The organism is Amycolatopsis sp. TRM77291, from assembly GCF_054166285.1.
On sequence record NZ_JBSZHF010000001.1, the window covers coordinates 7,543,021 to 7,596,483 of the forward strand.

The 53,463-nt window shown below is 68.8% G+C and carries 61 protein-coding genes, 1 tRNA gene and 1 pseudogene; 28 read left to right on the plus strand and 35 right to left on the minus strand.

The annotated features are described in order from the left end of the window. Positions 1 to 51: 51 nt before the first annotated feature. Positions 52 to 849, minus strand: a complete 798-nt coding sequence (locus tag ACXIZN_RS35245) for an SAM-dependent methyltransferase (protein WP_457960681.1) — start codon at positions 847 to 849, stop codon at positions 52 to 54. 202 nt (positions 850 to 1,051) lie between these two features. Between ACXIZN_RS35245 and ACXIZN_RS35250 the strand changes: the two genes are divergently transcribed. The 6 genes from ACXIZN_RS35250 (at position 1,052) to arfB (ending at position 6,299) form a co-directional block, all read left to right on the plus strand. Next, positions 1,052 to 1,930 carry a helix-turn-helix domain-containing protein gene (locus ACXIZN_RS35250; protein ID WP_126736227.1) on the plus strand — a complete coding sequence of 293 codons (879 nt, stop codon included), beginning with the start codon at positions 1,052 to 1,054 and terminating at the stop codon, positions 1,928 to 1,930. Between the two features lie 284 nt (positions 1,931 to 2,214). Further along, positions 2,215 to 2,454 (plus strand): DUF397 domain-containing protein, encoded by a 240-nt coding sequence (locus ACXIZN_RS35255; RefSeq protein ID WP_457959240.1) that lies wholly within the window; start codon positions 2,215 to 2,217, stop codon positions 2,452 to 2,454. Continuing rightward, entirely contained in the window at positions 2,438 to 2,839 is a 402-nt protein-coding gene (locus tag ACXIZN_RS35260) for a hypothetical protein (RefSeq protein ID WP_457959241.1), read from the plus strand. Before ACXIZN_RS35255 ends, ACXIZN_RS35260 begins: the two co-directional genes overlap by 17 nt. A gap of 204 nt (positions 2,840 to 3,043) precedes the next feature. Then, positions 3,044 to 4,582 carry an amidophosphoribosyltransferase gene (gene purF, locus ACXIZN_RS35265; protein WP_007032554.1) on the plus strand — a complete coding sequence of 513 codons (1,539 nt, stop codon included), beginning with the start codon at positions 3,044 to 3,046 and terminating at the stop codon, positions 4,580 to 4,582. 30 nt (positions 4,583 to 4,612) lie between these two features. After that, complete coding sequence (purM, locus tag ACXIZN_RS35270) at positions 4,613 to 5,683, plus strand: phosphoribosylformylglycinamidine cyclo-ligase (RefSeq protein ID WP_457959242.1); 1,071 nt, start codon at positions 4,613 to 4,615, stop codon at positions 5,681 to 5,683. Between the two features lie 184 nt (positions 5,684 to 5,867). Continuing rightward, positions 5,868 to 6,299 (plus strand): alternative ribosome rescue aminoacyl-tRNA hydrolase ArfB, encoded by a 432-nt coding sequence (gene arfB, locus ACXIZN_RS35275; RefSeq protein WP_457959243.1) that lies wholly within the window; start codon positions 5,868 to 5,870, stop codon positions 6,297 to 6,299. Here the strand turns inward: arfB and ACXIZN_RS35280 are convergent. The 5 genes from ACXIZN_RS35280 to ACXIZN_RS35300 all read right to left on the minus strand — a co-directional run bounded on the left by ACXIZN_RS35280 (position 6,288) and on the right by ACXIZN_RS35300 (position 10,228). Beyond that, the gene (locus tag ACXIZN_RS35280; RefSeq protein WP_457959244.1) at positions 6,288 to 7,046 is read right to left on the minus strand and encodes a GNAT family N-acetyltransferase; all 759 of its coding nucleotides are present in this window, start codon (positions 7,044 to 7,046) and stop codon (positions 6,288 to 6,290) included. The genes arfB and ACXIZN_RS35280 overlap by 12 nt on opposite strands. A 180-nt stretch (positions 7,047 to 7,226) precedes the next feature. Next, positions 7,227 to 7,877, minus strand: a complete 651-nt coding sequence (locus ACXIZN_RS35285) for a VanZ family protein (RefSeq protein ID WP_457959245.1) — start codon at positions 7,875 to 7,877, stop codon at positions 7,227 to 7,229. A gap of 222 nt (positions 7,878 to 8,099) precedes the next feature. Then, a complete protein-coding gene (locus ACXIZN_RS35290) occupies positions 8,100 to 8,999 on the minus strand; it encodes a Gfo/Idh/MocA family protein (protein WP_457959246.1) in 900 nt (299 codons plus the stop codon). A 94-nt stretch (positions 9,000 to 9,093) separates the two neighbouring features. Next, a complete protein-coding gene (locus ACXIZN_RS35295) occupies positions 9,094 to 9,954 on the minus strand; it encodes a 3-hydroxybutyryl-CoA dehydrogenase (protein WP_091598365.1) in 861 nt (286 codons plus the stop codon). Positions 9,955 to 10,042: 88 nt separating this feature from the next. Continuing rightward, the gene (locus ACXIZN_RS35300; RefSeq protein WP_007032561.1) at positions 10,043 to 10,228 is read right to left on the minus strand and encodes a DUF3073 domain-containing protein; all 186 of its coding nucleotides are present in this window, start codon (positions 10,226 to 10,228) and stop codon (positions 10,043 to 10,045) included. 207 nt (positions 10,229 to 10,435) lie between these two features. Between ACXIZN_RS35300 and ACXIZN_RS35305 the strand changes: the two genes are divergently transcribed. Then, the gene (locus tag ACXIZN_RS35305; protein ID WP_457959247.1) at positions 10,436 to 11,335 is read left to right on the plus strand and encodes a hypothetical protein; all 900 of its coding nucleotides are present in this window, start codon (positions 10,436 to 10,438) and stop codon (positions 11,333 to 11,335) included. On the opposite strand, the gene ACXIZN_RS35310 is transcribed toward ACXIZN_RS35305, so the two are convergent. The 3 genes from ACXIZN_RS35310 to ygfZ all read right to left on the minus strand — a co-directional run bounded on the left by ACXIZN_RS35310 (position 11,332) and on the right by ygfZ (position 14,432). Beyond that, on the minus strand, positions 11,332 to 12,279 hold the full coding sequence (locus tag ACXIZN_RS35310) for an asparaginase (protein ID WP_457959248.1): 948 nt from the start codon (positions 12,277 to 12,279) through the stop codon (positions 11,332 to 11,334). The genes ACXIZN_RS35305 and ACXIZN_RS35310 overlap by 4 nt on opposite strands. Next, entirely contained in the window at positions 12,276 to 12,839 is a 564-nt protein-coding gene (locus tag ACXIZN_RS35315) for an RsiG family protein (RefSeq protein WP_007032564.1), read from the minus strand. The genes ACXIZN_RS35310 and ACXIZN_RS35315 overlap by 4 nt, the downstream gene beginning before the upstream one ends. Before the next feature lie 465 nt (positions 12,840 to 13,304). Next, on the minus strand, positions 13,305 to 14,432 hold the full coding sequence (gene ygfZ / locus ACXIZN_RS35320; protein WP_457959249.1) for a CAF17-like 4Fe-4S cluster assembly/insertion protein YgfZ: 1,128 nt from the start codon (positions 14,430 to 14,432) through the stop codon (positions 13,305 to 13,307). Positions 14,433 to 14,462: 30 nt separating this feature from the next. Between ygfZ and ACXIZN_RS35325 the strand changes: the two genes are divergently transcribed. Further along, positions 14,463 to 15,317, plus strand: a complete 855-nt coding sequence (locus ACXIZN_RS35325) for an aminodeoxychorismate lyase (RefSeq protein WP_457959250.1) — start codon at positions 14,463 to 14,465, stop codon at positions 15,315 to 15,317. Here the strand turns inward: ACXIZN_RS35325 and ACXIZN_RS35330 are convergent. The 9 genes from ACXIZN_RS35330 to ACXIZN_RS35370 all read right to left on the minus strand — a co-directional run bounded on the left by ACXIZN_RS35330 (position 15,310) and on the right by ACXIZN_RS35370 (position 21,218). Beyond that, positions 15,310 to 15,723, minus strand: coding sequence for a hypothetical protein (locus ACXIZN_RS35330; protein WP_126736215.1), 414 nt, complete (start codon positions 15,721 to 15,723; stop codon positions 15,310 to 15,312). The genes ACXIZN_RS35325 and ACXIZN_RS35330 overlap by 8 nt on opposite strands. Next, on the minus strand, positions 15,711 to 16,583 hold the full coding sequence (locus ACXIZN_RS35335) for a 5-oxoprolinase subunit C family protein (protein WP_457959252.1): 873 nt from the start codon (positions 16,581 to 16,583) through the stop codon (positions 15,711 to 15,713). The genes ACXIZN_RS35330 and ACXIZN_RS35335 overlap by 13 nt, the downstream gene beginning before the upstream one ends. Continuing rightward, a complete protein-coding gene (gene pxpB, locus ACXIZN_RS35340) occupies positions 16,580 to 17,191 on the minus strand; it encodes a 5-oxoprolinase subunit PxpB (protein ID WP_457959253.1) in 612 nt (203 codons plus the stop codon). The genes ACXIZN_RS35335 and pxpB overlap by 4 nt, the downstream gene beginning before the upstream one ends. Before the next feature lie 10 nt (positions 17,192 to 17,201). Beyond that, positions 17,202 to 17,825, minus strand: coding sequence for an FABP family protein (locus tag ACXIZN_RS35345; RefSeq protein ID WP_457959254.1), 624 nt, complete (start codon positions 17,823 to 17,825; stop codon positions 17,202 to 17,204). Between the two features lie 227 nt (positions 17,826 to 18,052). Beyond that, positions 18,053 to 18,361, minus strand: coding sequence for a DUF1416 domain-containing protein (locus tag ACXIZN_RS35350; protein ID WP_034312617.1), 309 nt, complete (start codon positions 18,359 to 18,361; stop codon positions 18,053 to 18,055). Then, the gene (locus tag ACXIZN_RS35355; RefSeq protein WP_034312619.1) at positions 18,361 to 19,197 is read right to left on the minus strand and encodes a sulfurtransferase; all 837 of its coding nucleotides are present in this window, start codon (positions 19,195 to 19,197) and stop codon (positions 18,361 to 18,363) included. Before ACXIZN_RS35355 ends, ACXIZN_RS35350 begins: the two co-directional genes overlap by 1 nt. A gap of 21 nt (positions 19,198 to 19,218) precedes the next feature. Further along, on the minus strand, positions 19,219 to 19,653 hold the full coding sequence (locus ACXIZN_RS35360; RefSeq protein WP_457959256.1) for a DUF4395 domain-containing protein: 435 nt from the start codon (positions 19,651 to 19,653) through the stop codon (positions 19,219 to 19,221). Between the two features lie 235 nt (positions 19,654 to 19,888). Beyond that, on the minus strand, positions 19,889 to 20,317 hold the full coding sequence (locus ACXIZN_RS35365; RefSeq protein ID WP_457959257.1) for a TlpA family protein disulfide reductase: 429 nt from the start codon (positions 20,315 to 20,317) through the stop codon (positions 19,889 to 19,891). A gap of 7 nt (positions 20,318 to 20,324) precedes the next feature. Continuing rightward, positions 20,325 to 21,218, minus strand: a complete 894-nt coding sequence (locus tag ACXIZN_RS35370) for an LmeA family phospholipid-binding protein (RefSeq protein ID WP_457959258.1) — start codon at positions 21,216 to 21,218, stop codon at positions 20,325 to 20,327. Positions 21,219 to 21,361: 143 nt separating this feature from the next. Between ACXIZN_RS35370 and ACXIZN_RS35375 the strand changes: the two genes are divergently transcribed. The 6 genes from ACXIZN_RS35375 (at position 21,362) to pstB (ending at position 27,231) form a co-directional block, all read left to right on the plus strand. Continuing rightward, entirely contained in the window at positions 21,362 to 22,114 is a 753-nt protein-coding gene (locus ACXIZN_RS35375) for a winged helix-turn-helix transcriptional regulator (RefSeq protein WP_257483317.1), read from the plus strand. Between the two features lie 62 nt (positions 22,115 to 22,176). After that, entirely contained in the window at positions 22,177 to 23,052 is an 876-nt protein-coding gene (mshD, locus tag ACXIZN_RS35380; RefSeq protein ID WP_457959259.1) for a mycothiol synthase, read from the plus strand. A 229-nt stretch (positions 23,053 to 23,281) separates the two neighbouring features. Next, entirely contained in the window at positions 23,282 to 24,406 is a 1,125-nt protein-coding gene (gene pstS / locus ACXIZN_RS35385; RefSeq protein ID WP_126736206.1) for a phosphate ABC transporter substrate-binding protein PstS, read from the plus strand. A gap of 200 nt (positions 24,407 to 24,606) precedes the next feature. Continuing rightward, positions 24,607 to 25,524 (plus strand): phosphate ABC transporter permease subunit PstC, encoded by a 918-nt coding sequence (pstC, locus tag ACXIZN_RS35390; protein ID WP_126736300.1) that lies wholly within the window; start codon positions 24,607 to 24,609, stop codon positions 25,522 to 25,524. Positions 25,525 to 25,526: 2 nt separating this feature from the next. After that, positions 25,527 to 26,444 (plus strand): phosphate ABC transporter permease PstA, encoded by a 918-nt coding sequence (gene pstA, locus ACXIZN_RS35395; protein WP_126736205.1) that lies wholly within the window; start codon positions 25,527 to 25,529, stop codon positions 26,442 to 26,444. Positions 26,445 to 26,454: 10 nt separating this feature from the next. Beyond that, positions 26,455 to 27,231, plus strand: a complete 777-nt coding sequence (gene pstB, locus ACXIZN_RS35400; protein WP_457959260.1) for a phosphate ABC transporter ATP-binding protein PstB — start codon at positions 26,455 to 26,457, stop codon at positions 27,229 to 27,231. Positions 27,232 to 28,527: 1,296 nt separating this feature from the next. On the opposite strand, the gene ACXIZN_RS35405 is transcribed toward pstB, so the two are convergent. The 3 genes from ACXIZN_RS35405 to ACXIZN_RS35415 form a co-directional block, all read right to left on the minus strand. After that, positions 28,528 to 29,256, minus strand: coding sequence for a GGDEF domain-containing protein (locus tag ACXIZN_RS35405; RefSeq protein WP_457959261.1), 729 nt, complete (start codon positions 29,254 to 29,256; stop codon positions 28,528 to 28,530). A 65-nt stretch (positions 29,257 to 29,321) separates the two neighbouring features. Then, positions 29,322 to 29,933, minus strand: a complete 612-nt coding sequence (gene idi / locus ACXIZN_RS35410) for an isopentenyl-diphosphate Delta-isomerase (RefSeq protein WP_457959262.1) — start codon at positions 29,931 to 29,933, stop codon at positions 29,322 to 29,324. Positions 29,934 to 29,991: 58 nt separating this feature from the next. Continuing rightward, the gene (locus ACXIZN_RS35415) at positions 29,992 to 30,825 is read right to left on the minus strand and encodes an alpha/beta fold hydrolase (protein WP_457959263.1); all 834 of its coding nucleotides are present in this window, start codon (positions 30,823 to 30,825) and stop codon (positions 29,992 to 29,994) included. Between the two features lie 176 nt (positions 30,826 to 31,001). On the opposite strand from ACXIZN_RS35415, the gene ACXIZN_RS35420 reads away from it, so the two are divergent. Beyond that, positions 31,002 to 31,232, plus strand: coding sequence for a hypothetical protein (locus ACXIZN_RS35420; RefSeq protein WP_457959264.1), 231 nt, complete (start codon positions 31,002 to 31,004; stop codon positions 31,230 to 31,232). A 46-nt stretch (positions 31,233 to 31,278) separates the two neighbouring features. On the opposite strand, the gene dusB is transcribed toward ACXIZN_RS35420, so the two are convergent. Next, the gene (dusB, locus tag ACXIZN_RS35425; protein WP_457959265.1) at positions 31,279 to 32,424 is read right to left on the minus strand and encodes a tRNA dihydrouridine synthase DusB; all 1,146 of its coding nucleotides are present in this window, start codon (positions 32,422 to 32,424) and stop codon (positions 31,279 to 31,281) included. Positions 32,425 to 32,574: 150 nt separating this feature from the next. Between dusB and ACXIZN_RS35430 the strand changes: the two genes are divergently transcribed. The 4 genes and pseudogenes from ACXIZN_RS35430 to ACXIZN_RS35445 all read left to right on the plus strand — a co-directional run bounded on the left by ACXIZN_RS35430 (position 32,575) and on the right by ACXIZN_RS35445 (position 36,243). After that, the gene (locus ACXIZN_RS35430) at positions 32,575 to 33,150 is read left to right on the plus strand and encodes a DUF3800 domain-containing protein (RefSeq protein WP_457959267.1); all 576 of its coding nucleotides are present in this window, start codon (positions 32,575 to 32,577) and stop codon (positions 33,148 to 33,150) included. 176 nt (positions 33,151 to 33,326) lie between these two features. Continuing rightward, positions 33,327 to 33,764: pseudogene (gene uppS, locus ACXIZN_RS35435) on the plus strand (polyprenyl diphosphate synthase); the annotation flags it as partial. 72 nt (positions 33,765 to 33,836) lie between these two features. Continuing rightward, positions 33,837 to 35,798, plus strand: a complete 1,962-nt coding sequence (locus ACXIZN_RS35440; RefSeq protein WP_457959268.1) for a DUF2339 domain-containing protein — start codon at positions 33,837 to 33,839, stop codon at positions 35,796 to 35,798. Between the two features lie 43 nt (positions 35,799 to 35,841). Then, the gene (locus tag ACXIZN_RS35445) at positions 35,842 to 36,243 is read left to right on the plus strand and encodes a TIGR03667 family PPOX class F420-dependent oxidoreductase (protein WP_126737533.1); all 402 of its coding nucleotides are present in this window, start codon (positions 35,842 to 35,844) and stop codon (positions 36,241 to 36,243) included. Here ACXIZN_RS35445 and ACXIZN_RS35450 read toward each other — a convergent pair. Further along, positions 36,240 to 36,791 (minus strand): superoxide dismutase family protein, encoded by a 552-nt coding sequence (locus tag ACXIZN_RS35450; RefSeq protein ID WP_126737534.1) that lies wholly within the window; start codon positions 36,789 to 36,791, stop codon positions 36,240 to 36,242. The genes ACXIZN_RS35445 and ACXIZN_RS35450 overlap by 4 nt on opposite strands. Before the next feature lie 124 nt (positions 36,792 to 36,915). Here ACXIZN_RS35450 and ACXIZN_RS35455 point away from each other — a divergent pair, with 124 nt between their 5' ends. After that, positions 36,916 to 37,890, plus strand: a complete 975-nt coding sequence (locus ACXIZN_RS35455; RefSeq protein ID WP_457959269.1) for a DMT family transporter — start codon at positions 36,916 to 36,918, stop codon at positions 37,888 to 37,890. Then, entirely contained in the window at positions 37,835 to 38,299 is a 465-nt protein-coding gene (locus ACXIZN_RS35460) for a DUF6328 family protein (protein WP_126737536.1), read from the plus strand. The genes ACXIZN_RS35455 and ACXIZN_RS35460 overlap by 56 nt, the downstream gene beginning before the upstream one ends. Here the strand turns inward: ACXIZN_RS35460 and ACXIZN_RS35465 are convergent, their stop codons facing one another. After that, entirely contained in the window at positions 38,300 to 38,827 is a 528-nt protein-coding gene (locus ACXIZN_RS35465; RefSeq protein WP_457959270.1) for a hypothetical protein, read from the minus strand. Between the two features lie 77 nt (positions 38,828 to 38,904). Between ACXIZN_RS35465 and ACXIZN_RS35470 the strand changes: the two genes are divergently transcribed. Together ACXIZN_RS35470 and helR are read left to right on the plus strand one after the other, a co-directional pair. Beyond that, a complete protein-coding gene (locus tag ACXIZN_RS35470; RefSeq protein ID WP_457959271.1) occupies positions 38,905 to 40,719 on the plus strand; it encodes a LamG-like jellyroll fold domain-containing protein in 1,815 nt (604 codons plus the stop codon). A 184-nt stretch (positions 40,720 to 40,903) separates the two neighbouring features. Further along, positions 40,904 to 43,108, plus strand: coding sequence for an RNA polymerase recycling motor ATPase HelR (helR, locus tag ACXIZN_RS35475; RefSeq protein WP_457959272.1), 2,205 nt, complete (start codon positions 40,904 to 40,906; stop codon positions 43,106 to 43,108). A gap of 79 nt (positions 43,109 to 43,187) precedes the next feature. Here helR and ACXIZN_RS35480 read toward each other — a convergent pair whose 3' ends face one another. From ACXIZN_RS35480 to ACXIZN_RS35505, 6 genes are all read right to left on the minus strand, one after another. Continuing rightward, entirely contained in the window at positions 43,188 to 43,682 is a 495-nt protein-coding gene (locus ACXIZN_RS35480; protein ID WP_005167158.1) for an Lrp/AsnC family transcriptional regulator, read from the minus strand. 168 nt (positions 43,683 to 43,850) lie between these two features. Beyond that, positions 43,851 to 45,194: a diaminopimelate decarboxylase gene (gene lysA / locus ACXIZN_RS35485; RefSeq protein ID WP_457959273.1), complete on the minus strand. Its 1,344-nt coding sequence runs from the start codon at positions 45,192 to 45,194 to the stop codon at positions 43,851 to 43,853. 323 nt (positions 45,195 to 45,517) lie between these two features. After that, the gene (locus ACXIZN_RS35490) at positions 45,518 to 45,676 is read right to left on the minus strand and encodes a DUF6307 family protein (protein WP_185927419.1); all 159 of its coding nucleotides are present in this window, start codon (positions 45,674 to 45,676) and stop codon (positions 45,518 to 45,520) included. A 9-nt stretch (positions 45,677 to 45,685) separates the two neighbouring features. Continuing rightward, entirely contained in the window at positions 45,686 to 45,871 is a 186-nt protein-coding gene (locus ACXIZN_RS35495; RefSeq protein WP_457959274.1) for an RGCVC family protein, read from the minus strand. Further along, positions 45,868 to 46,893 (minus strand): fatty acid desaturase family protein, encoded by a 1,026-nt coding sequence (locus ACXIZN_RS35500; RefSeq protein ID WP_457959275.1) that lies wholly within the window; start codon positions 46,891 to 46,893, stop codon positions 45,868 to 45,870. The genes ACXIZN_RS35495 and ACXIZN_RS35500 overlap by 4 nt, the downstream gene beginning before the upstream one ends. 433 nt (positions 46,894 to 47,326) lie before the next feature. Then, complete coding sequence (locus ACXIZN_RS35505; protein WP_457959276.1) at positions 47,327 to 48,241, minus strand: dihydrodipicolinate synthase family protein; 915 nt, start codon at positions 48,239 to 48,241, stop codon at positions 47,327 to 47,329. Positions 48,242 to 48,363: 122 nt separating this feature from the next. On the opposite strand from ACXIZN_RS35505, the gene ACXIZN_RS35510 reads away from it, so the two are divergent. Continuing rightward, positions 48,364 to 48,747, plus strand: coding sequence for a hypothetical protein (locus tag ACXIZN_RS35510; protein WP_457959277.1), 384 nt, complete (start codon positions 48,364 to 48,366; stop codon positions 48,745 to 48,747). Between the two features lie 5 nt (positions 48,748 to 48,752). On the opposite strand, the gene ACXIZN_RS35515 is transcribed toward ACXIZN_RS35510, so the two are convergent. Both ACXIZN_RS35515 and ACXIZN_RS35520 read right to left on the minus strand, forming a co-directional pair. Then, entirely contained in the window at positions 48,753 to 49,223 is a 471-nt protein-coding gene (locus ACXIZN_RS35515; protein ID WP_457959278.1) for a heme-degrading domain-containing protein, read from the minus strand. A gap of 32 nt (positions 49,224 to 49,255) precedes the next feature. Further along, complete coding sequence (locus tag ACXIZN_RS35520; protein WP_457959279.1) at positions 49,256 to 50,485, minus strand: M20 metallopeptidase family protein; 1,230 nt, start codon at positions 50,483 to 50,485, stop codon at positions 49,256 to 49,258. 76 nt (positions 50,486 to 50,561) lie between these two features. Between ACXIZN_RS35520 and ACXIZN_RS35525 the strand changes: the two genes are divergently transcribed. The 3 genes from ACXIZN_RS35525 to ACXIZN_RS35535 all read left to right on the plus strand — a co-directional run bounded on the left by ACXIZN_RS35525 (position 50,562) and on the right by ACXIZN_RS35535 (position 51,811). Continuing rightward, positions 50,562 to 51,044 (plus strand): tRNA adenosine deaminase-associated protein, encoded by a 483-nt coding sequence (locus tag ACXIZN_RS35525; protein ID WP_197684721.1) that lies wholly within the window; start codon positions 50,562 to 50,564, stop codon positions 51,042 to 51,044. Between the two features lie 74 nt (positions 51,045 to 51,118). Next, positions 51,119 to 51,520 (plus strand): nucleoside deaminase, encoded by a 402-nt coding sequence (locus ACXIZN_RS35530; protein ID WP_306856063.1) that lies wholly within the window; start codon positions 51,119 to 51,121, stop codon positions 51,518 to 51,520. A gap of 84 nt (positions 51,521 to 51,604) precedes the next feature. Next, entirely contained in the window at positions 51,605 to 51,811 is a 207-nt protein-coding gene (locus ACXIZN_RS35535) for a CsbD family protein (protein WP_126737547.1), read from the plus strand. Positions 51,812 to 51,858: 47 nt separating this feature from the next. Here the strand turns inward: ACXIZN_RS35535 and ACXIZN_RS35540 are convergent. Both ACXIZN_RS35540 and ACXIZN_RS35545 read right to left on the minus strand, forming a co-directional pair. Continuing rightward, positions 51,859 to 51,946: transfer RNA gene (locus ACXIZN_RS35540), tRNA-Ser, on the minus strand. Positions 51,947 to 51,988: 42 nt separating this feature from the next. Further along, positions 51,989 to 52,534, minus strand: a complete 546-nt coding sequence (locus ACXIZN_RS35545; RefSeq protein ID WP_457959280.1) for a DUF305 domain-containing protein — start codon at positions 52,532 to 52,534, stop codon at positions 51,989 to 51,991. 94 nt (positions 52,535 to 52,628) lie between these two features. Here ACXIZN_RS35545 and ACXIZN_RS35550 point away from each other — a divergent pair, with 94 nt between their 5' ends. Beyond that, entirely contained in the window at positions 52,629 to 53,075 is a 447-nt protein-coding gene (locus ACXIZN_RS35550) for a limonene-1,2-epoxide hydrolase family protein (protein WP_457959281.1), read from the plus strand. Between the two features lie 188 nt (positions 53,076 to 53,263). On the opposite strand, the gene ACXIZN_RS35555 is transcribed toward ACXIZN_RS35550, so the two are convergent. Continuing rightward, a complete protein-coding gene (locus ACXIZN_RS35555) occupies positions 53,264 to 53,434 on the minus strand; it encodes a hypothetical protein (RefSeq protein ID WP_457959282.1) in 171 nt (56 codons plus the stop codon). Between the last annotated feature and the right edge of the window lie 29 nt (positions 53,435 to 53,463).

The window sequence follows — 53,463 nt, forward strand, 5'->3', positions numbered from 1 at the left end:
CTCGCGAGATTCGCGAGGAACGGCCCGTTCACCGCAGCCGGAAGTGTGGTCTCAAGCCTTACGGCCGATGCCGCCCGAGATCGTCCGCTGAGCCGTGTTCAGCTCCTTGATCCGCGGGCCGTCCGGCCACCAGTCGGCGCACAGCTGGACACCGGGCTCGACCATCTCGAGGTCGTGGAAGAGCTCCTCGATCTCGGCCTTGGTGCGGAAGGTGCCCGAACCCATCGGGCTGTGGAGGAAGAACTCCTCCATCTTGCGGGCGATCTCGGACAGCTCGTCCTCCGGGTCGGAGAAGTGCGAGATCGCCACGTACGAACCCGACGGCAGCGCGTCGATGTACTTCTTCATGATCTTGGCGGGCTCGTCGTGCGGCCCGTTGTAGTGGTGCAGGGTCCCGAGCTGCAGCAACGCGATCGGCTGCGAGAAGTCGATGTGCCGCCGGACGTCCGGGTTCTCCATGATCCGCTCGGGCTCGAAGATGTCGTCCGAGACGAAATGCGTGTTCTCGTTCTCTTCGAGCAGCGCGCGCCCGTGGGCGAGCACGACCGGGTCGTTGTCGACGTAGACGACCTTGATCTCCGGGTTGATCCGCTGCACGACCTGGTGGGTGTTCTCGGCCGTCGGCAGGCCGGATCCCAGGTCGAGGAACTGGGTGATGCCCGTCTGGCTGGCGAGGAACCGGCACGCGCGGATCAGGAAGCCGCGGTTCTCGGTCGCCAGGTCCTGTGCCTCGGGGGCCGCCTGCTGGACCTTGCGCAGCACCTCCCGGTCGATCTCGTAGTTGTCCTTGCCGAGCAGGAAGGCGTCGTACACCCGGGCGATGCTGGCCCGGGTCGGGTCGACACCCACGGGCACTCGTTCCGTCCGGGTCGGGGCGTCGGGCATCTTGAACCTCACAAAACTGTGTCGGAAGTCTCGGGCTCTACGTAGAGTAGAACCACGTACGCGACCGGTAAACCGAGCCATCCCTGTCGTGTCGAGGCCCAAACGTGTACTTTCAGTAATCGGCTTGTTCCCCTGTGAGTGTCGTCGTGCGAAAGGTCCCCGGTCGATGAACGCGGTCACCCCGCCTGGCGGTGAGCAGTCCCTGGGTCCCACCGCGCGACGGATGATCCTCGGCTCTCAGCTCCGCCGGATGCGTGAGGACGCGGGCATCACGCGCCAGGAGGCCGGCTACAGCATCCGCGGGTCCGAGTCGAAGATCAGCAGGCTCGAGCTCGGCCGCGTCGGCTTCAAGGAACGCGACGTCGCCGATCTGCTGACCATGTACGGGATGACCGATCCCGCCGAGCGGCAGCAGTTCCTCGACATGGTCAAGGAGTCGAACGAGCCGGGCTGGTGGCGCCGCTACGGCGACCTGATGCCGAGCTGGTTCAACGACCTCGTCGGGCTCGAAGAGGCCGCGGCCCGGATCCAGGTGTGGGAGCCGCTGTACGTCACGGGTCTGCTGCAGACCGAGGACTACGCGCGGGCGATCATGAGCCACGGCCGCAAGGACATGGTCAACGAACAGGTCGACCGCCGGGTCGCGCTGCGGATGCGCCGGCAGAAGATGCTGTCGCGGCCGGACGCGCCGCGGTTGTGGCTGGTGCTCGACGAGTCGGTGCTCTACCGGCCGATCGGCGACCGCGAGGTGCTGAAGGGCCAGATCGACCACCTGCTGGAGATGATCCAGCAGCCGAACATCTCGGTGCAGGTGCTCCCGTTCGATCGGAGCGGCTACTCCGCGGACAGCGCGTTTTCGCTGCTCAGGTTCGCGGAAGAGGAATTGCCGAACATCGCCTACACCGAGTACCTGACCGGCGCGCACTACATCGACAAACGCGAAGAGATCGAGCGGTACAGCCGGGCACTCGACATGCTCGCGGTCGACGCGGAGACGCCGGATCGCAGCCGCCAGATGCTGATGAAGCGCCGCGCCGAAATCTGAGCCGATCACCGTTGTGGGGCTGCCGGCCGGTTTCGGGACGGCCGGGATTTCCCTGCGTACCCGCGAAAAAGTGGCCACGAGTGGTAGTTGTTCACCTGGCAGGGGCTGTGCTCGTCACCCTTTAGTGTGATGACTCGGGGCCTGAGTCATCACTGCCCGCGAATTCTGCAAAAACTTCTGCACGTGCATTTACCGCTGCAGCCACACGTGCTAACTTTGGGATCACAGGCAAATGCACATGCAGATGCATCGCCCGAAGTCTTCTGTCGGGGAAGGTGGGGACCATGGCTGAACATTTCGACAACGGCATCCCGGCCGATCGTCTTACCGGCGCCCAATGGCGCAAAGCCAGCTACAGCAACGCGATCGGCAACTGTGTCGAGGTGGCGCCGCTCGCCTCCGGCGAGATCGCGATGCGCAACTCGCGTTTTCCGACCGGGCCCGCCCTGGTCTACACCCAGGCCGAGATGGCCGCGTTCCTCGCGGGTGCCAAGGACGGCGAATTCGATGACGTCCTCGGGTGACACCATCACCGCGGAGATCACCGATATCGAAAGCGGCCTGCAGGAACTGATCCACCGCGGGTACCAGTTCGTCCACCCGTGCGACGCGAACGGCGAGGTCTTGGCCGTGGTCGGCGTGCGGGTCCACGACAACGTGGTCGACGTGGTCCGGCTCAACGCCGAGGACGACGTCGTCGCCACCCGCATGCCCGGGACCGAGGAGGACATCCTCGATCCCCAGGTCTGGCTGTGGCGATACGCCGGCGACGCGGCGACGGTGCTGACCGAACTGCTCGCGCTTCCGGACGAGCGGACCCCCGGTTCGCTGTACGTCCCGGAGACCTCGGCCAAGGGCTGCTGGGTCCCCGGCCGCGGCGGCACGTCCAAGTGGCTGGCAGCGGGCTGAACGCCTCCTAAGCACAGTCGACCGCCTCTGTCGAGGGGGAGCGGTCGGCTGGTCGGGGGTCGTGAGTGCCGGGCCTTGACACCCGCCTGTCACTCACGGTCATCACTCGAAGCGTGTCCAGTGCCACGTCGCGCGGCGCGTTGATCTCCTGCTCACCGTTTACACTGGTGGCGGCCTGCCCTCTTTCTCCCTGGGAGCACCTCGGTGGTTTCCGACCCGTCCCTCGCCGGACAGCCCGTGACCGACCAGCCCGATCCGGAACCCCGCGAGGAATGCGGTGTCTTCGGTGTCTGGGCGCCCGGAGAAGAGGTCGCGAAGTTGACCTACTACGGGCTCTACGCACTTCAGCACCGCGGCCAGGAAGCGGCCGGCATCTCGGTCTCCGACGGTTCGCAGATCGTCGTCTTCAAGGATCTCGGCCTGGTCAGCCAGGTGTTCGACGAGCAGGTCCTGCAGTCGCTGCAGGGGCATATCGCCGTCGGCCACTGCCGCTACTCGACCACCGGCGCGACCATCTGGGAGAACGCGCAGCCGATCTTCCGCACCACCGCGACCGGTAGCGGGCTGTCCTTCGCGCACAACGGGAACCTCGTCAACACCGCCGAACTGCGGGATCGCACGGTCGAAGCCGGGCTCAAACCGCACGCCGGCCTGACCGGTTCGTCCAGCGACTCCGACCTGGTGTGCGGGCTGCTCGCGGCCAACGCCGCCGACAAGGGCATCGAAGCCGCCGCGCTGGAGCTGCTGCCCACCCTCAAGGGCGCCTTCTGCCTGGTCTTCGCCGACGAGTCCACCCTCTACGCCGCGCGCGACCCGCACGGCGTGCACCCGCTGGTGCTCGGAAGGCTCGAACGCGGCTGGGTGGTCGCGAGCGAGACGGCCGCGCTGGACATCTGCGGCGCGTCGTTCGTCCGCGAGGTCGAGCCCGGTGAGCTCATCGCGATCGACGCCGAGGGCCTGCGCTCCTCGCGCTTCGCGAATCCCGAGCCCAAGGGCTGCGTCTTCGAGTACGTGTACCTCGCGCGCCCCGACACCTCGATCGCCGGCCGCAGCGTGCACGCCACCCGCGTCGAGATCGGCCGCAAACTCGCCGCCGAGCACCCGGCCGACGCCGACCTGGTCATGCCGGTGCCCGAATCCGGCACCCCGGCCGCCATCGGCTACGCGCAGGGCTCCGGCATCCCGTACGGCACCGGCCTGGTGAAGAACGCCTACGTCGGCCGCACGTTCATCCAGCCGTCGCAGACCATCCGCCAGCTGGGCATCCGGCTCAAGCTGAACCCGCTGCGCGACGTCATCCGCGGCAAGCGGCTCGTGGTCGTCGACGACTCCATCGTCCGCGGCAACACCCAGCGCGCCCTGGTCCGCATGCTGCGGGAGGCCGGCGCGCTCGAGGTGCACGTCCGGATCGCGTCGCCGCCGGTGCGCTGGCCGTGTTTCTACGGGATCGACTTCGCCTCGCGCGCCGAACTGGTGGCCAACGGCGTCGACCTCGACGGCATCCGCCGCTCCATCGGCGCGGACACCCTGGGCTACATCTCCCTGGACGGGCTGGTCGCGGCTTCGGAGCAGCCGAAGTCGCGGTTGTGCACCGCGTGCTTCTCCGGCGAGTACCCGATCGCGCTGCCCGAAGACGCGCTGATCGGGAAGCACCTGCTGGAGAGCCTGGACTCGGTCAATGGCGCGGCGAAGCCCGTCAGCCCTGCCGGGTACGGTGCTGAGGACGCCATCCGGCGTCCCTAGACCTCTCTTCCAGAGTTGGAGTCCGCTTCCGTGAGCGAGTCCACGAGCGCCACGTACGCCGCCGCCGGCGTCAGCATCGACGCCGGTGACAAAGCCGTCGAGCTGCTCAAACCGCACGCCGAGAGGGCCACGAGGCCCGAGGTGATGGGCGGCGTCGGCGGTTTCGCCGGGCTGTTCTCCCTGAAGCTGGACAAGTGGAAAGAGCCGGTGCTGGCCTCGTCGACCGACGGGGTCGGCACCAAGATCGCCGTCGCGCAGGCGCTCGACAAGCACGACACGGTCGGCATCGACCTGGTCGCGATGGTCGTCGACGACCTGGTCGTCACCGGTGCCGAGCCGCTGTTCATGCAGGACTACATCGCCGTCGGCAAGGTCGTTCCCGAGAAGATCGCGGCACTGGTCGGCGGTATCGCCGAGGGCTGCGTCCAGGCGGGTTGCGCGCTGCTCGGCGGCGAGACCGCGGAGCACCCCGGCCTGATGGGCGAGCACGACTACGACCTTTCGGGCACCGGCATCGGCGTCGTCGAGGCTTCGAACGTGCTCGGCCCGGAGCGGGTCCGCCCCGGCGACGTCGTCCTCGCGCTCGGTTCGTCCGGCCTGCACTCCAACGGCTACTCGCTCGCCCGGCACGTGCTGCTGGAGATCGCGCGGATGCCGCTCGACGGGCACGTCGAGGAGTTCGGCCGCTCGCTCGGCGAGGAGATGCTGGAGCCGACCAGGATCTACGCGAAGGACTGCCTCGCGCTGGCCGCCGAGGCCGACGTCCGCACGTTCGCGCACATCACCGGCGGCGGCCTGGAGCAGAACCTCGCCCGCGTCATGCCGCGCGGGCTGGTCGCCCGGCTCGAACGCGGCACCTGGACCCCGGCGCCGGTGTTCGCGCTGATCGGCCACCGCGGCAAGGTCGAGCGCGCCGAGCTGGAGAAGACGTTCAACATGGGCGTCGGCATGGTCGCGATCGTCGGCGCCGACGACGTCGACCGCGCGCTGGCGATGCTGACCGCGCGGCACGTGCCGGCGTGGATCCTCGGCGACGTGCAGCCCGCGGAAGACCCGGACGGCCCGCGCGCCGTGCTCTCCGGTGACCACCCGCGCTTCTGAGTGTCTGTTGGTGAACCCGCGCCGCGATCGACGTCGGCAGGGCGCGACCTGGTGTATCCCCGTTCCGGTGGGTGATCAGGGCGCCCTGCCACCGCGATAGCGGGGCCTTCGGCCAGGGCGGGGCGGGTTCGCGCTGGCCAACAGGCACTGAATATTCTCTTGGCCCTGGTGGAACACTGGGTCCGTGGCTGATGACGTGGTGATCGGCACCCGGTTCGTGATCCCGGGTGCCGAATTGAGCGAACGGTTCTCCCGGTCGTCGGGTCCGGGTGGGCAGGGCGTGAACACCACGGACTCGCGGGTCGAACTGTCCTTCGACGTGGCCGGTTCGGCGTCCGTCCCGGAGCATCTCCGGGCACGGATGCTGGACCGGCTTTCGTCGCGCCTGGTCGACGGGGTCGTCACGATCACCGCGTCCGAACACCGCTCCCAGCTGATGAACCGGGAAGCCGCGCGGGCGCGGCTGGTGATGCTGCTGCTGGACGCGTCGGCGCCCCCGGCCGCCAAGCGGCGTCCCACCAAACCCTCGCGAGGCTCGAAGGAACGCCGCCTGGCGTCGAAGAAGCGCCGCGGCGAGGTCAAGAAATCACGCCGCGGCGGCTACTCAGACGACTGACAGGTGCACGCATTCGGCCGCGGTCTTGAAACCGACCCGGCCGTAGACGCGTTCCGCCTGCCCGGCGCCCGGCGTCAGGAACACCGACCGGCCGCCGCGCGCGTGGGCTTCCCGCGTCAGGTACTCCGTCATCGCCGCGGCGATCCCGCGGCTCCGGTACCCCTCGACCACGCCGATCCCGGCGATCTCGGTCGCGCCGTCGAGGATCGCGGTCGCGACCCCGCCGCCGACGACTTCGCCGGTCTCGGCCACGGCCATCACCGACATGGTCTCGCCGCTCAGCTGATCCGGTGACGGGTCGAGGTGGAGATCGGGATCGTCCTCCCCGAACGCGACGTTCTGCGCCCGGATCATCTGCCGGAGTTCGCCCTCGGTTTTCGGGGTGACCAGGCTGATCCCGGCCGGTTCCGGTTGCCCGGCGACCTGCCCTGGGGTGCAGATCATCAGCGGGACCCGCCGCTCCAGCGTGTAACCGCACTCGACGAGTACGGCCTCGGCGGCAGGAACCGCTTCGGTGAGGAACTCCAGACGCGGCACGAGCCCGCGCTTACGGAACGCCTCGTTTAGTGCGGCGACGTCGTCCTTCGCTGGGACGGCGCCGTCGTCGGGGATCGCGTAGTTGAGGAACGGACTACTGGACTCGAGGTAGTACGTGGCCAGGAACGGCCCGATCCGCTCGGTCTCCCGGAACTTCGCCGCGGTGAGGCGGATGTAGGACTGCAAAGCACGAATCGTCTCGGAAAGCACTGGTGGAAAGCCTTTCGGGCAGAAGAAAGAGACGCACGGGGGAGGATCCGCATGCGTGCTGGAGCTGGCAGGTGCGCCGGCTAACTCGTGCCGACGCCACCGAAGGCGTCAGGCATGAGGCATCCCTCTTTCTTGGTACGCGGGGCTTTCGCGATCACTCTCGCATCACGGTCAACCCATTTACCTCCGCTGCGGATGCGCGATGCTCGAATACCGCTCGTCCCACGCCGATCTCGGGGCCCGAAGCCGGACCGGGGCGGCGCACACCCGCCGGACCTGGACCGGGATCCGCACCGGCGGCCGGACGTCCAGGCGATGCCACAGCCGTTTGCTCAGCGCGGCACCCGCCACGGCACCCAGCGTGTTCAGCAGGATGTCGTCGGCCGAGGTCACCCTGCCCGCCTGGATCAGATATTGCGTGCCTTCCACCAGCACCGAGACGGCCAGCGCCCCCAGCGCGATCCGGGCGAGCGACCGCAGGCGGCGGGACCGTACGGGGAGGAGGGCGCCGAGCGGGCTCAGCATGAGGACGTTGCCCAGCGCCTGCCAGAGGTTGACGCTGTCGGTCAGGGCGAGCTGCAGGTCGGTGCCGGGTTCGAGGTTCAGCCTGCTGCCCTCTACGCCGGTCACCGGCATCGTGACCAGGCACAACACGAGGAAACAGGCCAGTGCGAGCGTCATGTCGACGGCGGCCGTCGCCGACGCGGAGAAGGGGTCGGCACGTCTTCGCCGTCGATGCGCCGCGAGGAGCGGCCAGCCGAGCAGCGCGTAGGGAATCGCGATGATCGTCAACGGGATCATCCCGCCGAAAGCGCGGAGCAGCTCACCCATGGCCTTCCTTTCCGGAGCGCCCAAGATCACCTTCGCATCACAAGATCGACTCGGCACGGCGGAGTCGGCGCACTAAGAGGTGATCTTTTCCGGTGGCGGAAAAGGTTTTCCCATGCTGATGACCGTCCACAAAGGAACCTGTGGACAACCCTGTGGATGGCCGCGAAGTCTTCGGAAGAAGGCCTTATCGCGTAAGGAAAAGCCTTGTGGGTGACCTGTGTACTACTTGCCGTGTCCGGCGAGTTCCCGCGCGTGTTCGAGCAGCTTCTGGAGGTGCAGTCCGCGACGCACGTCACACGGGTGCGACGTCGTCCCGCTCGCGGCCATCGCGGCGAAATCGTCCAGAAGCGCGGTGTACGACTCGCCTGCCGAGCCCGGTTTGCGACCCAGAGTGCGGTAGCCGTGCTCGCCGTAGACGGCCACCTCGACGACCGTCGGCTGGATCGGCAACCGCAGCGACAGGGTCGCCGTACTGGTCGCGCCACCCTCGTGGGCTAACAGCAGTTGCCACAGATCGTCATCGGTCCGGTTCGCGGCGAGCACGCCGGTGATCTCACCGAGCGCCGCGTCCAGCAGATCGAGGGCGTGCGGGCCGATGTCGGCGAGCGCGCCGGAGTCGTGCCGCCACGCCGAGGACTGGTACTGACCGCCGAGCAGCGCACCCGAAAGCCACCGCGCCCCGCCGCCGCGCCAGCCGCCCGCCTCCTTGATGCCGTCGAGCCACTCGCGGGTCATCGGCGAAAACCGCAGGATGAGGACCACGAGGGCCGCGACGCCGGCGGCCTCCACCGCGTCCGCGAGCCGCCGCGCGCCGTCGAGGTCGGCGGCGATCGGCTTCTCCAGGATCAGGTGCTTGCCCGCTTCGGCGGCCTTGACCGCCAGCTCCGCCTGGACGGCGGGCGGCACCGCGAACGCGACCGCGTCCACCTGGTCGAGCAACTCGTCGAAACCGTCGACGGCCTGGGCGCCATGCGCCTCGGCCAGCTCCTTCGCGGCCTCGGGACGCCTGGCCCAGACCGCGCGCAACGTCGTGCCGGGGTGATCGGCGAGACCTGGCGCGTGCACCGTCTTCGCCCATGGACCGGCACCGACCAGACCCACGCGCAGCTGTCCCTGTCCCACGCCCCCGAGTCTAGGTCCCCGCATTTAATCCTCTGAATGCGGTGGTTGCGCGTGCAAGAACCGCATCCAGAGGGCTAAATGCGTAAGAGCCGGATCAGGAGTAGCTGTAGAAACCGCGGCCGGTCTTCTTGCCGAGCAGGCCGGCGTCGACCATGCGCAGCAGCAGCGGCGGCGAGGAGTACAGCGGCTCCTTGAACTCGGCGTACATCGAGTCCGCGATCGCCTTGATGGTGTCCAGGCCGATCAGGTCCGAAAGCCGCAGCGGGCCCATCGGGTGCGCGGTGCCGAGCTCCATACCGCGGTCGATGTCCTCCGCCGACGCGAAACCCGACTCGATCATCCGGATCGCCGAAAGCAGGTACGGCACGAGCAGCGAGTTCACGATGAACCCGGCGCGGTCCTGCGAACGGATCACCGTCTTGCTCAACGCGGTCGTCGCGTGCTCCTCGGCACGGCGGGCGGTGTCGTCGCTGGTCAGCAGCGAGGGCACCAGCTCGACGAGCGGCAGCACCGGGACCGGGTTGAAGAAGTGGATGCCGACCACCTGCTGCGGACGGCCGGTGGCCATGCCGAGCTTCATGATCGGGATGGAAGAGGTGTTGGACGCGAACACCGCGTCCTCACGCTCGACGATCTTGTCCAGCGACCGGAAGACCTCGACCTTGGCCTGCTCCTGTTCCAGGATGGCCTCGATGACGAGGTCGCGGTCGGCGAACTCGCCGATCTCGGTGGTGAAGCGGAGCCGTCCGAGCGCCGCGTCGGCGTCTTCCTGCGAGAGCTTCCCGTTCTTGACGCCGCGTTGCAGCGACTTCTCGATCCGCGCTCGCCCGGAGTCCAGCGCCGGCTGGTTGACCTCGGTGACGATCACGTCCAGCCCGGCCCGCGCGTGCACCTCGGCGATGCCCGAGCCCATGAGCCCGGCCCCGACGACACCTACTCGCGCTACGTCAGACATGGCACCTCCTCGTATTTTGGGCAGCACGCGACACGCGAGGGTGGTCTACCGGGCAAGCCCGGATCCACCCTCGCGTGTCACGCGTTGCTCAGCGGCGGTATTCGTCGTACCCGTCGTACGGGTCGTCGTCATACCGCTTGTCGTCCTCGTGCCTGTCTTCCGAGGAACTACTGGACAGCTCGCGCTGCAAAGCATCGAAGTCGGTTTCGTGCGAGCTGTACTTGAGCTCGCGCGCCACCTTCGTCTGCTTGGCCTTAGCCCGGCCGCGCCCCATGGCTCGACCCCCTCGCACAGGGGCGGGGCGGCCGGGGGAATCGGCGGCCCCGCATCGTCTCGACAATTCTTTCCTGCTGACACCGTACCGTGTCCGGGGGGTTGGATGCGACGTGGCACGGTGTGCCGGTGGCGACAGTGTTCACGGAACGCCGGTTACCGGCCGGTCGGTGGCGATAGTCGCAGGTCGGCGTGCCACGATGCTCGTGTGCCCCGTCCGTTCGCGGCTTATCTCCGCGTCTATGAGCCCCTGCTCGCGCTGGGGGATCCACCGGACGAACGCCTGCTCGAGGCCGTCGAAGCGGCCCGGCTCGATCGTTCGGCCGCGGGCGCGCGCGAGCAGGCATTGTGGCTCAAGTCACAGCACGTCGGCCGGTTGCTGCCCGCCGAACTCGCGGACGGCAGGGCGGCGCCCAGTCTCGTCACCGACGTCCTCGTCCTGGATCCCGAAGACGTGCCGGAGGGTGAGCACGGCGACGCCGGCCCAGGGCCGCTGATCTGCCCGATGGAGATCCGCGCGCGCTCCGCCGCGGCACTGGTGACCTTCCTCGGCGACGCGCATCCCGCGTTGAAGAGCGCGGTGCTCGACGCGGGCGGGGCGACACTCGACACGATCCGCTCGCGGGCGAAGTCCGCCATCGGAGATCTGTCCGCCTCGGCGTCTCACACCTTGTCGACGACGTGGACCGTCCCGCTTCCGTGGTTCGTGCTGTTCGACCCCGGGATGCGCCGGGTCAAACTCGGCAAGGGCCGGGACGACCCCGAACGCGAGGTGTCGTGGCGGGTGTCCATCGCCGACGCGAGGCATCGCGCCCGCGAGGTCGGCGACCTGCTCGAAGCGACCTTCGGCGACTCGGGGCCGGGCCGGGTGCTGCTCGAAACGCGACGCTGGCTCGACAGCTTCCACCCCGGGTCCGCAGTTGAGCTCGACTACGGCGGTCTCGTGCAGCTCTTCGCCGACCCGATCCTGCAAGCCGATACGACGGCCGAAGAGGTGCACGACATCCTGGACGCGCTCCGCACCGGCAACGTCGACGAGCTGGCGGAACTGTTCGCCGACCTGCGGGACTTCTGGGGCGACCTGGCCGCGAGGGAACGCGCGAACTAGCCGTAGAGACCTTCGGCGACCCTCAGTTCGCCGACCGGCTTCCCGCCGCCCAGCACCGCTTCGCGCGCGAGGCCGCCGGCTTCGTCGCCAGGGTCGATGCCGAGGTGGCGCAGCGTCGCGAGCAGCAGCGGGATCCGGGCCCTGGCCGCGCCGTCGTCGATCTTCAGCGCCAACGCTGTGCCGTCCGGGAGGGCGAACGCGTGCACTCCCTCGGCGCCGCCCTTCGACAGCAGGCCCTCGACGTTCCGCATCAGCACGGTGTCCTCGCGGCCGGTGCCCGCGACCTGCCACGGATGCGCGCGGACCGCGTCCGCGACCCTGCGTTCCGGCCCGCCCATGGCCGTGACCAGCCTGCCGAAGGAACGGGCGAGACCGGTGAGGGAGAACGCGAACAGGGGCGCCCCGCAGCCGTCGACACCGACCGTCTCGATCGTCTCGCTGGTGAGGTCGGCGACAGCGGACTGGACGACCTTCTGCAGCGGATGGACCTCGGCCTCGTAGTCCTTGGTCGGCCACCCGAGCTGCGCGCAGGTCATCAGCATCGCGGCGTGCTTGCCGGAGCAGTTCATGGCGGCGCGGCGTTTCCCTGCCGAGGCCACGGCCAGCATGCTGGGCTCGTGCAGTGGGAACGCGGGCGGGCAGGCCAGCGCGTCCTCGGTCAGCCCCGCGCTGGAAAGCATCGCCAACGCGCCCTCGACATGGCCGGGTTCGCCGTTGTGCGATCCGCAACCGAGCGCGAGTTCTTCGTCGCCGATCGTGAGGCCGGCGCGGAGCATCCCGACGGCTTGCAGGGGTTTGTTGGACGAACGCGGGTACACCGGCCGTTCGATGTCGCCCGCGGAGAACCGCACCGAGCCGTCCGGCGCGGTGATCACGAGCGCGCCGCGGTGCACGCTCTCCACGAAACCGGATCGGACGACCTCGACCAGGACCGGATTAGTCACTCGGAGCCGCCGCGTTCGGTGTCGAGCAGGTCGTCGACCGAGGCGGTGCCCTTGCGGTAGCGGGTGGCGATCTCGGCGTTGATCGTGTCCATCACGCTCTGGACCTCGCGCCGGTACGAGGAGACCGAAACCTCTTCGTCGGCGTACCGGTTGAGGGCGTTGACCAGCTTCTCGTCCGACAGGGTGCTGACGTCGGAAAGGTCAGTGTCGCCGATGAGCGCCTCGGCGAACCGGCGGTGCTCACCCGCACGCGACGGCTCCAGCCGCTGGTGCCTGCCCGAACCTGTGGCCGGGCCGATGGCGTTGTCCGCCAGGATCGCGGCCAGCCGCTCGACGACGCTGCTCTCGCCGCCCGAACTCCGGCGCTCCTGCTCGGCCCGCACGATGTCGATCCGCGCGTGCAGCAGGCGCCGCAGATACGACAGATCGGTCTCCTCCTGCGCGGCCTCGTCACGGCGCTCGCGCAGCACGGAAAGGGTCAGCTCGCCGAGGTCGCTGAGATACCCAGGGCCGAGCACGCGGTCGATACGACGGCGACCACCGGGCCGGACTTCGATCACCCGCGTAGCTTATCGCGCTCCAGCGGAAATGTTCCGCAGGGAGCGATACCACAAGGATCTCCGCCCCTCACGACACCCTCCGCCGGGCAGCCGCTCTTTCGGTTCCTTCCAAAGCGCGCCCCCCACCCGTCCCGGGGGCGGCCCCTGGTCCAGTCTACCGGGGGTGAGGCGGGAAAAGTGCTGGTCGGCGGAGTTGTCCACAGGTGGGCAACGTTGTGGACAACCTGTGGATGGCTAATAGGGGCGCTGGTGCATGAAGACTCCCTTTATGGCATTAGGTGGGGTGAAGGGAGCCTTCAGGCACTTGGGTTGTGCGTGAAGGGCTAGTTTCCAGCGCTCAGCCGAGGGAAGGGGGCCTTCACGTGTAGCCGCCGGGTAGCGAGGGGCCCCTTCCCTACCCTCAACGTAGGCAAGGAGGCCTTCACGGAACGGCGCCGCCGCCGGGGAAAGCCGTGAGAGACCCGCCTAACCTCGCAGCCGCTGGGCCGCTTCCCGCCCGGGCGCCGGAGCCTCACCGGGCACCGAGTCCGGATCGATGGCCGCCTGAACGACGCGGTCCTCCGCACCCACGAGCAGTTCCGCGCCCGCCTGCGTGGAGCGTTTGACCAGCGCCAGCGCGATCGGTCCCAGTTCGTGGTGCTGCACCACGCTGCCGACGCGGCCGACCGTCCGCTCGCCCAGCACCACCGGATCGCCGGTTTCCGGCGTGATCTCCGGCGAACCGTCCAGGTGCAGCAGCGCCATGTACCGCGGCGGCCGCCCGACGTTGTGGACCTTCGCGACGGTCTCCTGCCCGCGGTAACAGCCCTTCGCCACGTGCGCGGCGGAGTCGACCCAGTTCACTTCGTGCGGGATCGTGCGCTCGTCGGTGTCGAGGCCCAGCCGCGGCCGCAGCGACTCGACGCGCAGCGCGTCGAACGTCCAGCTGCCCGCCGGTCGCGCGCCCGCGTCGGTCAGGCGCCGCCACCAGGCGGCGAGTTCGGCGCGGGGGACGGCGAGGTCGACGCTGTGCCGTCCCGGCCACGGCATCCGCCGCGCGAAACCGCCGGGGATCGCCACGACCGAGTACGGGTCCGCGCCGACGGAAACGCCGACGGCGTCCAGCACACGGTCCGCGTCGGGACCGAGGACGGTCAGCAGCGCCAGCTCGTCCGAGACATCGCGGATGTCCACTTTGGACCAGAACTTCATCGCTTCGAGGTACTCGCGCAGAGTCTGCTTGCCGCCGGACGGCAACGCGCTGGTGGCCACCGCGCCCCGGTCGCTGTCCAGCCACACCGTGCCGTCCGCGTGCGCGACGACCATATGCGTGTCGACGCGGCCTTGGCTGTCGAGCACGAGCGCCTCGGTGCCGGTGCCTTCGGCGAGCCCGGTGACGTGCTGCGAGATCACCAAATGCAGCCAGGACAGCCGTTCTTCCCCGGTCACGGCCAGGATTTCGCGATGCGAGCGGTCGATCACGACCGCGCCGCGCGCGGCCGTCCGTTGCTCGGCGAAGGGATCTCCCCAATGCCACGGGACACCCTCTTCCGGATGCCCGTCGGGTGCCGCGATCGGTCCGGGAAGGTCGAGCAGGGGGGAGCGGTAGGGCATGAAACCCATGCTAGTGAGTACCGTGTCCCCATGCGCGTGCTTGCCTTCCTCGACGGGACCCTGGCCGACCCCGAAGCCGCCCACCTGCGAGTAGACGACCTCGGGTTGCTTCGCGGCGACGGCGTGTTCGAGACGATCCTCGTCGTCGACGGACGGCCTCGTGAGCTCCGCCCGCACCTCGAGCGGCTGGCCCGTTCCGCGGCCATGCTCGACCTGCCGGAGCCCGACCTCGCCGCCTGGGAGCGCGCCGCGCAGGTCGTCATCGACAACTGGTCCGGCCCGGCCGAGATCGCGCTGAAACTGGTGTACACCAGGGGAATCGACGGCGACCCGGAGGCGAAGCCGTTCGGGTTCGCGCTCGGCGTGGAGATCGACGAGAAGGTCCAGCGGGCCCGTGTCGAAGGCGTCGCGGCGATCACCCTCGAACGCGGTATCGAGCCCGACCTCGCCGAGCGCGCGCCGTGGCTGCTGCTGGGCGCGAAGTCGATTTCGTACGGCGTCAACATGGCCGCGTTGCGGGAGGCGGGCCGCCGTGGCGCGAGCGATGTGATTTTCACCGCCGCCGACGGCACGGTCTTCGAAGGGCCGACTTCGACGGTCGTCCTCGCGAAGGGCAAGACGCTCTACACGCCGCCGGCGACCATCGGCATCCTGCCGGGGACGACGCAGGCGGCGCTGTTCCGCGGCGCCGAGCGCGCGGGCTGGTCGGTCAAGGTCGAGCCGCTCAACGTCTCGGACCTCACCGAGGGCGAAGGGCTGTTCCTCGCGTCGTCGGTCCGCAAGCTGACCAGGGTGCACACGCTCGACGGCGTCGCGCTCACCGACTCCAGCGCGATCCACGCCGAACTGGCCGCCGCGTACGAGAGCGAATACTCGATCAGTTGAGCGGGCTGATGATCAGCAGGTGCGGCAGGATCGCTTCTTCGCGGTAGGCGGCGATCTTGTGGTGCCCGTCGAGGATCACCGCCGCGTCGGTGGTCTCCAGCACGACGGCGACCGGCCGGTGCCCGCTCTTGATCGCCGTCCGGTAGTAGCCGACGCGGGAAACGTCGGCGGGCGGCCAGTCGGCGCTCGGCGTCAGGTAGCGGTCCTCGGCCAGCCGTTCGGGCCCCGCGACCTGGTATTCGCCGTCGGCGAAGAGATTCAGAAGCGGGCGGAGCGTGTCGCCGAGCGGGCGCCGCATCTGACCGGTGGCCAGCGCGATCCGCAGCGACTGCGGAAGTTCTGGTTGGGTGGGGACCGAATTCGTGTCGATGACACCCGTGCCACCGTCGACCTTTACCTGTTCCACACCCTCGTGGACGAGTGAAAGCGGAGAAGGGTTCCGGGTCTGGCCTGCGCGAGTGCCGGGAGTGACGCCTGTCTCACCACGGCAGCCACCGGATAACCACCGGTAGTTGGATGATCCGCCAAGAACACCACCGGCAACCCGTTCGGCGGCACCTGGACGGCGCCGGTCAGCAAGCCCTCGCTCGGCAGTTCCCGCTCCTCGTAGTCGGCCGCGCGAGTCAGCGGGGGTCCGTCGAGCCGGAGTCCGACGCGGTTGGATTCCGCCGTCACCGTCCAGGTCTTTGCGAGCCCGGCCGCCGGGTCCTCGAACCAATGCGCCCGCGGCCCCGGATCGATCAGCACGACGAGCTCGGCCGGAGCCACGGTGGGCAGCACGACGTCGGCACCGTCGGACACCGACGGCGTGCCGAGCGGGAGGACGTCGCCCGCTTTCAGCGGCGCCGGCCCGATCTCCGACAGGACGTCCCGCGACCGGCTGCCGAGTTCCTCCTCGACCGTGATCCCGCCGGAAACCGCCAGGTAGCACCGCAATCCAGATGCCGGGGCGCCGATCGACAGGACCTGCCCCGCCGCCAGCCACACCGGCGCGTGCGAGCCGACGGGGCGCCCGTCGACCTCGACGATGACGGCCGGACCGGTCACCGCGATGGTGCAGGACGCCGTGGCGCGCAGCCGTAACCCGCCGAACAAGCACTCGACTCCCGCGGCGGCTTCGTCGTTGCCGACGAGCCGGTTGGCCAGCTTCAGCGCCGGGACGTCCAGCGCGCCGGACGGCGGCACGCCGAGATGCGCGAATCCGGGCCTGCCGAGGTCCTGTACCAGCGCGAGCGGACCTGTCTCGACCACTTCCACGGCCCTCATCCGGCACTCCGGAACCGCACGCGGTCGCCGGGCGCCAGCAACGCGGGCGGATCGGCGCGCGGATCGAACAGGACGGTCCGGGTGTGGCCGATCAGCCGCCAGCCACCGGGCGAGACTCGCGGATAAACGCCGGTGAACTCGCCCGCGATGCCGACCGAGCCCGGCGGCACACGAGTCCGCGGGGCGGACAGCCGCGGCTGCCGAAGTGGCTCGGGAAGCCCTGTCAGGTAACCGAATCCAGGCGCGAAACCGGTGAAGGCCACGGTGTAGACGGCGCCGGTGTGCAGCCGGACGACGACCTCAGTGGACAGTCCGGCGTCCCGCGCGACGAGTTCGAGGTCTTCGCCGTCATAGGTCACGTCGAGGACGATCTCGCGGGATCCGCCTTCCGGCGGATGTTCGAGGTCGGCGTCCGCGAGCAATTCGCGGACGGCCGCGAGGGCGCCGGAGCCCGGGATTTCCACCACGAGCAGGCTTCGGGCGCCGGGAACGAGCTCGGCGATCCCGGGCGGGCGCGCGGACGTGACCGTCGCGTGCGCCGCCATCGACTCGGTGAGGGAAGCGCAGTCGAGCAGGGCGGCGTGCTCGCCGTAGGCACGCCACCGCATCGGAAGAGGCTCAGCCCACCACGCGACGCAGCAGCGCCGACGTGTGCGGCTGCAGTTCCTGGCCCATCATCGCGCGCTCCTCGACGTAGCCGAGTTCGCCGTTGACGATGCCGTAGAGCCGCTGCGAAGCCGTGACGTCCTTGGCGGTCGAAGTGCGGACCACCGCGTCGGTGCCGAGCTCCCAGGCCGGGACGGAGGCCTTGCCACGCGGCTTGCCGTAGAAGAGCTCCACGATGCCGGTGTTGTGGGTCAGCAGCAGCTCGATCGTGTCGTCGGCCTGCGGACGCCAGAACCCGGATTCGCGGGCGGCGGGCCGGATGACCTTGCCGTCCTCGTCGAGCAGCCAGGCGCGCGCCTCGTGCGTGAGGAACGGGCGGCCGTCGTGCGCGATGGTCAGCTGCATGCCGAACCGGTACGGGCCGTCGATGGTCGGATAGTCGACCTCGCCCTCGCCACGCCAGACACCGACGAGCGGCAGAAGCGCCAGGCAGGCGTCGTTGAGGTTCGCGCCCTCACGCAGGTTCGCGGTGTCGCCCGGGATGGGCATGTCGTCGAACTGCGGAATGTTCCGGTCGCGCGTGTTTTCGGCGCGCTTCTCCGCGGCCTGGATGGCCTCGTCGCCACTAGCCGTCATCGGTCAGCGCTGGTCCGCGTAAAGCCGGTAGACGACGTACACGGCGAACCAGGTGGTCGCGACGCCGGCGAGCACCAGCAGGGTCGTAAACAGGATTTCCACGTCACGCACTTTAGTCGCTACCTGCCCGGACAGGCCTGCCGAGGTCGCGTGGCAGTGCCCACAAGTACGTGAAGGCCCCCTTCCCCCGGCTCAGCCGAGGGAAGGGGGCCTTCACGCGCGAAACGTCAGGCGACCGAGATCGCCAGCTGGTGCACGCCCGGACCCTGGGCGGTCACCGAGGCCTCGCCGTTGCCGGAACGGTGCAGCGCGCGCACCGTCCAGTCACCGGGGGCCGCGTAGAAGCGGAAATCGCCGTCGGCCGACGAGACCACCTCGCCGGTGAAGTCGCCGCCGCCGTCCAGCAACCGCACGAAGGCGCCGCCGACGGGGCCCTCCGAACCGGTCACCTTGCCGGCCAGCACGACCTGGCCTCGGGTGTCGTAATCGGCGGGCGTGGCCTCCTGGGCCGGTGCGCCGCAGCTGTCGTCTGCCATCACTTGGCTCCCAACTCGACCGGCACGCCGACGAGCGAGCCGTATTCCGTCCACGAACCGTCGTAGTTCTTCACCTGGTCGTAGCCGAGGAGCTCGTGCAGCGCGAACCACGCGATGGACGAGCGCTCACCGATCCGGCAGTACGCGATGGTGGCCTTCGACTCGTCGAGGCCCTCGTCGGAGTACAGCTCCTTGATCTCTTCCTCGGTCTTGAAGGTGCCGTCCTCGTTGGCGACCTTCGCCCACGGGACGTTCAGCGCGCCCGGGATGTGGCCGGGGACCTGCGACTGCTCCTGCGGCAGGTGCGCCGGGGCGAGCAGCTTGCCGGAGAACTCGTCGGGCGAGCGCACGTCGACGTAGTTGCTCTTGCCGATCTCGGCGACGACCTCGTCGCGGAACGCGCGGATCGAGAGGTCCTGCTCCTTGGCCTTGTACTCGGTCGGCTCGCGCTTGACCTCGTCCGAGTTCAGCTCGCGGCCGTCGAGCTCCCACTTCTTGCGGCCACCGTCGAGCAGCTGCACCTTGTCGTGGCCGTAGAGCTTGAAGTACCAGTACGCGTACGCGGCGAACCAGTTGTTGTTGCCGCCGTAGAGGATCACGCGGTCGTCGTTCGAGATGCCCTTCTCGGACAGCAGCTTCTCGAAGCCCTCCTTGTTGACGAAGTCGCGGCGCACCCCGTCCTGCAGGTCCTTGCGCCAGTCGAACTTCACCGCACCGCGGATGTGTCCGTTGTCGTACGCGGTCGTGTCCTCGTCGACCTCGATGAACACGACACCCGGGGTGTCCAGGTTCTCCTCGGCCCACTGGGTGGTGACCAGGACGTCTTCACGGCTCATGGAGCTGACTCTCTTTCTGGGTTAGGACGCGCGAGGGCTGGGGCTGAAACGCTTGATGAGCAGGTACATCTCGCAACCGAGACAGAAGTTGAACGCCGCGTTGAGGAACGCCGCGAAGAGCGCGAACGCCGTCGCGACGAAACCGAGCGCGGTCAGGCCGGTGGCGAAACCGACGGTGCCGGCGACGGCGAACACGAACCCGACGGCCTGCGCGAACCGCAGCGGGGCGGCGTCCTCGCGTTCGGTCGTCGGGCCGAGCCGCGGCGCGACGAGGTAGCGATAGACCAGGGAGTACGGCGCCGGCTTCAGGCCGATGAAGGCACCGATCGCGAACACCACCGCCTGCGCCGCGAGCAGTGGCCACCACTGGGTGATGAGCACGACCGCGAGCACGATCGTCGTCAGGATGGCGGCGAAACGCGGACCACGGGGGTCGACTGCCGGTCCTGCGGACATGGTTCCTCCTGCGAACGAGAGGGAAATGAGATGCGTGCCGGAAGTGGCGCGCGCGGCGGCTTCGAAAGCGCGATCAGCGAACCGGACACAGGCTGCTGCGAACGCGGCACAGGTCCACTGCGCGACGCTGGGTCAGCAAGGTTCGGGGCAGCCGGTTCACGGGCACGAGGGTACGCAGAGCTCCCTCAGGTTGGGAACCGTGTTCACACCTTGGGACGCTTCCCGGAATCCGGGATCAGGCGTTCGCCAAATGGGGCTTCAGGGCTTCGAGAAGGTCCTGACCTCGGGGAACGCCGCCGACCCGGAAGACCTCACGGCCGTCCGCGGTCAAGGCCAGGGTCGTCGGGGTTCGCAGCACCGAAAGCGCCTGGGCGACTTCGGGGGTTTCGGTGACGTCCAGATCGACGTGCGTGAGGCCGTCGGTCTTCTCCGCGAGTGCCGACAGGATCGCGCGGGTGTGGCGGCACGGCGCGCAGAACGTCGTGGAGATCTGGACCAGGGTGACGCCTTCGGGCGCGAGGGCGTCCGAGACGCGGCCGGGCAGTGTGGGCGCGGTGGACTTGGCCGGTTTGGCCGCGCGGATGCGGCCGTTACGCGCCTGTAGCAGCGCGCCTGCCACTCCGCCGAGCACCAGTACGCCCAGCAGCACCCACACCCCGGTCATCCGCAAGTCACCCCTGAGGCTTCGCTCCGCTGAAGGCGACGTTCTTGCCTTCGCCCTTGATGGTCACCGAGCCGCTGTTCACCCGCACCGACGTCGGCGTCACCGAGAACGGCATCGCGCCGGTGTCGATGGTCGCGTTGAAGTTCGGCAGCAGCGCGTCCTGCACCGCCTGGGGAACGACGGTGGTCTCCTTGTCATTCCCGAACTGGAGCCGCTTCGGTTCGAGACGGATCTTCTGTCCGTCCAGTTCGATCATCGCGAAGCAGAAGATCTCCACCTTCTGCCCGGCGATCTGGACGTTGCCCGAAACCCGGATCCCGGTGCTGGCGGTGTCGACCGGCTCGCCGTTCTCGTTCGTCGCGGTCGGCTTCGTCTCGCCCTGCCCGCTGTCGCCGTTGCGGACGTAGTCCTCGGTGACCGGCTCGATCTTCAGGTTCTCGATCTTGTCCAGCGGCGCCTGCCGCGCGATGTCCGCGGCCTTAATCGTCACCTCGCCCTTGAGCGTGCCGATGACGATCGACTTCGTGTTGCCGGACGTCAGGTCGGACAGCGGGGCCGTGACGTCGCTCAGGTCGGCGTTGAAGTCCACGTCCCGCAGCCGCGGCGGGACGGCGACGCCCTGGGCGTTGATCGTGATGTGACTGTAGTCACCGGAAAGGGCCTGGGTCAGGAAGGGGAAACCGTGCACCGTGACCGCCGGATCGTTGGCCAGCTCCAGCTGTTGGCGGGCCTTCTGGGAGATCGTGTGCTCGGCGAACGCCGCCGCGCCGAAATCGGCCCCCACCAGCAGCACGACCAGCACCGCGAGGGCGATGAGCCAGCCCCGGCCACGGCGCTTTCCTCGCTTGGCGGACCGGCCGGAAGACGGTCGGTCGTCACGCGCCACGGGCCTGCTCACCATTGTGTCGAATCTCCTTCGTAAACCTCTTTGGCCAGGTGTGATCGATCCAGCACGGGGTAGGTCCTCGGCTGTTCACCCGCTATTCTCACCAAGCACCGGCTGTAGCCACGTTCGAGGCGACCACGACTGAAGGCGGTGCGGCGATGAGCCTGGACCTTCTGGTACTGACCGCGGAAGCAGATGCCACCACGGTATTGCCCGCTCTGGATCTGCTGCCCCACACCGTACGCGTCCGTGCTCCGGAAGTGACCGCGCTGCTCGACGCCGGCCACCGCGACGTCATCGTGCTCGACGCCCGCAGCGATCTCGCCTCCGCGAAGAGCCTCTGCCGCCTGCTCAAGGGCGCCGGCGAGGACGAAACCTCCACGCCGGTCATCGCCGTCGTCGGCGAAGGCGGCCTGGTCGCGGTCAGCGCGGAATGGCGCACCGACGACATCCTCCTCCCGACGGCCGGTCCCGCCGAGGTCGACGCCCGGCTGCGGCTCGTCACCACCCGCGACGGCGGCGCCGCGCAGGTCGACGCCGAGCTCCGGGTCGGCGAACTGGTCATCGACGAGGCGACCTACACCGCGAAGCTCCGCAAGCGCACCCTCGAACTGACCTACAAGGAGTTCGAGCTCCTCAAGTACCTCGCCCAGCACGCCGGCCGGGTGTTCACCCGCGCCCAGCTGCTGCAGGAGGTCTGGGGTTACGACTTCTTCGGCGGTACGCGCACGGTCGACGTCCACGTCCGGCGTCTCCGCGCGAAGCTGGGGCCGGAGCACGAGCAGATGATCGGGACCGTGCGCAACGTCGGCTACAAGTTCGAGCGGCCGTCCAAGGGCAGCGCCGCCGCCAAGCAGGCCATCGCCCCGGACTCGAGCGTCTACGAGCCGAACGAGCTGTCCGCGCACTGAATCCCCTTTCTGCCTGACAAGACGTCCGGGCGGAGACCGGGTTCCCGGGTAGGGTCGATTTCATGCTCGATCTGGCTTGGACCGGTGAACCGGACACGGAAGAGATCCACGACTTCCTGCTCGCCGTGCGTGAGGCCGACGGGCGCCCGGAGGACACCGGTTTCGCCGGTGGACAGCACCTTCTGGGGCGCCTGGACGGTGAGTTGGTCGCGTACGCGCACCTGGACACCGAAGGCGATTCGCACGGCAACCAGGTCGCCGAACTGTTCGTTCACCCCGGGCACCGCCGTTCCGGGCACGGCAGGGCGCTCGTCAAGGCGCTCGTCGACCACGTCGCGGGGAAGCCGCTGCGGGTCTGGGCGCACGGCGATCACCCCGCCGCCGTCCATCTCGCCGGGACCGAAGGTTTCGAGCGTGCCCGCGAGCTGTTGATCCTGCACGCCGATGTCGAAGCCGCGGACTGGCCGGAGCCCGTGACTCGTGAGGGCGTCACGTTGCGGACGTTCGTCCCCGGCCAGGACGAGGAAGCGATGGTCCGCGTCAACGCGCGCGCCTTCGACTGGCACCCCGAACAGGGCGCACTGACCGCCGACGAGGTCCGGGCGACCGAGAAGGAAGCCTGGTTCGACCCCGAGGGCTTCTTCCTCGCGGAAGAGGACGGGAAGGTCATCGGCTTCCACTGGACGAAGGTCCACGAGGCCGTCCCCGGCCGCTTCGGCGGCGAGCCCGCGGGTGAGGTCTACGTCCTCGGCATCGATCCGGACGCCCAGGGCGGGGGTCTCGGGAAGGCGCTCACCCTCGCCGGGCTGCGGTACCTCCGTGATCGCGGGCTGGGCCAAGTGATCTTGTACGTCGAAGGTGACAACGCGCCCGCACTCGCCGTGTATTCGAAGCTCGGCTTCACCCGATACGAGGTAGACGTCCAATACGCTCGGTAGCGGCGTTCACACGTGCGGCACTTGACCGGTCACGGAGAGCAGACGCGCAGGTCACGGCTGGGACACAGGCCACTTTCGGAGTAGTCGCGCTGCTCACATCGGCCGCCTTGTTCACCTGTCGTTCACCCTTAGACGGCCGCCTGTCCACTGTCGGTGCTTAGTGTCCGGGTCCGGAAGGAACGCTCCCGTTCCACCGATCCGGCGAAAGTCTCCCAGTGGAGGAAATGCAGTGAAGATCATGCGGCCCGCGGGCGCGATCGGCATCGTGGCCACCGCCGCCCTCGTGCTCGGCGCCTGTGGATCCGACCCGGCGGCGACCAAGCCCGGCAGCACCGGTGCCGCCGCCGCCCCCAGCGGCGCGGCGAACGTCGAATGCGGTGGCAAGAGCCCGCTTTCGGCCGAGGGCTCGTCCGCGCAGAAGAACGCGATCGACATCTTCGTGCAGGCTTACGCCGCCAAGTGCTCCGGCCAGAAGGTGAACTACAACCCGAGCGGTTCGGGCGCCGGCATCAAGCAGTTCAACGCGAACCAGGTCGACTTCGCCGGCTCGGACTCGCCCCTCAAGGACGAAGAGGCCGAGAAGGCCAAGGCCCGCTGCGCCTCCGACGCGTGGAACCTCCCGCTCGTCGTCGGCCCGGTCGCCGTCGCCTACAAGCTCGCCGGGGTCGACAAGCTGACCCTGACCCCCGAGGTCACCGCCAAGATCTTCAACGGTGGCATCACCAAGTGGAACGACCCGGCCATCAAGGCGGTCAAGGGCAACGAGAGCCTGAACCTGCCGGACAAGGCCATCCAGGTCATCTCCCGCACCGACGAGTCGGGCACCACCGACAACTTCCAGAAGTACCTGAAGGTCGCGTCCAAGGGCGCCTGGACCCAGGGTGACGGCAAGAAGTTCAACGGCGGTGTCGGCAACGGCGCGGAGAAGTCCAACGGTGTCGCCAACGCCGTGAAGTCCGCCGACGGCGCGATCACCTACGTCGAGTCCGCGTTCGCGAAGGACGGCATCAGCACCGCCCTTATCGACAGCGGCTCCGGCGGTGTCGAGCTCAACGCGGCGAACGTCGCCAAGTCCCTCGACGCGGCGAAGTTCAAGAAGGAGGGCACGAACGACCTGGCCCTCGACCTGGACTCGATCTACTCCAGCAACGTGCCCGGCGCCTACCCGGTCATCCTGGCCACCTACGAGATCGTGTGCTCCAAGTACGCGGACCCCGAGGTCGCCAAGGCCGTCAAGGCGTTCCTGAACGTCGCCGCCACCGACGGGCAGAAGCCGCTCTCGGAAAAGGGCTACGTGCCGATCCCGCAGAGCCTGCAGGACAAGGTCCTGACCGCCGTCAAGGCCATCGCCTGATCCTTCCGGTTGATCGGTAAAGACAGGCTGGACAGAAGTAGTCGATGAGCGATTCATCTTCGCCCAGAACGCCCACCGGCGACCCCGGTGGGCGTTCTGGCGTCCGCGAAACCTTCACGGAGGACCCGATTTCGGAGCAGTCTGCCGCGTCACCGCCCGAGCAGTCCTCGGTGCGCCTCGCGAGCCCCAATTCCAGGACGGTGCGACCCGGTGACCGCATCTTCCAGATCCTGACCACCGGAGCCGGCGTCTTCGTCGTCTCGCTGATCGGCCTGATCGGGTTGTTCCTGCTGGTGCAGGCCATTCCGGCGCTCCAGGCCGACAACGTGAACTTCCTGACCAGCCAGGTCTGGCAGACCGATCCGGACGACATGCGGTTCGGCATCATGGGCCTGCTGCTGGTCACGGTGTACTCGTCCCTGCTGGCGCTGATCATCGCGATGCCGATCTCGCTCGGGATCGCGCTGTTCCTCACCCAGTACGCGCCGAAGCGGCTGGCGCGGCCGTTCGCGTACGTCATCGACCTGCTCGCCGCGGTCCCCTCGATCATCTACGGCCTCTGGGGCCTGATGGTCTTCGCGCCGGCGATCGAGCCCTTCTCGAAATGGGTAAACGAGACGTTCTCGTGGATCCCGCTCTTCGCGGCGGGCAACGTGTCGCCGGACATGCGCGGCACCATCTTCACCGCGGGCATCGTGCTCGCCGTGATGATCCTGCCGATCATCACCTCGCTGTCCCGCGAGGTGTTCGAGCGGACGCCGACCCCGCATATCGAAGGCGCGCTGGCGCTGGGCGCCACCCGCTGGGAGGTCATCCGCACCACGGTGCTGCCGTTCGGCAAGGCGGGCTACATCGGCGCCTCGATGCTCGGCCTCGGCCGCGCGCTCGGCGAGACGATCGCGCTCGCGATCATCCTGACCGGCATCGTGGGCCGCGAGTTCACCTGGAGCCTCTTCGACGGCGGCGCGACGTTCGCCTCGAAGATCGCGGCGGACTACGCGGAGCTCAACAACGAGATCTCGGCGGGCGCGTACATCGCGGCGGGTCTCGTGCTGTTCCTGCTGACGCTCGTCGTCAACTTCATCGCGCGATCCGTCATCGCCAAGAAGGGGGACTGAGCATGTCCACCACGCTCGAGAAGACCCCCGCCACCACCCCCGCCTTCCAGCAGGTCAGCATGGCGAGGAAGGTCAAGAACGGCCTCGCGACCGCGCTGATCTGGCTGTCGTTCCTGATCGCCGTCGTGCCGCTGGTGTGGCTGCTCGCCACCGTGGTCATCAACGGTGTCAAGCGGATCCCCTACAGCAACTGGTGGACCGAGGACTTCGGCTCGGTGCTGTCGGACGAGGTCGGCGGCGGCGTGGCCCACGCCGTCATCGGCTCGGTGCTGCAGGGCCTGGTCTGCGCGATCATCGCGGTCCCGATCGGCATGCTGGTCGCGATCTACCTGGTCGAATACGGCCGCGGCAAACTCGCGAAGATCACCACGTTCATGGTGGACATCCTCTCCGGTGTCCCCTCGATCGTCGCGGCGCTGTTCATCTACGCCCTGTGGATCACCACGTTCGGCCTCCCGCGCAGCGGTTTCGCCGTCTCGCTGGCCCTGGTGCTGCTGATGATCCCCGTGGTCGTGCGCTCCTCGGAGGAGATGCTGCGGATCGTCCCGGACGACCTGCGTGAGGCCTCCTACGCGCTCGGCGTGCCGAAGTGGAAGACGATCATGAAGATCGTCCTGCCGACCGCGCTGTCCGGCATCATCGGCGGCATCATGATGGCGCTCGCCCGGGTCATGGGCGAGACCGCACCGCTGCTGGTCCTCGTGGGCTACTCGGCCTACGTGAACTGGGACATCTTCGGTGGCGAGCAGGCCGCTCTGCCGCTTCTGATGAACAACGAACGGGTCAGCAACCCGTTCGACGAAGGTACCGTCGCGTTCGACAGGATCTGGGGTGCGGCGCTCACCCTGGTGCTGATCATCGCGATCGTGAACCTCCTCGCCATGCTCTTTGCCCGTCTTGTCGCCCCGAAGAAGAAGTGAGCTGTTTGAGATGGCCAAACGAATCGACGTCAAAGACGTGGACATCTACTACGGCAAATTCCACGCCGTGGACGGCGTCACCCTCTCGGTGCCGCCGCGGAACGTCACCGCGTTCATCGGCCCGTCGGGCTGCGGCAAGTCGACCGTCCTGCGCACGCTGAACCGGATGCACGAGGTCATCCCCGGCGCCCGCGTCGACGGCGAGGTGCTGCTCGACGGCGAGGACATCTACGGCGCCGGGGTCGACCCGGTGCAGGTCCGCCGCACGATCGGCATGGTGTTCCAGCGGCCCAACCCGTTCCCGACGATGTCCATCCGCGACAACGTCGTGGCCGGCCTGCGCCTCGGCGGCACCAAGGGCAAGAAGGAACTCGACGAGGTCGCCGAGCGCGCCCTGCGCGGCGCGAACCTGTGGAACGAGGTCAAGGACCGGCTGAACAAGCCGGGCGGCGGCCTCTCCGGTGGTCAGCAGCAGCGGCTCTGCATCGCGCGGGCGATCGCAGTGCGGCCCGACGTGCTGCTGATGGACGAGCCGTGCTCCGCGCTCGACCCGATCTCGACGCTCGCCATCGAGGACCTGATCGGTGAGCTCAAGAAGGAGTACACGATCGTCATCGTGACGCACAACATGCAGCAGGCGGCGCGGGTCTCGGACCAGACCGCGTTCTTCAACCTGGCGGGCGTCGGCCAGCCGGGTCGCCTGGTGGAGCTGAACGACACCGAGAAGATCTTCTCGAACCCGGACGAGAAGGCGACCGAGGACTACATCTCGGGCCGTTTCGGCTGAGTCTCTCTTATTGCGTGAAGGCCCCCTTCCCTCGGCTGAGCCGCGGGAAGGGGGCCTTCACGCGTTCGGGGCCTGCCGGGCTGGTGGGTTCGCTCGCGTGACCGGCTGGCCGCCACCCGTGTCTGGCCGGACGCCGCACGTGATCAGACGGACGACACGCGTGACTGCACGGACGGCACCCGTGATCAGACGGACGACACGCGTGATTGCACGGCCGCCAGGCGTGCTTGGAGGGCCGCCACATGCGTCGGTGAGGCAGGGGCGAGGCGTCCGTCTAATCACGCGTGTCGTCCATCCCGTCACGGGTGTCGGCCATTCAGTCACGTGGGACTGCCCGGCAGGTACTCGATAGCCGCGGCTCAAGGCCCGTGCGGGACGGCACGTGTCGCCGGGGCATGTCGCGAAAGCCACTTTCGGGACATCAGACGTCCCGAAAGTGGCTTTCGCGACAGGTGCGCAGGGGCGGGGAGACGACGAAAGGCCCTTCACCGCGTGAGATGCGGTGAAGGGCCTTTCGCACGTCCTATCCGGGAAAGTCCCCTTCAGTCCTANGGGGCGGCGGGGCCGCGGGCTGCTGCTGCGCGCCCGGGTTCACCAACGGCGGACGGCGCTGCGTCGGGGCTTCGGGGCTGGGCGCGGCCTGTGAAGTGCGGCGGGGCTGGCGCGCCCGAGGCGGACGCGGAGCCTCGGTCGGCTGCGGGTTCCGAGGCGGCGTCTGTGCCCGCGGCGTGGCGGGTGTGGCCGCGCGGGGCGCGGGCGCCGGGCTTTCGGCGGGAGCCGCCGGACGGGGACGACGCGGTGCGGGCGGCTCCGTCCGAGCGGCGCGCACACCGGGTCTCGGAGGCTCGGGCGCCGGTTCGCTCTGCCGGAGGCGGCGCGGGGCCGGGGCATCGGCGGTGGGATCGAAGACCGGGCGTTCACCGGTGTGACGTGCGACGACGTCCGAAACGCTGATACCGCCGTGGGTGTCCATCGAGCGGCGTCGGGCCCTGCGGCCGCGCTCACCGGCGCTCCTGTCGGTGTGACTGTGGCGACCGGTCCCCGGGTTGTGGTGCTCGTCGGGCACTCGGTCTCCTTTCACGACTCGTCGAAGCTCTTTCGTTATCGTACGGACACCTCGGGTTCGTGACGACAACCATCCCGGAATTTTCTTCACTCAAGGTACCGAGAAGCGTCGAACGGTCCATGCGATCGGGTGAGCGGTCGTGGTTAAAGCTGCGTTAAAAGGCGCGAAACCACTACACAGAGTGCGACGCTTGACTGTGTGAGTGGCGGCGAGTAGTGGCGAGTGAGTGCCTAGGCGCCGGCGGACTCGGCCGCGTTCATCGGCTGCGGAATCGTCCGCGACGATTCCGCGTCCTGATAGGCCACTTTGTTTCGCCCGGCCCGTTTCGCCATATACAACAAAGCGTCGGCGCTGCGCAACTGCCGTTCCGGTTCCGCCCCGATATCCGGCTCCGCGCGGCTTTCGTGCGCGAGCCCCACGCTGATCGTCACCGAGAGGCCGGGGCGGATCCGGCGCCACGGATGGCGGGCCACCCGGATACGGGCGGTGTCGGCGATGCGCACGGCGCGGGCGGCGTCGACGTCGGGGATGACGAGCGCGAACTCTTCGCCGCCGTAGCGGGCGCAGAACGCTTCGGGTGGAAGTCCTTGCTGCAGTAGGTCGGCCACTTCGCGGAGCACCCGGTCGCCGACCAGATGTCCGAAAGTGTCGTTGACGTCCTTGAACAGGTCCAAGTCCACCAAAGCGATGGCCACACCGGGCGGGCCGCGGTGGTCGACGGCCGGGCCGTGCAGCCACTGATCGAGGTAGCGGCGGTTGTAACTGGACGTCAGAGTGTCCCGCAGGCTGCCTGCCCTGGCGAGGTCCAAAGCGGACTTGAGGTGGTGGTACGCGCGGCGCCAATCACCCTGCGTGGCGAGGACTCGCGCGATCGACTCATGCAGGGTGAGCAGATCGGTGGTCGGCGCGCCCGATGGGAGCGCGGCCTCGTCGTCGGCTGCCACGCTCACCTCCGCCACGAATTGGTTTTCGTCGTATAGGAGGGATGTCTTGAGGTATGAGTACGGGCCAAAGCGAATATCGCTCAAGAGGACGACGGTTCGGCGCCATTGTCACGCACCGGAGTGCCGTTCTGTAAGGACGAAAACGGCTGGGTGTCTTTGAGCTGCGAAAACTGATCTTTCGCCCAGTAACTCACGTCAGTCACATCGTCATTCAGCAACAGTGCGTAATCATTCCAGCTCAGCCAGCGCCAGTCGCCGACCTCGTCCGGATGCGGTTCCGGATCTTCGTCGACCCAGGCGACGAACACCGGGCAGAACTCGTTCTCGACCACGCCTTCGAACGGCGGCGTCGAGTAGCGATACGCCGGAAGGACGCACCTGAGCCCGTTCAGCCGGGGCAAGCCGAGCTCGAACGCGGCCCGGCGCCGGACGGCCTCCTCGATCGGTTCACCCGGTGCGGGATGCCCGCAGACACTGTTGGTCCACACCCGGGGCCACACCTTCTTGGTGGCGGCGCGGCTGGTGATCAGGAGGGCTTGGTCGCTGCTGCGCAGCAGATAGCAGGAGAACGCCAGATGCAGGCGGGTGTGCTCGTGGTGGGCGGCCAGCTTGGGCGCGGTTTCACCGGTCGGCTCGCCGTCCTCGGTGACGTAGACGATGCGTTCGGTGTCCACTTCGGTCATGTTGTTCATCCGCCCCACTGAACCAGCAGGCTCGCTGTAACCGGTACCGCGACCAGTGTTACCCCTGTTAGTGGGATGAGAGGTGCTCCACGAGCAAAGAAGTGACGGCCTCGGGCGCCTCCTCCACCACCCAGTGGGAGACGTCCTCGATCATCTCGAAGCGGTACGGGCCGGTGACCCGGTTCGCGGTGTCGAGCGCGGCCGTCGAGCCGAAGGCGGCGTCCTCGGTGCTCCAGATATAGAGCGTCGGCACCTCGATCGGGCCGATCTTCCCGCCGGGGCGGCCGGCGCGGTACCAGTTGAGCGCGGCGGTCAGCGCGCCCGGTTCGGACAGGCGCCGGACGTACTCGTCGACCTTGCTCGGCGACACCTTCCAGTCGAACATGCGGCGCAGCGCGTCGGCGCCGTTCTCGAGCATCCGCCGTTCGGTGACCCGGGTCTGCCGCCATTCGGTCATGTACGCCGACCGGAGATGCTGGTCCTCGTCGGTCTTCATGGCCTCCGCCAGCGCCGCCGGATGCGGCGTGGAAATCACGGCGAGACTGCGGAGCCTGCGGGGATGCGCGTCGGCCGTCCACCACGCGACAGCGCCGCCCCAGTCGTGCCCGACGAGATCGAATTCGTTCCACCCCAAGCGGTCCGCGATCGCGATGACGTCACCGACGAGGTCGTCGATCCCGTACTCGGACGCCTGTTCCGGCCGGACGTCCGGCGAGTAACCGCGCTGATCCGGGGCCACCGCGCGATAGCCGAGCACGCCGAGTGTCGCGACCTGGTGCTCCCATTCCACCGCTGCCTCGGGAAAGCCGTGCAGCAGCAGGACAGGGCGGCCGTCTTCGGGGCCGGCCGCGATGGCGTCGAAGGAACCGGCCGCGGTGGGGATGCTCAGCTGCTCGATCACGACGCCGACTTTACGGGCCTCCGGTTTCCGGCGGGCGGCAAGGGATTGACGACGAGTGTTCCTTGATCGTCTAATAGGCGCGCTGCCGATCTTCGGCCGCACTGGGGAAACTGGGGTATCACATGTCGAACAGTTGGAGGCGCCGGCTCGCTGCCGGCGCCGCTTCCGTCGCGCTCATGGGCGGATTCGGTATCACCGCGGCGAATGTCGCGGTCGCGCAGGAGGCGCCGGTTTCGGTGTTCGGGGTCTGCGACGGAAACCCGGGTTGCCAGCTCGGGCCGTATCCGACCTACGAGGCGTGTCTCATCGAGCAGAGCAACATGGCCCGGTATTACACGATCACCATGCGGTGCTTCGAGGTCGACCACGACCAGTGGAAGTTCGCCTACAAGACCAGGGGAACCTGAGTCTTGCACGAAACGATCCCGCCGCCCGGCGGGAGCGTTTTTCGTTTCAGCCGCCCGAATGCATGTCCTCGGCCTCGGGCACGCAGTCGTCGTCCGGGTCGTCGAGCCAGCCGTGCGGCAGCGTCACCTTGCCCGGCGAACCCTGCCGCCCGCGCGGCCCGGTGGCGGCGCTGGGGAACGGGGCGTCGTGGTCGAGCTTGGCGATGAGATCGTCGAGTTCGTCCATGCTGGACAGCATCGCGAAACCGCGGCGAAGTTCGGAGCCGACCGGGAAACCCATGAAGTACCAGGCCATGTGCTTGCGGATGTCGCGCATGGCCTTGTCGTGGCCGTCGTGCTCGACGAGCAGTTCCGTGTGGCGGCGCAGCACCTTCGCGACCTCGCCGAGGTTCGGCGGCGTCGGCTGCGGGCGCCCGGCGAAGGCCGCTTCGAGCTCGCCGAACAGCCACGGCCTGCCCAGGCAACCGCGGCCGACCACGACACCGTCGCAGCCGGTCTCGTCGACCATGCGCAGCGCGTCTTCGGCGGAGAAGATGTCGCCGTTGCCGAGCACCGGAATGCTGGTGACCGCTTCCTTGAGGGCCGCGATCTTCGTCCAGTCGGCCTGGCCGGAGTAGCGCTGCGCGGCGGTGCGCGCGTGCAGGCTGACCGCCGCCGCGCCCTCCGCCTCGGCGATCCGCCCGGCGTCGAGATACGTGAGGTGGTCGTCGTCGATCCCCACGCGGAACTTGACCGTGAACGGCACCCCCGCCTCGGCCGCGGCCTTCGCCGACTCGCGCACGATGTCGGCGAACAGCTTGCGCTTGAACGGCAACGCCGCGCCGCCGCCCTTCCGCGTCACCTTCGCCACCGGGCAGCCGAAGTTGCTGTCGATGTGGTCGGCGAGCCCCTCGCCGGTGATGACGCGGACGGCCTCGGCCATGGTCTTGGGGTCGACCCCGTACAGCTGCATGGACCTGGGCTTTTCGTTCTCGCCGAAGGTCATCATGTGCATGGTGCCGGGGTGGCGCTCGACCACCGCGCGGGCGGTGATCATCTCGCAGACGTAGATGCCGGCGCCGTACTCCTGACACAGCTGCCGGAACGCGACGTTCGTGATGCCCGCCATGGGAGCGAGCACGACCGGCGGATCGACCTCGTAGGGGCCGATCTTCAGGCTGGGCTTGCTCAGGGTGGCTGTCACGTCCTCCATTGTCGCCTGTGGTGTCTGTCACTCGCAGGTGGGCCGGGTAGTTGCTGTTCGAGGTGTGACGGTCACTCGGCTGGGTGGAGGAAACGCGATGTTGCGCGGGGGATCTGGACCGTACCGATCGGGCGCGATCAGGCTTCTTAGGCTCGGCGGATGTCCGCGCTTCAAGCCTTCGCCGACGAATCCTTCAGAGAAGACGACGACGGTGGCTTCTACGTACTCGCGGCGGCGGTCTTGCCCGTCGAACGGCATTCCGAACTGCGTGAGGTCATGTTCGGCATACGTGCCGAACGCACGGGAAAACTGCATTGGAACGTGCTGACCGACGGGCAGAAGCGAACGGTCGTCAAGCAGGTCGCCGACTTCGGGGAACTGCACCTGGTGGCGGTGGGCACTCCGGTGCCGGCGCGACGGCAAGAACGTGGCCGTTCTCTGTGTATGCAACGCCTGGTGATGGAGCTGCACGCGCTCGGTGTCGGTCTCTTGGTCGCTGAAGGCCGTACGGTCCAGCTCGATGCCCGCGATGTGCGAACCGTCCAGCACTGCCGCTTTTCCTTGCCGCGAGGCGCCGTATTTCGTATCCGGCACGTTCGCGGTGCCGACGAGCCACTGTTGTGGATCGCCGACATCGTCGCCGGGGCTGTTCGTGCTCGCAGGCAAGGAATCCCCGACTACGCCGACCAACTGGCCGAGCGCGCCATCGAGTTTCAGGTCGACACACGTGCCTGATCCCGGACATGCGTAAGGCCAGGGTCCCGGTATTCCCCGGGTGCACCTGGCCTTGCGACTCGTGCTGCGCCCACGGCGCCGCACTCCGCGTCCAGTTTAGCTCATGTGCGTTTCAGGTGCTGAAGTCGCGATTTCGGTAGCTTCGCCTCCATGAGCGTCCGGACGAGACTCGACGACCTCTACGCGCGAACTGGCGTGTCGCGCCTGTGGGGCGACTCGACATGCTGCCGTCGTCCACGGCCGAAGTGCTGAAGCGGGCCGAAGAGGACACTCGCGGTGCGACGGGGGTCGAGCTGACTCTCGCCATCGGGTACGGAAGCCGCGAGGAGATCGTCGACGCCGTACGCGATCTCGTGCTCGAAGGTGCCGCGGACGGCAAGTCCCTCGCGGAGATCGCGGAATCCGTTTCCGTGGATGCCCTTTCCGCACATCTGTACACAGTGGGCAGTCCCGACCCGGACCTGATCATCCGGACCAGTGGCGAGGTCCGGCTGTCCGGATTCCTGCTTTGGCAGGCGAAGGATTCCCGGCTGCACTTCTGTGACGTCAACTGGCCGGGCTTCCGGTACATCGACCTTCTGCGGGCGCTCCGAGTGTGGGCCCGATCCCGATGATCTTGCAGGTCGCGACCACATCGTCATCACGATTGAGTAGTGCTACGGATCCCTCCGGGCCCTTCAGGCCGCATGCTGATCGCCATGACCACCGATGGGGATGTGCTCCTCAGGCTCGCCGGGGAGATCGACGACCTTGGGGCCCGCCTCGCGCGGGTCGGCACGGAGCTGCGGACCGTCCAGTCCGCGGCGGAACCGGAGCACGAAGAGGCGCCTGAGCAGGCCGATCAGTCCGCGCAGGAGACGCCACAGGCCGAGCAAGCGCAGCAGCAGGTGCCCCAGCAGCCGCAAGGCGGGCAGCCCGAGGCCCAACCGCAGCCGGAGGCCCAGCAGGCGCAGCAGCAGCCGTACCCCCACCCCCAGTATCAGCACCCGCAGCACGCCCACTACCAGCAGCAATACCAGCAAGCCCAGTACCAGCAGGCCCAGTACGCGCAGTGGCAGCAACAGCAGCAGTACCGCCAGCAGTATCAGCAGCCCTACCGCCCGTACCAGCCCGCCCCGAAGGTGTCCCTCGCCGAGAAGCTGGGCAAGGAAGGCGCGGGCAGCAGGCTGCTGGCCTGGATCGGCGGCGCGGTCACGTTGCTCGGCATCGTGCTGTTCCTCGTGCTCGCGATCCAGCGTGGCTGGTTCGGCCCGTTGCCGCGGGTGATCGGCGGTGCCGTGCTCGGCGCGGCGCTGGTCGGGATCGGCCTGAGGCTGCACCGCACGCCGGCGGGGCGCACGGGAGCGTTCGCGCTCGCCGCCACCGGTATCGGCGCGCTGTACCTCGACGCCATCGCCGCGACGACGATGTACGAGTACCTCCCGGCCTACGCCGGTCTCGCGCTCGGCCTGCTGATCGCGGTCGGCGGGTTGCTGCTGGCCGTGCGGTGGAAGTCGTCGCTGCTCGCGACGGCCGTCGTGCTCGGCTGTGTGGTCTGCGCGCCGATCATCACGCAGGGGTTCACCCCCCAACTGGTCGCGTTCCTGCTGGTGGTCCAGGTCGCTTCGACGCCGGTGCAGCTGCGCCAGTCGTGGCCGTCGGTCGCGGTCGCGTCGGGGATCCCGCCGCTGGTCGCGTCGGTCTTCAGCACGGCGTTCACCGGTTTCGGCGGCAGCACCGCCAACACCGCCGCCGCGCTGGCCACGGGTGGCGTGGGACTCGCGCTGGCCCTGATCGTCACCGCCAAGCGGTCGGGTGACGCCGCCGCGCTCGCCCTGCTCGCCGTCGCCCCCGCGCCTTCGCTGCTCGCCGCGTTGTTCCTGCCGAAGACCCCGGCCGTGATCGTCACGGCGTCGGTCGCGCTGGTGCTGCTCGCGGTGTGGGCGGCCGGCCAGTGGCTCGACGGCTGGACGGGTGACCTCGCGGGCGCCGCCGGGTTGCTCGCGGCCCTCCAGACGACGATGACGCTCTTCGACGGCAGTGCCCGGTCGGCGATCCTCATCGGCGAAGGGGTCCTGCTGGCGCTGGTCGCGCTGTGGACGAAGAAGCACGTCGCGCTCTTCGGCGGCCTCGGCTTCACTGTCATCGGCGGCATGATCGCGCTGGTCTTCGACGTCCCGCCGACGCTCTTCTTCCTGATCCGCAACCGTCCGGACGCCGACCTCGCCGCAGCCTTCCTGGTGGCGCTGGCGATCTTGGCCGTCTCGATCACGCTTCCGTGGGTCGCGCACCGGCTCGGGCTCTTCAAGGCCGCGGCGGAGAACGTGGTGCCGTGGCTCTTCGCCGGGGTCTGCGGGCTCTACGGTGCGGGCGCGATGGTGCTGTGCGGCGCGATGCTGGTCGTTCCCGGCCGCTCGGGTTTCCTGGTCGGCCACGTGGTGATCACGGTGTCCTGGACGGTCGCCGCGCTGGTGCTGCTCGTCCGCGGCATCTCCGCGGTCAACCTGCGGGTGATCGGCTTCGTGCTGGTCGGCGCGGCGGTGCTGAAGCTGGTGCTGTTCGACCTCGCCGCGCTGGACGGCCTGGCCAGGGTCGCCGCCTTCCTCATCGCCGGCCTGGTGCTGCTCGGCGCCGGGACGCGGTACGCGAAACTCGTCGCGTCCCGCTGAGCGGACGAGGAAGAAAAGCCGCGGGGTCGTGGTTGGTCGGTTCATGACCTACCAACCCGACCCACGGCTCGCCGAGCGGGCGAAGGAGAGCGTCGCCTGGCTGACCACGATCAGCCCGAAGGGACGCCCTTCGCCCCGACCGGTGTGGTTCGTCCTCGACGGTGACGACTTCATCGTCTTCAGCCAGCCGGACACGGCGAAGACCCGCCACATCGAGGCCAACCCGGAGGTCAGCCTCCACTTCAACAGCGACGAGCACGGGGGCTCGATCCTGGTGATCGGCGGCAAGGCCGAGATCCTGCCGGACGGTCTCGCGTCGGAGCAGCCTGGCTTCCTCGACAAGTACGAGAAGCACTACCCGGCGATCGACTACGACGTCCCGAAATTCGACCGGGAGTACCGCGTCCGGATCAGGATCCGGCCCGAACGTACCTGGGGCTTCTAGAAACCGACGGTCACGCAGGCCAGCCGGGCCCCCGCGGTCCCGGCGTGGCCCGGGTGGGTGTGGGTATGCGTTTCGTGGATCACGATGGAGTTCGCGCGCCGGTCGGTGAACGTCCAGTCCACTTTGGACACGGCGGCGCCGCGGCCGGTGGCGTCGGTGGTGAGGTCGAGCCAGATCTCGTTGCGGGGGTTGGCGTAGGCCGGGTCCACCGACGGCTTCACCGGGTCTTCGACGTTCTGGTAGTGCGGCCCGGCGAGGTCGCCGGTGGCGCCGCACGGCTTCGTGTGGGCGTGGGCGCCGTATTCGCGGTTGGGCAGCAGGCCGGTCACTAGGATCGCGGTCGAGGTGCCGTGTGCCTTGGACGTCAACCCGAAGACGTGCGCGCGGGCGCCGGGCGGCACCAGTTCGGGTTTGTAGCTCGTGAGACCGCTCTTGGCGGTGATCACGTGGACCCGGGAGCCGGGGACGGCGGTGGCCGGCCCGGCGCCGGCGGTCAGGGCCAGTGCGGCCGCGGACAGGACGAGGGAAAGTGCGGGGACGGGGCGCATGCCCCTTGCCTAGTCCGCACGAATCGGACACGCCAGAGTGGTCACTCGGTCGGGCGATCATTCTCAAACTATGAGCAGCATGCGCGCGCCGGCGCGTCCGTTGAGGGCGGTGGCGGGGGCATGGATGGAAGGAAATGTGAGTAGCAACCCTCCGGATCGCACTTGGCTGGTCGCGGTCGCCGCCGCTCTTTGGGGCACCGACGGGCTTCTGAGGCTTCCGCTCGCCGAAGCCCTCCCGGCGGCCACGGTCGTTTTCTGGGAGCACCTGCTTGTCGTGCTCGTGCTGAGCCCCCTCGTCCCCGGCGCCATCCGGGCGCTGCGCCGGACCGGCCCGCGGGAATGGCTGGCCGTGCTCGCCATCGGCGGCGGGTCCTCCGCGCTCGCGACGGCGATGTTCACCGCGGCCTTCAAACTGGGCGACCCCGTGACGCCGTTGGTGCTGCAGAAGCTCCAGCCGGTGTTCGCCGTGCTGGCGGCGTATTTCGTGCTCCGTGAGCGGGTCCGCCCGGGATACGCCTTGTTCGCGATCCCGGCGCTGCTCGGTGCGTGGCTGCTGGCCTTCAAGGATCCGCTGAACATCCAGGTCGCGGCGGCGAAGGCGGCCTTGCTGGCGATCGGCGCCGCCGCGTTGTGGGCGGCGGGCACGGTGCTCGGACGGCTGCTGTCCACCGAGCTGGCGCCGAAGGAGGTCACCACGCTGCGTTTCACGGTCGGGCTGCCGGTCTCGGCGGGGATCGTGGCGTACCAGGGCGGCCAGTTCGCCGTGGGCTGGGACAACGCGCTCGGGCTCGGCCTGCTGGCGCTGGTCCCGGGCCTGCTCGCGTTGAGCCTGTACTACCTGGGCCTGCGGTCGACCCCGGCCGCCAGGGCGACGCTCGCGGAGCTGGCGTTCCCGGTCACTGCGGCCGTTATCGGCGTATTGTGCTTGAACGCCGATTTGTCGGGTACTCAGTGGCTGGGCCTCGCCGTGGTGGTGGTGTCAGTGACTTCGCTCGGCTGGCATGAAAAGGTCAGGCGTCAACCGATGGTCTTGGAGCCGCTGAATGGTCGAGCACACCGGCGAGACGAAGAACGAACGCCTGACCCGCAACGTCAGTGAGCTCCTGCAGGAGCTGCGGGTCGCGCAGGCCGGTGTCCAGATCCTCTTCGGTTTCCTGCTCACGGTGGTGTTCACCGACGAGTTCCACCAGGCGAGCGGGTTCGAGAAATCCGTCCATCTGACGGCGGTCCTGCTCACGGTCTGCTCGACGGTGCTGCTGACGGCGCCCGCCGCGTGGCACCGGCTGCTCTTCCGCACCGGGAACCGTGAGCGGATCCTCACCGTCGGCAACCGGTCCGTCCTGGTCGGGCTCGGCTGCCTCGCGGCCGCCATCACCACGACCGTCGCGCTCATCGCCAAGGTCGTCTTCGGCCCGATCGCGATGACGATCCTCGGCGTGGTGACGGCGGTGCTGTTCGTCGTCATGTGGTTCGTGGTGCCGAAGAAGATCGACCGAAACGGCGACTGATCACCGTCCCGCGCGCACCGGGGTGCTTTCGGGCAGTCCGAACGCGGCAGCGGAGACGGACTTCGGGTCGTCCGGGCTCGCGCCGTCGAGCACCCGGCGGGCGCCGACCCACGAGAACATCTCTTTGACCGAAGGCGAGTAGCCCGCTCCGTCCACCGCGACCTTCCGGTCGAGCACCCGGTACCCGCCGGGGGTGCGTTCGACGCGGTAGACCATCGGCTGACGGCGGAATCCGCCGCGCGTGACGAGCCCGTCGCCCTCTTTCGCGACTTCGTCGCAGCTCGCGACCAGGCCGATCTTGACCCGTTCGCCGTCCGGCCGGGTCTCGATCACCTTCTGCGTGCACACCCAGCGGTTTCCCGCCTCCCGGGCACCGGCGAGCGAGCGCAGATGTTCGTCGATCGGCGGCAGCGCCTCTCGGGCGACGGCGTCGTCCACCGACGGCATCTCGTCCACGATCCACCAGCCTGCCGCGGCCACCACCACACCGACCCCGGCGAGCACGGGCCAGCGTTTGACGTTCCCCATGGGACGAAGCTACCGAGCGGGGCAAGTGTTCATCCGCGGTTCGGGACGCGTTGCCTCCGCGACCGTAGGTTGCGGCCGTGAACGACTCATCCAGACGGACCTTCCTGCGCGGCGCGGGCCTGCTCGGCGCCGGTGCGGCGGTCTCCGCGTTACCCGCGCTAGGTGCTCCCGCGGCTTCGGCGACCTTCGGCAACCACGGCCCGGATTTCGAAGACGGCCGCTTCACCCTCGCGGTGCTGCCCGACACCCAGTACCTCTTCGACGCCGACCGCGGTGACCCCGCGCCGTTGGACGCCACCCTGCGGTACGTCACCGGTGGCGACGAGAACATCGTCTTCCTGGCGCATCTCGGCGACCTCACCGAGAACGGGCAGCCCGGCGAGTTCGAGCAGATCAGCCGCTCGTTCCAGCACCTGGACCGGCGCCGGTTCCCGTACAGCACGCTGGCGGGCAACCACGACATCAAATCCTCCACCGACGACCAGCGCGGCCGCACGCCGTACCTGGACGCGTTCGGGCCGCACCGGCAGCGTGGTTCGCGGACCTTCCGCGGCGCGAGCCCGGACGGCTACAACAGCCACCACGTCTTCCGCGCGGGCGGACGCGAGTGGCTGCTGCTCGCGCTCGACTGGCGGCCGTCGGCGGGCGGGCTGGAGTGGGCGCGGTCGGTGCTCGCCCGGAATCCGCGGCTCCCGGCCATTCTGACCATCCATGAATTGGTATGGGCCGACGACGCGGGACAGGCCCGGTTCTCGGAGTTCGGGCAGAAGGTGTGGGACGAGCTGATCGACGGGAACGATCAGATCTTCCTCACCCTCAACGGGCACTACTGGCCGCCGGGCCGCACGGTGAAGCGGAACAAGGCGGGCCACGACGTCCATCTGCACATCACGAACTACCAGGACCGCTACTACGGCGGCAGCGCGATGATCCGGCTCTACCGGTTCGACCTCGCGCGCGACGTGATCGACGTCCGCACCGTCTCGCCGTGGCTGGCGGACCAAGCGCCACGGCTGAACGAGCTGCAACGGCAGGAGATCGAACGCACCGGCCCGGCGGACTACTTCAGCCTGGAGATCGACTTCGAGTCGAGGTTCGCCGCCTTCGCGCCGGTCCCGGTCCCGCCCGCGCGGCCCGCCGAACGGCAGCTGATCCGCGGGACCGTGGCCTATTGGCGGTTCGAGGGCCGTGACGGCGCGCCCGTCGACGCCGTTCGTGATCTTTCGGGCCGCGGCAACGACCTGGTCCGGGTGACCCTGCCCGGCAGCGCACCCGAGGCGCTGCGGTTCTCCGGCGAGTTCTCCGGACGGCAGCCGTCGAGGTCGAGCCTCCGGTTCGACGGCGGCAAGAAACCGGCTCGCGGCGGGTATCTGCGCACGGCGGACTCCGCGCCGATGAACGCGGAGACGTTCGCGCGCGGCTACACCGTCGAGGCGTTCGTGAAGCTGCCCGCGGATTTCAAGGACGGCAAGCACGCCTGGGCCGCGATCTTCGGCAGGCAGGGCTCCGGCGGGAAGGCGGGCAAGACCGGCGACGATCCCGGCGAGCCTTCGGCCACACTGTCCCTTTCGGACGGTGCGGCGTTCCAGTGGGCGGTGTTCCCGGTGAACCAGAACGGGATCTCCACCTGCTGGGGGCACGAGCTGAAGCTGGAGGAGTGGATCCACGTCGCGGCGGTAAACGACGGCAGGCGGACGACGCTCTACGTCGACGGCTGCCCGGTGCTGCGGAACCCGAAGACGCCGGCCGCGGGGATCGCGAACCCCGGCGGTTCGTGGCTGATCGGCGCCTACGCCTACGACTCGATCGTCGAGCAGGCGTTCCACGGCTGGCTCGGCGACGTCCGGGTGGTGGGGCGCGCGCTGGACCCCCGCGAGTTCATGCTCGGCTGAGCAGATCGTGCGCGGTAATGGCGGATGTTCGTCCCCATTATCGCGCACGATCGTTTCCCCGGGAATGCCGGGGGTCTCTTGACAAGCGGTGGACAATAAAAAATCGGCGCCCGATCAGCAGTGCTAGTTAAAGCGCTGATCAGTACGCCGAATGTGTTGTCAGTCTAACCGCTGTGAGGGGAACTTGTCAAATCAGGGGTACGACGAGGAATTGCGATCCGAACGGCAGTACGTGGCGTCGCTCTACCGGCGGCTGGACGCCGAACGCGCGCGGGTGAAGGAGGCGTACGCCGGTGCGCTGCGGGGAGAAGGCTTCGCGCTTTCCGACCGTGAGGTGTCGGTCGGGGCCAAGGCGCGCGAGATGGCCAGGTTGAAGATCGCCGACGAGGGTCTTTGTTTCGGCCGGTTGGACGCCCTTTCGGGAGAACGGTCGTACGTCGGCCGGATCGGTCTTTTCGACGAAGAGAACGACTACGAACCTTTGGTGCTCGATTGGCGGGCGCCGGCGTCGCGCGCGTTTTACTGCGCGACGGGCGCGTCCCCGGAAGGAATGGCGCGGCGCCGTCAATTCCGTACCCTCGGCCGTGACGTCCGCGACTTCGCCGACGAGGTCTTCGGCCGTCCGGAATCGGCGGGGGAACGCGGCGACGCGGCGCTGCTGGCCGCGGTCAACGCGCCGCGCGGCGAGGGGATGCGGGACATCGTCGCGACGATCCAGGCCGAACAGGACGAGATCATCCGGCTGGCGCACCCGGGCGTCGTCGTCGTGGAGGGCGGCCCGGGCACGGGAAAGACGGCGGTGGCGCTGCATCGGGTGGCGTACCTGCTGTACACGAAACGCGAGCGCATGGAACGGCGCGGCGTGCTCGTGGTCGGGCCCAGCAGCGGATTCCTCGATCACATCGGCCGTGTCCTGCCTTCGCTCGGCGAGACCAGCGTGGTCTTCGCGACGCCGGGTGACCTTGTCGCCGGCCTGCGCACCGAACGCGAGGATCCGCCGGCGGTGCAGCGGCTCAAGGGCTCGCTGGCGATCCTGGACGTGCTCGCGGCGGCGGTGGCCGACCGGCAGGAGCTGCCCGCCGAGGCGGAACCGATCGAGCTCGACGACGTCACCGTGCCGCTGGACGCCGAGGTCGCGGCCGCCGCGCGCGAGCTGGCCAGGGAAAGCGGCCTGCTGCACAACGAGGCGAAGGCCGTCTTCGAACAGGAGGTGATCACCGCGCTCGCCATCCGCGCGGTCGACCGGCTCGGCGCGGGGTGGCTGCCGTCGGACGACGAGCACACGCGCCCGGAGATGCTGAAGAACGCCCGGCGTGATCTCGAAGCCAGCGAGCAGCTCCGCGCGGTGCTCGACCGCCTTTGGCCGTCGCTGACGCCTGAGCGGCTGCTCGCGGACCTCTACGCCTCGCCGGAGCGGTTGCGGGCGGCCGGCGCCGATCCGGCGCTGTTCCGCGATGACGCGGACGCGTGGACGGTCTCCGATGTGCCGTTGCTGGACGAGGCCGTCGAACTGCTCGGCCGCGACCGCACGGCCGAGCTCCGGGCGGAGGAACGGCAGCGGCGGGCACGGAAGGAGTACGCCGAGCGGGTGCTGGAGATCGTCGAGGTCGAGGAGGACCACGACGACTACGAGTTCGCGCTGCGGCCGACGGACGTGCTGATGGCCGAGGAACTGGCAGACCGGTTCGCCGAGCGCGATGAGCGGGATCTGGCCGAACGCGCCGCCGCCGACCGGGAATGGACCTACGGTCACGTCGTGGTCGACGAGGCGCAGGAACTGTCCGAAATGGACTGGCGGGTGCTGATGCGGCGCTGTCCCAGCCGGTCGTTCACCGTCGTCGGGGATCTCGCGCAACGGCGGTCGCCGTCGGGTGCCCGGTCCTGGGACGCGATGCTCTCCCGGTACGTCGCCGATCGCTGGGTCTACCGGAAACTGACCGTCAACTACCGGACGCCGTCGGAGATCATGGCGGTGGCGGCTTCGCTGCTGGCGAGTTTCGCGAAAGGCGCCGTTCCGCCGGAATCGGTGCGTTCGTGCGGGGTCCGGCCGTGGGCGCGCCGAGTGTCCGAAATGGACATAGAGGACGCCATCGCCGAGTTCACCCGTGCGGAATCGGGTCGCGAGGGGACGTCGGTCGTCATCGGACCGCCGGGAGTGCCCGGCGCGATCGCGCCCTCCGCGACCAAGGGGCTGGAGTACGACGCCGTCCTGGTGGTGGAACCGGAGTGGATCCTCGCGGACGGCCCGAGCGGCGAGGCGGAACTGTACGTCGCTCTGACGCGGGCGACGCAGCGGCTCGGGGTCTTGTACACCGGGACGCTGCCGAAGGTCCTCCGCGGTCTCGATTCCGGGCGGCGGACTCCCGACGCGTTCCTGCGCTGCGTCTGACCCCTCCCGCACGCGCCGTGAAAGGTCCCTTCCTCGCGAAACTGCGAGCAAGGGACCTTTCACGGCGCGGGCCGGACGTTCAGCGGGTCAGGTTGCCCCAGGCGTATGTCTGTTTCGCGAGTTTCAGGTAGACCAAGGTCTCCGTGCTGACGACACCCGGGATGGGCCGGATGTCGTCGTTCAGCACACTCAAGAGGTGTTCGTCGTCCCGGCAGGCGACCTCGGCGAGCAGGTCGTAGCCTCCCGCGGTCAGCACGACGTAGTGGACGTCCGGCAATCCGGAGAGCTGGTCGGAGACCGCCCGCGGATCGCCTTGGACCCGGATCCCGACCATCGCCTGACGGCCGAGCCCGACGTTCGCCGGATCCGTGACCGCGACGATCTGCATCGTCTCGTCCCGCAGCAGCCGCTGGACGCGCTGCCGCACGGCGCCCTCCGACAGCCCGACGGCCTTGGCCAAGGCCGTGAACGAGGCCCGCCCGTCGACTTGCAGTAGAGCGATCAGCGTGCGATCGGTATTGTCCAAACCTCTAGGCGTGCGCTGCTCCATCTGCGCGCGTGGTTCGTCACCCATGCCGTCCCTCCCTTTGTTTCGGCATGTGATTCTTGTCGCGCAGCGTATCGATCAATGTCCAGAATGCTACCGCCGTTAAGTTGTTTGTCGCGATTCTCTTTCTCTGCCCCTTAGGGCAAAGGATTCTGTCGCGTGACAGGCCGGGTGCCGAGGATTTCGGACGGCGCCTCAGCCGAGATCGCGTTCGAGCAGGTCCTCCTCGGTTTCCCGGCGGACGAGCAGCGTCGCCCGACCTCGGGAAACACCGACCACCGGAGGCCTGCCGACGAGGTTGTAATTCGACGCGAGCGAGTGGTGGTACGCCCCGGTGCAGGGGACGGCGAGCAGATCGCCGGGGTGGACGTCGTCGGGGAGCGAGAGCCCGTCGGCGAGGACGTCACCCGATTCGCAGTGCCGCCCGACCACCGTCATCGGCCGCCTGGCCGCACGGCTGCGCCTGCCGATCAGGCGAGCGGTGTACGCCGCCCCGTAGAGCGCGGGCCGCGCGTTGTCGCTCATCCCGCCGTCGACGGCGACGAAAGTGCGCGAACCGCGTTTCACCGCGCAGACCCGGTACACGGTGATACCCGCCGGGCCGACGATGGCGCGACCCGGTTCGATCGTCAGTTTCGGCAGGGGGAAGCCGTGCGAGGAGCATTCGTAGGCGAGCGCGACCCGCAGGCGGCGCACGTAACCGTCGATGTCGAAACCCGGGTCGCCGGGCAGATAACGCACGGCGTGCCCGCCGCCGAGGTCCAGTTCGCGCAGGGTGACACCGTGGGTCTCGCGGAGCGCGACCAGCACGCCGATCATCTTGCGGGCGGCCAGTTCGTAGAAATCCACCCGCGACACCTGCGAGCCGATGTGGCAGTGCAGCCCGGCCAGCCGGAGCCCGGGCTGCGCGAGCACCGCGGAGACGGCCCGGCCGAGGTTGTCACGGACCTCCTCGCGCAGCGAGAAGCCGAACTTCTGACCTTCGGTACCGGTGGTGATCGCCGCGTGCGTGCCCGCCGCGACGTCGGGGGTCACGCGGATCAGCACCTGCTGGGCGCCGGTGGCCAGCGCGCCGAGCTGCTCGATCTCGTCGAGCGAGTCCACCACGATCCGGCGGACGCCGTAGGACAACGCCGCCTTGAGGTCTTCGGGGGTTTTCGCGTTGCCGTGCAGCAGGATCCGCTCGGCGGGGAAGCCGACCGACCGCGCCACCGCGATCTCCCCCGCCGAACAGGTGTCGAGGGAAAGCCCTTCCTCGGCGACCCAGCGCACGACCGCGCGGGTGCACAGCGCCTTGCTCGCGTACGCCACCTCGGCGTCCGGCAGTGCCTTGCGGTAGGCGCGGGCGTTCTGGCGGACTTCGTCCTCGTCGAGCAGATACGCCGGTGTCCCGAACCTCGCGGCGAGGTGGGACACCGGCGCGCCGGCGAACAGCAGTTCCCCGCCGGGCCCGAGCCGGGTGCTCCGTGGCCAGACACCGGGTTCGAGGTGGTCGGCGGCCTCGCAGCCGAGGCTGGGCAGGAGCTCGGTGAGCGTCACGGTTACCTCCGCGTCGATCGGTCAGTGCCTTGTCAGCACAACTCCGATCGACCCGGCCCGGCCGTTCCGGCAACGTCTCCCTGACGCTTCGCGACGCCTCGCTGACGCCTTGTTAACGCGCGGGTAACCCCGGTCACGCTCGTGGGCGATGACCTTGGGGGCGTGCCGGCGGTCTCCGGACCCAGGTGTCGCGAAAGCCACTTTCGGGACATCAGACGTCGCGAAAGTGGCGCGAAAGCCACTTTCGGGACATCAGACGTCGCGAAAGTGGCTTTCGCGACATGCTCCGGCCGCGACCACCCAGGCGGCAGGAAGGACACCGCCTAGCGGACGGGCTCCGGGACGGTGTCGAGCGCCCGCACCATGTGCACGGCCAGCGCGAACGCCTTCTCGTTGTCGAGGTCGGTGTGTTCGTTGACGATCTTCTTCACGGTGTCCACCCGGATCTCGTACCGGGAGACGGGGACGGTGTCGGCGTTCATGGTGATCCTCTATTCGGTTGTTTCGGGTTTCGTGGCGCAGGTGCAGCCGCGGCTGAAGCCGCCGGCCGCGGTCGCGGTGCAGAAGCGGCGGGCGATCGCGTCGTGCGCGGACATCGGATGCGGGCAGCTCGGGCACCGGTCGTCGGCGGCGGGCTCGGTCACGACGTCGCCGAGGGAGCGGACGGAGGAGGTCATCGGACACCTGCCGGTTGAGCACGCAGCGGCGCCCCGACCTCGTGTAGATGCCGGAGCACGTAGCCGTACGACGCCGCCCAGCCGCACTGCGCGTAATCGATGCCGTGCTTCGCGCAGAACTCCCGCACGATCACCTGCGCGTGCTTGAGGTTCGGCCGCGCCATGCTGGGGAAGAGATGGTGCTCGATCTGGTAATTGAGCCCGCCGAGCGCGAAGTCCACCACCGGGCCGCCGCGCACGTTGCGCGAGGTGAGCACCTGCTTGCGCAGGAAGTCGAGCTTGTGCCCGGCCGAGAGCGTCGGCATGCCCTTGTGGTTCGGTGCAAACGAGCAGCCCATGTACACGCCCCACAGGCACTGGTGCACGGCGATGAAGACGAAACCGACACCGGGCGAGAGGACGACGAACACCGCGGTCAGGTACGCGGCGACGTGGGCCAGCATCAGCGCCGCTTCGAGCTTCCGCCGCTTGAACCCGCGCTGGAACATCGCCGTCACGCTCGAAACGTGCAGGTTCAGGCCTTCCAGCAACAGCAGCGGGAAGAACAGGAAAGCCTGGTATTTCGCCATCCAGCGCAGGAAACCACGCCGTTCGGTGCCCTGAGCCTTGGTGAAGATGAGTGCGGCGAGGTTGACGTCCGGATCCTCGTCCTCGTGGTTGGGATTGGCGTGGTGGCGGGTGTGCGTGCCGATCCACCAGCCGTAGCTCAGCCCGGTCAGTCCACCGTGGACGAAACCGGTGACGTCGTTCGCCTTGCGGCCGCGGAAGATCTGCTTGTGTCCGGCGTCGTGCCCGATGAAGGACAGCTGCGTGAACATCATCGCGAAGAACGCGGCGAGGAACAGCTGCCACCAAGAGTCGCCGAGGTGCGCGAAGGCGACCCAGCCGCCCGCGAAAGCGAGCAGGTTCAAGGAGATCTTCACCGCGTAGAACTTTCGGCGCCGGTCGAGGAGGCCGGCGTCTTTGACCAATTTGGACAGTTCAGCGAAATCGCTGCCCTGCCTCGTCTGTGTGGAGGTCATGGTGCATCACACCGTTCTGGTTCGTGAAAGTGGACAATCCAGCAACGGGTTCACAAACACCGAAAGGGTCTGGTTCGGCCGAGAAGAGGCACTGGTACCACAACACGCCACGGTCGCTCCGTGGCCTGCCTCCAGTGTTCCACGGCGGCGGAGCGGAAGCAATTCACCAAAGCCGCACGATCTGGCGTACAGTCGAAGACATCGAGGGAAATTTCCCCCGGTTCCGTCCGGTCGCGAGAATCGATCGGAGACAGGAGCACCGGCCAGACATCGTTCTTCGCGCTCATGGTCCCACCGGCCTCGCCGGTGAGCAGCCGCCCGCCGCGCACCAGCGCGCCCCGAGGCGCCCATCCGGGCCACGCCGCGATCGTCGATGGCCACGACCTCTGACCTGTCACCGTGTCCGCACCCGCCCCAGTGGGTGCGGACACGGTCAGAAAAACGTCAGCGCCCCGCGGACCCGCTCTCGTTCCGCGCCGGTCAGCGCGCGGCTCGGGGGTCGGACGTCGGCGCGGCACAAACCCAGCTGTGCCAACGCTTCCTTCACCACGCTCACGTTGTTGGCGTTGCCGTCCGCGGCCCGTAACTCCTCGAACGGCCGGACGCGTTCCCAGCAGGCCATCGCGCCGCGGAAGTCGCCGTCGTGGAGCGTGTGGAACATCTCCAGCGAGAGCGACGGCGCGACGTTCACCAAACCCGACGTGAACCCCGTCGCGCCGACGGCGAAGTAACCCGGCGCCGACAGCTCCGCCAGCCCGGCGATCCACGTGAAGCGATCGATCCCGGCGTCCCGCGCCACCGACGCGAACCGCACCGGATCCGGCACCGCGTACTTCACCCCGATGACGTTCTCGGCCGCGTCGGCGAGCCTCGCCAGCCGCTCGCCGTCGATCCGCGCGTCGCGCACGTACGGCACGACACCCAGCTCCGGGACCGCCGCCGCGATGGCGCGGTGGTACTCGACCCAGCCCTCCGCCGAGACGTACGGATGCACCGGCTGGTGGATCATGATCAGATCCGCGCCCGCCTCACCGGCGTGCCGCGCCGCGGCGATCGCCGTCCGGACGTCGTGTCCCACTCCGGCGACCACGCTCGCCCGGCCCGCCGCGGCCTTGACCGTCAGCTCGAGGCAGAGCCGGGCCTCGGCCTCGTCCAGCGCGTAGAACTCGCCGGTGTTCCCGTTCGGTGTCACGACGCCGACACCGCCTTCGATCACCCTGTCCACCAGTTTCGCGTAGGCACCCGCATCGACGGCGCCGCCGGCGTCGAACGGCGTCACCGGGATGGCCACGACCCCGGCCAGCCGCCGTTTCCGCTCGTCGAAGCGCGAAGAGGAGGTCACTGACATGTCCTATCTGATATATGATGTGACAGCCCACGGTAGCACGGGAGACGTGCCGGACGGTCGTCCCGAAGGTCGGGACAACCGTCCGAAGCAACCTCGAGGGCCGGTCCGCGCGTACTTCCGGTATGCGGAGACGGCGGCTCTGGGGGACCCCGGCGAAACTGGTGCTGTTCGGTCTGGTGCTCGTGTTCCTGAACGCCTCGTGGGGCCCGCCGGCGTTGGGCGACGCGTTCACGTTCCGCCTGGGCGCCTGGACGGTGCTTCCGGACGAAAACCTGCGCCTCGCCTATCTGGCGGTGCTGGACGAGCGGTGCCCGACCGGGGAGATGTGTGCTTCGCCGGGGCGCGCGATCGTGACGATGTCCTACGCCCGGCCGTCGACCGGCCCGGCGGTGTCGTTCACGATGGACGTGGTCGCGGCCGAGGGGGCTGCTTTCGGCGGCTACCGGGTCGACTACGCGGATCTCTCGCCCAGTGCCGACTTCCTCACCTTGCGCCTCGGCCGCTAGCCCGATCAGGACCGTTCGGCGAGGAAGAGTTCCAGCTGCTCGACGACGAACGCGTGATCCTCGGCCTGCGGCAGGCCCGAGACACCGACGGTGCCGACCGGGCCCACGCCCTCGACGATCACCGGGAACACGCCGCCGTGCGCGGCGTAGAGGTCCGGGTCGAGCCGGGAATCGGCCTCGAACGTCGTGCCTTTCGCGCGGAACTGCTCGCCGACGAGGAACGAGCTGTGCCCGTACCGGTCGACGACGCGGCTCTTGCGGTCGATCCAAGCGTCGTTGTCGGCCGAGGTGCCCGGCAACGCCGCGTGGAACAGCCGCTGCCCGCCGCGGCGCACGGAGACCGTCACCGGGAGGGCGCGGTCCCGTGCCGCCGCGAGCAGGTGGGCGCCCAGCTCCAGCGCGGTCTCGTTGTCGAACCGGCGGAAGACCAGGCGCTCCTCCTGCGCGGCCAGGACGGCCAGGGTGTCATCGCTCATGGCACCATTAAATCAACGCTGTTGTGTAATGGCTAGCGAAGAGCGTCCAGGGCGAAGGCGGCGTACATCGCGACGCCGTTGGCCATCGCGTCCTCGTCGAAGACCACGCGGTTCGAGTGGTTCGCCTCGACCGTGGCCAGGTCGGCGTCGGGCGGGCAGGCGCCCAGGAACGCGAAGGCGCCCGGAACCCGCTGCAGGACGTAGGAGAAGTCCTCCGCGCCCATCACCGGGTTCTCCATGACCTCGGAGTTGCGGGCGCCGAGGACCTCGGCCGCCAGGTCCAGCACGCGCGCCGCGACCTGGGGGTCGTTCACCGTGACCGGGTAGCCGGGGAGGACTTCGGCGCTCACGCGGACGCCGTGCGCCGCGCCGACCGCCTCGCACACCTTCGGCAGCTCCTCGCGGACGAACGCCTGCGTCCGCTCGGACAGCGTGCGGATCGTGCCCTCCAGGAACGCCGTCTCGGGGATGATGTTCGTCGTCGTCCCGGCCTCGATCCGGGTGACCGAGACCACCGCGGGCTCGAACACGCTGACCTTGCGGGTCACCATCGTCTGCAGGGCGCTCACCATCGCGGCCGCCGCCGGCACCGGGTCGATCGCCTGGTGCGGCGCCGAGCCGTGCCCGCCCCGGCCGGTGACGGTGACGTGGAAGCTGTTCGCCGACGCCATGATCGGCCCAGGCCGCGTCTGCACGATGCCCGACGCGACCTGGGTGAAGATGTGCAGGCCGAACGCCTTCTCGACGCGTTCGCCCGAGGCGTCGAGCACGCCCTCGTGGATCATGTGGCGCGCGCCGTGCTCGCCCTCCTCGCCGGGCTGGAACATGAACACCACCGACCCGGCCAGCTCGTCGGCGTGCGCACTGAGCAGCCGCGCGGCCGACGCCAGCATCGCGACGTGGGTGTCGTGCCCGCAGGCGTGCATCGCGCCGTCGTCCTCGGAGGCGAAGTCGAGGCCGGTGTCCTCGTGCAGCGGCAGCGCGTCCATGTCGCCGCGGAGCAGGATCGCCGGGCCCGGCTTCCCGCCACGGAGGACGGCGGTCAGCGAGGTGGTCGATTTGCCCTCGATGATCTCGAGCGGCAGGCCGTCGAGGGCCGCCTTGATCGAGGCCTGGGTTTTCGGCAGGTGGAGCCCGATCTCCGGATTCCGGTGGATCTCCCGGCGGAGCTCTACGGTTTTCGTCTGGAGCGCGCGGGCCTCCTCCAGCAATCCGGCGAAGCGGGCGTCGGGGAGGGTGGGCAGGTCGGTGGGTCCGGTCATGTCTCGATAGTGGCGCATGCGGCGCTTCGGGCGCACCGTGCGTGCGTTCCGAATGCGGGCGGAATACGGTGTGCGCATGGCGGTGCAAGAGCCGATCACGGGGTTCGCGGTGGCCGTGGTGCGGGAGGACGGTCGGTGGCGGTGCAGTTCCCTTGATCCGGGGGCGCTCGGCGAGCTCGACGCTGCGATCACCGAGCTCGGCAAACTGCGTTCGACAGGGGCCGCGTTCGGGCTGCTGGCGGTCGACGACGAGTTCTTCGTGATCGTCCGGCCGAGCCCGAGAGGGCCCTCCCTGCTGCTGTCCGACGCCGCCGCGGCGCTCGACTACGACATCGCCGCGGACGTCCTCGACGTGCTGAGAGTCGACCCCCCGGACGAGGACGACGACGCGGTCTGGCCGGAAGGCGACCTGGAGATCCTGTCCGACCTCGGACTCCCCGGGGCCGAACTGCAGGTGATCGTCGGCGAGGTCGACCTCTATCCGGACGAACAACTCCAGATGGTCGCGCAGCGGTGCGGATTCGCCGCCGAGTTCACGAAGATCCTGGACGAGATCTGAGCCCCGCAGCCTCCGCCGCCGACATCGCCGCCGTCCGGGCGGCGATCGTCGCGGCGCGAGGTGCGGGCGACGACGTGCCGATCGGCGCCGTCGTCCTGTCGCCGGACGGGACCCCGCTCGCCTCCGCGCGCAACGCCCGCGAAGAACTCGGCGACCCGACGGCGCACGCGGAGATCCTCGCGCTGCGGGCCGCGTCCGAGATCTACGGCGACGGCTGGCGGCTGGAGGGCTGCACGCTCGCCGTCACGCTGGAGCCGTGCACGATGTGCGCCGGCGCCCTCGTGATGGCCCGGGTCGCGAAGGTCGTCTTCGGCGCTTGGGAGCCCAAGACCGGGGCCGTGGGGTCGCTGTGGGACGTCGTCCGCGACCGGCGGCTCAGCCACCGCGCGGAGGTCGTCGGCGGCGTGCTGGAGGCCGAATGCGCGGCCCTGCTCGAAGAGTTCTTCCACGGGCAACGGGGTAACCGCACCGGGTGACGGATGTGTCGGATCCCGTGGTCCGGGTAACCCGGAGACAGGCGGTCGCAAACGGCGGCCGCAGTCGAAGGAGGAACATCCGCCATGAGCGTTTTCGACAAGGCGAAGGACAAGGCCGAACAGGCCATCGGCGCCGCCAAGGAGAAGCTCGGCGAGAAGACCGGCAACTCCGACCTCGCGAACTCCGGCCGGGCCGACCAGACCGAAGGCCAGGTCAAGGAGACCGGGCACGACCTGCGCGACCGCGCGGAAGGCGGCGTGCAGGACCTCAAGGACAAGTTCAACAAGTAGTCCCGGACGCAGAAGAGCCGGTCTCCGTGGAGACCGGCTCTTCGCTGCGGTGGCGGTGGGATTTGAACCCACGGACGGGTATTAACCGTCACACGATTTCGAGTCGTGCTCCTTCGGCCGCTCGGACACGCCACCGCCGAGAACAATACCGGAGGGTCTTCCGGGGTCTTCAGGGGGTCAAGGAAGCTGCGCGGTGATCTCGTCGATCGCCGCCGTCTGGTTCTCCACGATCTCCTGTGCCAGCGCTTTCGTCTCGGCGTGCTCGCCCGAAGACAGCACGGTCTTGGCCATCGCGACGCCATTGCGCAGGTGCTCGGCCATCAGCGGGAGCCACACCTTGTCGAACTCGGCGCCGGACAGGTTCTGCAGCGAGGCGACCTGTCCCTCGGTGATCATCCCCGGCATCGCGTGCCCGGCGTGACCCGCCGCGGGCAGGACGGCCGCGTTCCAGGATTGCAGCCAGCCGGTCATCGTCCGGACCTCCGCCGACTCGGCCTTGACGATCTTGGCGGCGGTGGCCTTCACGAACTCCGAGGCCGACCGGTCCGAGGCCAGGTTCGCGACCTGGATCGACTGCTGGTGGTGCGGGACCATCTGCTGGGAGAAGGTGATGTCGGCCTGGTTGGCGCCCGGTGTCGCCGGTGCGGCGCCCGTGGCCGTCGAGCAGCCCGCGAGCACCCACACGACCAGCCCGAACAGTGCCATCGGCAGTCGCCGTCGCATCGATACCTCCGTAGTCAGGGGAAAACCGGCCCCTCCGCCCGGTGATACGGCTGTGACCTTCCGGCGGTTCAAAATCGGATTAGCCTTGGCAGGCATGACGGATCCGAAGACAGTGGTGACCGGTTTCCTTCAGGCCCTCGAAGAGTTCGACATCGATCGGGCGCTCGGCTTCGTGGCGATCGACATCGTCTATCAGAACGTCCCGCTGCCGCCCGCCCGCGGCCTTTCCGCGGTGGAGAAGCAGTTGCGCGCCATGGCCCGTTACGGCAGCGGCTTCGAGGCGCGCACCCACCACATCGCCGCCGACGGGCCGATCGTGCTGACCGAGCGCACCGACGTCCTGCGGCGTGGTTCGTGGGAGGCCGAGTTCTGGGTGTGCGGCACGTTCGAAGTGCGCGACGGCCGGATCGTGCTGTGGCGCGACTACTTCGACTGGACGACGTTCCTGGCCGCGAGCGCGAAGGGCGCGGGCAAGGCGGCGGTCGCCGGCGCGAAGTCGCTCATCGGGAAGTACAAGACGCGGCAGAGCCTCGAGCGCTGAAATCGACGAGATACGCCCCCAGTCACGCGAGTTACGTCTCTGATCACGCGAGTTACGTCTCCAAGCACGCGAGTGCGGCGTAGGCGGAAATGACACACCGCCGGTGTACGGGCCCCGTCCTCCCCCGACGGGTCCCGTGCACCGGCGGTGCGCCCCCAGTTCCCCCTGCTCGCCCTCCCCGGCGAGCGTCAGAAGGCCTTGTGCCGGTCGGCCATATCGGCTTCGCGCAGTACGGCGTCGAGCCGTGCTCCGCCGAAATGGGCCACCGGCCGTCCGCCGCGTTCCCGGTCGCGCAGCTCGACGGCCAGTGCGATGCTCAGCAGCAGAACCAGTGCCGTACCGACGATGAGCCAGTTCATCGGACACCTCCTCCGGCGACGTGAGCCGG

Coding starts and splice junctions, on each gene's coding strand:
- ACXIZN_RS35250 (WP_126736227.1), top strand. CDS start 1,052: ATGAACGCGGTCACCCCGCCTGGCGGTGAGCAGTCCCTGGGTCCCACC.
- ACXIZN_RS35260 (WP_457959241.1), top strand. CDS start 2,438: ATGACGTCCTCGGGTGACACCATCACCGCGGAGATCACCGATATCGAA.
- idi (WP_457959262.1), bottom strand. CDS start 29,933: ATGAACAACATGACCGAAGTGGACACCGAACGCATCGTCTACGTCACC.
- ACXIZN_RS35545 (WP_457959280.1), bottom strand. CDS start 52,534: ATGCGACGGCGACTGCCGATGGCACTGTTCGGGCTGGTCGTGTGGGTG.
- ACXIZN_RS35355 (WP_034312619.1), bottom strand. CDS start 19,197: ATGAGCCGTGAAGACGTCCTGGTCACCACCCAGTGGGCCGAGGAGAAC.
- ACXIZN_RS35370 (WP_457959258.1), bottom strand. CDS start 21,218: ATGGTGAGCAGGCCCGTGGCGCGTGACGACCGACCGTCTTCCGGCCGG.
- ACXIZN_RS35345 (WP_457959254.1), bottom strand. CDS start 17,825: ATGACGGCTAGTGGCGACGAGGCCATCCAGGCCGCGGAGAAGCGCGCC.
- ACXIZN_RS35450 (WP_126737534.1), bottom strand. CDS start 36,791: ATGCGCCCCGTCCCCGCACTTTCCCTCGTCCTGTCCGCGGCCGCACTG.
- pstA (WP_126736205.1), top strand. CDS start 25,527: ATGTCCACCACGCTCGAGAAGACCCCCGCCACCACCCCCGCCTTCCAG.
- ACXIZN_RS35335 (WP_457959252.1), bottom strand. CDS start 16,583: ATGAGGGCCGTGGAAGTGGTCGAGACAGGTCCGCTCGCGCTGGTACAG.
- ACXIZN_RS35490 (WP_185927419.1), bottom strand. CDS start 45,676: ATGAACGCCGACACCGTCCCCGTCTCCCGGTACGAGATCCGGGTGGAC.
- pxpB (WP_457959253.1), bottom strand. CDS start 17,191: ATGCGGTGGCGTGCCTACGGCGAGCACGCCGCCCTGCTCGACTGCGCT.
- ACXIZN_RS35360 (WP_457959256.1), bottom strand. CDS start 19,653: ATGTCCGCAGGACCGGCAGTCGACCCCCGTGGTCCGCGTTTCGCCGCC.
- ACXIZN_RS35550 (WP_457959281.1), top strand. CDS start 52,629: ATGACGGATCCGAAGACAGTGGTGACCGGTTTCCTTCAGGCCCTCGAA.
- ACXIZN_RS35455 (WP_457959269.1), top strand. CDS start 36,916: ATGGAAGGAAATGTGAGTAGCAACCCTCCGGATCGCACTTGGCTGGTC.
- ACXIZN_RS35480 (WP_005167158.1), bottom strand. CDS start 43,682: ATGGGTGACGAACCACGCGCGCAGATGGAGCAGCGCACGCCTAGAGGT.
- dusB (WP_457959265.1), bottom strand. CDS start 32,424: ATGGAGGACGTGACAGCCACCCTGAGCAAGCCCAGCCTGAAGATCGGC.
- ACXIZN_RS35520 (WP_457959279.1), bottom strand. CDS start 50,485: ATGACCGGACCCACCGACCTGCCCACCCTCCCCGACGCCCGCTTCGCC.
- ACXIZN_RS35525 (WP_197684721.1), top strand. CDS start 50,562: ATGGCGGTGCAAGAGCCGATCACGGGGTTCGCGGTGGCCGTGGTGCGG.
- ACXIZN_RS35255 (WP_457959240.1), top strand. CDS start 2,215: ATGGCTGAACATTTCGACAACGGCATCCCGGCCGATCGTCTTACCGGC.
- ACXIZN_RS35420 (WP_457959264.1), top strand. CDS start 31,002: ATGGGCGGATTCGGTATCACCGCGGCGAATGTCGCGGTCGCGCAGGAG.
- ACXIZN_RS35365 (WP_457959257.1), bottom strand. CDS start 20,317: ATGACCGGGGTGTGGGTGCTGCTGGGCGTACTGGTGCTCGGCGGAGTG.
- ACXIZN_RS35555 (WP_457959282.1), bottom strand. CDS start 53,434: ATGAACTGGCTCATCGTCGGTACGGCACTGGTTCTGCTGCTGAGCATC.
- mshD (WP_457959259.1), top strand. CDS start 22,177: ATGCTCGATCTGGCTTGGACCGGTGAACCGGACACGGAAGAGATCCAC.
- ACXIZN_RS35515 (WP_457959278.1), bottom strand. CDS start 49,223: ATGAGCGATGACACCCTGGCCGTCCTGGCCGCGCAGGAGGAGCGCCTG.
- ACXIZN_RS35445 (WP_126737533.1), top strand. CDS start 35,842: ATGACCTACCAACCCGACCCACGGCTCGCCGAGCGGGCGAAGGAGAGC.
- ACXIZN_RS35285 (WP_457959245.1), bottom strand. CDS start 7,877: ATGGGTGAGCTGCTCCGCGCTTTCGGCGGGATGATCCCGTTGACGATC.
- ACXIZN_RS35350 (WP_034312617.1), bottom strand. CDS start 18,361: ATGGCAGACGACAGCTGCGGCGCACCGGCCCAGGAGGCCACGCCCGCC.
- ACXIZN_RS35505 (WP_457959276.1), bottom strand. CDS start 48,241: ATGTCAGTGACCTCCTCTTCGCGCTTCGACGAGCGGAAACGGCGGCTG.
- ACXIZN_RS35295 (WP_091598365.1), bottom strand. CDS start 9,954: ATGTCTGACGTAGCGCGAGTAGGTGTCGTCGGGGCCGGGCTCATGGGC.
- ACXIZN_RS35535 (WP_126737547.1), top strand. CDS start 51,605: ATGAGCGTTTTCGACAAGGCGAAGGACAAGGCCGAACAGGCCATCGGC.
- pstB (WP_457959260.1), top strand. CDS start 26,455: ATGGCCAAACGAATCGACGTCAAAGACGTGGACATCTACTACGGCAAA.
- ygfZ (WP_457959249.1), bottom strand. CDS start 14,432: ATGCCCTACCGCTCCCCCCTGCTCGACCTTCCCGGACCGATCGCGGCA.
- ACXIZN_RS35375 (WP_257483317.1), top strand. CDS start 21,362: ATGAGCCTGGACCTTCTGGTACTGACCGCGGAAGCAGATGCCACCACG.
- ACXIZN_RS35500 (WP_457959275.1), bottom strand. CDS start 46,893: ATGACCTCCACACAGACGAGGCAGGGCAGCGATTTCGCTGAACTGTCC.
- ACXIZN_RS35325 (WP_457959250.1), top strand. CDS start 14,463: ATGCGCGTGCTTGCCTTCCTCGACGGGACCCTGGCCGACCCCGAAGCC.
- ACXIZN_RS35300 (WP_007032561.1), bottom strand. CDS start 10,228: ATGGGGCGCGGCCGGGCTAAGGCCAAGCAGACGAAGGTGGCGCGCGAG.
- ACXIZN_RS35510 (WP_457959277.1), top strand. CDS start 48,364: ATGCGGAGACGGCGGCTCTGGGGGACCCCGGCGAAACTGGTGCTGTTC.
- ACXIZN_RS35460 (WP_126737536.1), top strand. CDS start 37,835: ATGGTCGAGCACACCGGCGAGACGAAGAACGAACGCCTGACCCGCAAC.
- ACXIZN_RS35440 (WP_457959268.1), top strand. CDS start 33,837: ATGCTGATCGCCATGACCACCGATGGGGATGTGCTCCTCAGGCTCGCC.
- ACXIZN_RS35430 (WP_457959267.1), top strand. CDS start 32,575: ATGTCCGCGCTTCAAGCCTTCGCCGACGAATCCTTCAGAGAAGACGAC.
- ACXIZN_RS35495 (WP_457959274.1), bottom strand. CDS start 45,871: ATGACCTCCTCCGTCCGCTCCCTCGGCGACGTCGTGACCGAGCCCGCC.
- ACXIZN_RS35465 (WP_457959270.1), bottom strand. CDS start 38,827: ATGGGGAACGTCAAACGCTGGCCCGTGCTCGCCGGGGTCGGTGTGGTG.